We start from the raw sequence: 57,671 nt of genomic DNA on the forward strand, positions 1-57,671 counted from the left end.
ATGAGATTAATTTATGATAACTACGGATTTAAATCACAAATTTTAGCAGCCTCTGTACGTAATACAATGCATGTTATTAACTGTGCAAAATTAGGTTCTGATGTAATGACTGGACCATTATCTTCTATTACAGGATTGTTAAAACATCCTTTAACAGATAGCGGATTGGCACAATTTTTAGAAGATTATAAAAAAGGAAATTAGTATAAAATATTATTGAAACAAAAGGGTAAATTCAGATTTGAATTTACCCTTTTTTAATTTTATAAAACGTTCAGCACATTTTCCAGCATTTCGAAAAAAACGCTTCTCTAAAAATAATCTTGGACACAATTCATAATTCTCGCTTTCCATTTTGTTACACCATTTTACTATGCTTGAATGGTGCACTTCATTCCTGAGCGAAAATTATAAATGCGTCCGCTACATAGGAATATTCTTTTATCCTTTGGTGCCACTTCCTGTGTTTTTGTACTTCACACAGATATTTCGATTAAAACCCAGATCTCCCTGTTTCTTCCTTTTTTGACAGCAAAATACCAAGATTTTGAAGTTGAACAGATTCTAAACGTAGATATCTTTTGTAGTGTGGGTTGTAATGAAAAGTACAATCACCAATAGCATAAATATTCTCGTCATTTGTTTGTGAGAATTCATTGACTTTAATTCCTTGTTCAATTTCTAAACCAGCAGTATCAGCAAGTTCAGTATTTACTCTAATACCAACACCGACAATGACAATGTCTGCTTCAAAAGAAGTTTCATTATCACAAAAAATAGTATTCAGACCGTTCTCAGTTTTTATAAAAGAGACATTGTTATTTGTAAGAATTTGAACATCATTTTGTTGAAGTAATTCCATAAAATAATCTGACATAACTGGAGCGGTAACTCTAGCTAAAATACGTTCTTCTCTCTCTAAAACTTTTACTGATGCACCTGTCTTTTTTAATGACGCTGCAGTTTCAAGACCAATATAACCTCCACCAATAATGATTACTCGCTTTTTTTCTGATGAATCAATTGCTTTTTTTATTTCTATTGCATCATTAGCTGTACTCATAGGAAATAAATTGGCGGCAGAATCTATTCCAGAAATTGGTGGAATAAATGGTCTTGCACCTGTTGCTATTACTAATTTATCATATTTTTGAGTTCCTTTATTTTCAATAGAAATTGTTCTGTTATTTCTATTAATTGAAGAAACTTTTACCCCTAATTTTAAAGTGATCTTGTCTTTTTTATAGCTTTCAAGCGGTTTTAAAAGGTTGCTATTTAAATCTCCATCGATGATGTAAGATTTTGATAATGGAGGTCTGTGATATGGAATATTTGGATCTGAATCAAATAATATAACTTCTCCTTGCCAACCTTCTTTTCTTAAATTGAAAGCAAAATTAACACCTGCATGACTTGCTCCAATAACTACACAAACTTGATTCGCTGTACCTAACATCAAAATTTATTTTGCAACTTTAAAAACAACTCCATCTAAATCTTCACTTACTTGAAGCTGACAAGAAAGACGACTGTATTCGTTTGTTAAATCATCAAATTCTAACATATCATTTTCTAGTTCTTCTGCTTGCCCTGTTTTTACAACAAATTCTGGTTCAACATGTACATGACATGTAGCGCAGGAGCAAACACCACCACAATCTCCATCTATTCCTTTTATGTTATTATTTACTGCTAATTCCATTACTGAACCAGAAGTACCTTCAACAGTTATTGATTCGTTGTCTGCTGTTATAAATGTTATTTTTGCCATTTTATACTATTTTTTAAATTGTACGTTCAATGAATCGAAACCTACTTTTCTATTAAATTCTCCTAAATTTTCTATATTTTCTTTTGAATCTAGAATTGCTATTGAAGTTACTTTTTGTGATAATTTCGCCAATAGTATTCTTAAAATTTGACGAGCATGCGTTGCTCCTAAACAGTTATGAGTTCCAAAACCAAAACTAACATGTGGGTTTACTTTTCGGTCTAAAACGACTTCATTTGGGGTTTCAAAAACGTTTTCATCTCTGTTGGCAGATGCCCAATTTAAAGAAATTCTTGTATCTGCCTTAATAGCATGTTCACAGACGTGAGTATCTTTAGTTGCTACTCTTCCCATTTGAGTTAATGGAGAGAAATAACGAACCAATTCTTCAACGGCATTGTTAATCATTTCTGGTTTTTCTTTTAAAACCGCCAAAGCTTTTGGATTCCCTGCAAAGTAAGCTATAGAGTTTGTAACTGCATTAATCACAGTATCTCTACCACCTGCAAAAGTTAAAATCAATACGCCTTTTACTTCTTCTTTTGTCATTTTTTCACCATCAACTTCAGAATTTAAAAGCACAGAATACAAACTCTCACTTGGTGTTTCTATAGCCAAATCTATTTGTTTATCAATATAATCATATAAAATATTTGCTTTGTCTGCATCTAAATCAGAATCATCACTTCTAAATACGTGTGTTCCCCATGAAATCCATAAATTGGCTTCAGAATACGGTATGTTTAATAGTAATGTTAAAGCTCTAGATTGTAGTTTTAAAGCAAAATCGGCAACAACTTCAACTTCATTACTTTTTAAAGATTCATCAATAATCTCTTCAATAATGGTTGTTGTTTTTGATGAATATTCTTCGTTTAAAGGTCTTTTAAACCAAGGATCTAAAATGTCTCTAAACGATTTATGTTGCGGTGGATCTACTTCAAAAGGAATTTGCCTAGTGTCTCTAATTTTTACTTCAGACGGAATTACAATTCGTCCAACTTCATCTCCACCAGATTGAAAAGCTTGCCATTGATGCGCACATTTACGTACTTCTTTATGACGCAAAACCATCGTTACAGGGTCATCTTGGTCATTCATTTTACCAACACCTTCTTTTTGTCTTGCATCTTTAAACGCATCTGGAAATTCGCTTGCTTTCATATTATTTAAATTGACATTTTAGAGTTGTCAAAGATTATCTATTTATGAAATGAAAGATTCCCTTATTTATGCAATAAAGTACCTTATTATGTTGTGTGTTTTTGTTTATTGCATATATTTGAGATGTAATAGAGACTTATGCAGCCGAAATTTGAAAAAGTAGCTTTAAATAATCAGAAATCTATTATTGCGTTTAGGTATTCTGGAGATCGGTTTTATGCACCTTGGCATTTTCATCCTCAGCATGAGCTTACGTTTATAGAAAAGAGTAGTGGAACCAAATTTATTGGCGATTATGTTGGTCCGTTTGAGGAAGGTGAGTTGGTTTTAGTAAGAACAAATGTGCCGCATTGTTGGAAAAATAATTCGATAATCAATACTGGTTGCTCTTCAATTGTTATTCAATGGAATAGGGGTATTTATGCTAAAGTACCGGAAATGGAAAGTGTTTTTAAAATGCTAAAAGCGGCATCGAAAGGTATTTTGTTTACAAAAGAAAATGCTTCTGAAGTGTTTACTTTACTAAAAGAATTATTGACTTTAGAAGGAACGGAATTGTATTTAAAATTTCAAAATATATTGGTATTACTATCTAGGTTTGAATATAGAGAACTCTCAGAAAAAAGTTTTATAGATGATTTGCCTTCAGAATATAGTTCTCGCATTCGAAAAGTACACGATTATGTAGAAAGCCATTATCATAAAAAAATACAATTAAAAGAATTAGCAGATTTAGTAAATATGTCTGAACAGTCTTTTTCTCGTTTTTTTAATAAAATAATGGGAAGGCCTTTTTTTACTTTTTTAAATCAATATAAGATAAATATGGCAAAAAGAATGTTAATGGACACCGATTGGTCTGTAAGAGAAATTTGTTTTGCTTGTGGCTATGAGTCTGTTCCTTTTTTTCATAGACAATTTAAGAAGTTTACAAATAATACACCTTCTTTTTATAAAAGAAAACAGAGTAAATGATAAAGCCTCTAAGAATAATCTTAAAGGCTTTATTTGTAGTTAAATAACTATACTTAATTATAAAATTAAGGTCTTATGGTAACCTCTGCAATCGTTAAATTATCGATGTAAAACTTAACGTTATTTGGGTTTTTATTATTCCACCCTCTAATTATTGTTTCATAATCACCATCTGCACCGAAATTAATAAATGCTTTTTGATACACCCATGTACCAGTAGGCATATCATCAGATAAAATAGCTACGGCAGGAGCATTCCAATCGTAATCTCCAGTACTTTTCCAATAGATTCTAACATCTGGAGCAAAACCAGTAGAATTACCATTGTCTAATAAATAAACCCAAGCCCCAATTTCGTAAGTTTTACCAGCTTTAAAACTAACTTTTTTTTGTGCTCCATTGCTTACATGTTGTACCCAAGTAAAGCCATCTGCACTTGCAGGTAGTTCTACATAAGCACTAGAGTTACCGTCTTGTGCTTGTGTTGTATTAATATTCCAAATACCAGCAGAGCCCCATGCTAATGGCCAATTTACATCTGTAGAGTTTTCAAAACTATAATCAAAATTAGAACCTTTTAAAATATTAGTTAAATTAAATTCAAGAGGTTTATCTTTAAAAACAGTTGCATTTACTTGATCTGTGGTTCTTAAAGTTCCTGGTGTATAAGAAACCTTTACAGTATCATTATTATAGATAACTTCATTTAAAGTAATAGTAATAATATTGTTTTCTCCTGCTTTAATTTCTGTTGATACTATAGAAGTAGGTATTGTAGTACCTCCATTTTCTAAAGAAATTACAAATGTAGAAACATCAAAAGAATCTGGATCCATATCTCTACTAAATTCTAAGTCAATTTTTCCTTCATTTGCTTTAACAGCATCTAACGATACCGGTTCTGTAGAAGGTATTACTTTAATTAAATCTTTTAGAAATATAGTATCACCACCAAAAGGTCTTAATCTAGAGGCAATAAATTTTAAATCATAGTTCCCTAAAGATTTATATTGTATATCTACTTCAGTATTTGTACCACCATATGTTGTTGGATCAACTCCACTAGTACCAAAAGTCCAATTAAAAACTTCTGGAGCACCAATTGTAGTATAAGAAAATCTTACTTTTTTACTTGCAGTAACTTCATTTAATGCAGCATCAGATATTGAAATTGGCGCACCTAAAGATCCATCATCATTTAAGTAATTACCAGTAATTTGTGCTTTAACAGCTGCTAAAACAGTTACTACAATTGTAGTGTCTAATTCTTTTAAACCACTAGGCATTGAGCTGTCTTCGTTACGATAAACATCTCCTTTAAAAACTTGGTTTAAAGTTACATTATGCACTCCAACTTCATTAAAGAAACCTTTTACAGTATTTTCTCCAGAAGTATTTTTGTCTGAACCAAAGATGCTTGATACGTTTTCTGGAAAGGTCCAGGTACGTGAAGCAACTCCACTAGAAATATCACCAAAATCTATATGACCACCAATATTTATGTTGTTTTCAACATTTGCTTCTGAAGTAACAATAACCCTATGATTTGCTTCTGGTAAATTTAACATTTGTTCATCATCGCATGCATAAAAGGCAAGAAGCGAAATGCATAATATCTTATATATATTTAAATTTCTCATAATTAGTTATTTATATTCGGATTAGTCTGTAATTCTTGTATAGGAATAGGGAAATAGTTATGATTTTCCGCATTGTAGTTAGTAGCACTTAACGCAAAATCGGGTCTAATTCTACCAGGTATGTATAATGGAGCAGTATCAAATGAAAGGTCAGTGTTTTCCAGTCTCCAAACTTCGTCTGCTCTTAACTCTGTAAATACTTCTTTTACAATACCCCATCTTACTAAATCTTTCCATCTATGTCCTTCAAAACACAATTCTACTGCGCGTTCTACGCGTTGTAGGTGAGTTAATACTGTTTGTGCATTGGCTTGTACCATTGGGTGTGCTCCATGTACTTGCTTACTAACATGTAATTGTGGGAATTTCCCCCCATTATCGTCCATGTATTTTTGAAGTGTTATTACTCCAGCTCTAGCTCTAACCATATCTATATACTCTATGGCTGTTGCATAATCATCACTTGCACCAAGTACAGCTTCTGCATACATTAATAAAACGTCTGCATATCTAATATGTCTAAAATTAATACCAGATCTGCTGTTAGCTGGTTCTGATGGTAAATGATACCAATTAGAGTGTTTTTTTACATAAGCACTTTGCCCAAATCCAAAACCTTTTACATCAGCAAAATCCAAACCATAATATTGTCCTTCCATAAATCTAACTGCAATCGTAGCATTCATTCTTGTAGATTCTATGTTCCCATTATTGATAGAATTATTTGGGTCCACTTCATCATAAACCAACATTTCTTGTAAGTTATAAGAAGCTAATAAAGTGTTAAAACCTCCATATTGTATTGATCCAACTTCTTTTGCAATTGTAGAAGATTCACCACTAGTTTGCCAAGGAGTATCATCAACAGCAGCTCCATTTACACCAGGAGCTAAATCGAAAGAATAATTTACTTCAAAAATAGATTCTGAATTAAATTCATTTTCATGCTGAAAGTTGTCTGAAATATCTTTGGTTAAACTATATACTTTAGAATCGATAACTTGTTTAAATAAACCAGCAGCTGTTGGCCACTCTTTATTGTATAAATGTACCTTTCCTAACAGTGATGTTGCAGCACCCCAAGTTGCTCTTCCCATATCATTACTTTCCCATGATTGTGGTAAATTATTCATTGCAAATTCTAAATCTGGAAGTATTATTGCGGCATTAATTTCTGCAATAGTAGAAAAAGGTTTAGAAAGTTCTTCTTTAGTTTCTGCTACTTTATCGTGAATTACACCTCCACCATAAGTATGTGCTAATTGAAAGTAAAAGAAGGCTCTTAAAAATTTTGCTTGCGCTTCAATTTCTGCTTTTGAGTTACCTGTAAAAAGACTAGCATCTGCATCTTGTATATTTTGAATAACTTGATTTGCTCTAAAGATACCTACATAAAGTTCGTTCCATTTATCCGTTACATGATAAATACCATCGTTATAGGTTAAGTTTCTAAAAAGATTTGGTCTGTACCAAGATTCTGTACCACCAATATCTCCCATAACCATTTCATATATTAGTTCTCCTCCACTAATGCTTTGAAACTGTAATGCACCATAAACAGTGGTTAATGCACTGTTGTATTGTCTTTCAGATTTCCAGAAAGTATCTGTAGTAATCGCATTTGGATTAACTTCTGTTAAAAAACTATCTTCATCACATGCTACGAAGAATAACGAGCATACAAAAACAAATAGTAATGTATTATTTTTTATTAATTTCATGATTTTTATTTTTTAAAAGCTTAATTGAACACCTAACATGAATTGACGAGTAACTGGGTAGTTCCCTCTATCTACACCTCTTGTAAAGATTCCATCTCCACCAATTTCTGGGTCATACCCTGAGTAATTTGTAAACGTAAATGGATTCGTTGAAGTTAAATACACTCTAGCTTTATCAATACCAGTATCTTCTATACCAGGAATAGTGTATCCAAGTGTTAAAGTTCTAATTCTTAAATACGTTCCGTCTTCTAAGAAATAATTAGAAGCAGCTCTTACATTATTATGAAATGCACTTCGTCTAAAAGTTGGAACATCTGATGTTGGATTTTGTGGAGACCACATGTTATATAAATCTGTATGTCTTCCTTGAGTATAGGCGTACAATTTAGACCCATTATATACTTCTGCGCCATGAGAATAAAAAGCTTGTACAAAGAAATCGAAACCTTTATAATCTAAGTTTAATCCTAAACCGGCTTCAAACTCAGCTTGTCCAGAACCAGAGTAAACACGGTCATTATCGTTAACAGCACCATCGTTATTAGTATCTTTATACATCATATCTCCTAATTGAGGCGTACCTGTAGCTGATACGTCAAGCAAATTATAGGCATCTAATTGTTCTTGTGTTTTTATAACACCATCGTTTTGCAATAAAAAGAATGATCCTGCTTCATAGCCTTTCGCTAAAAAAGTAGTGTAATCTATATTTTCTCCTAAAGATGTTGTAGGTCTACCATTGGCATAACCTCTATCTATACCGTTTAAATCCGTTACTTCATTTATATTTTTAGTAAAAGTACCTGAAATACTATATTTTAAGTCATCTCCAATTCGATCTTTGTAACTTAAAGAAAGTTCTAGTCCTTTATTAACCATGTCACCAGCGTTAATTTGCTTAACATCATAAACTCCTGATGCTCGTGTATGGTAAGTACCAGAAGATGCAGGAAGGCGCTCTTGTAAAAGCATATCTTTTTTGTCATTTTGATATACATCTGCAGTGATGTTTAGTTTATTCCTAAACATAGATAAATCTACACCAATATTTTTAGAAATAGTAGTTTCCCATTTAATATTAGGATCTACATAACGACGCTGAATAGAACCATAATTTAATTCTTCGTTTGGACCAAACGGATAATTTATACCAGATTCAATAATTGCTGTAAACTGATAAGGTGCAATACCTTGGTTACCAACTTCTGCCCAACTTCCTCTTAATTTAAGATTGCTAATTGCATCTACGTTAAACCAATTTTCTTCACTAACATTCCAACCAGCAGAAAATCCGAAGAAATTACCATATCTATTATTTTCCGAAAATTTTGAAGACGCATCTCGTCTATAACTAGCAGATAATAAATATTTTTCATCATAATTGTATTGAGCTCTTACTAATTTCCCAGCCAAAGTACTTGTTTGATTGTTACTAGTAGGCTTTATTCCTTCTGCACCAGAACCTAAAGTTTGAAGGCTGTTACTAGCATCTTTACTATATATGACACCAACTCCCAAATTTCTCTGTTTAAATCTTTCGTAAGAAATTACACCTAATAAATTAAGATTGTGTTTTCCGAAGTTTGTAGAATAATTAAGAATGTTTTCAATAGATTCTCTTTTAGAAAATATATAATCCTCATTTAGCAAGGCTTGTTCAGTTGAAGCAGTTGCATTAAGTGCTCCATCTCTAGCGTATGCTAAATATTGAGGACGGAAGAATTTTCTATAATAGTTATATTCATTTGAACCTAAATTTAGTTTGTACTTTAAACCTTTTGCAATTTCATACTCTAAATTAAGTGCAATATTGCTAGACTTTGTTTCTCTTTCGTCTATATTTTCTAATTGACGAGATAGGTAACCGTAAAATATTTCATTCTCCACATCTAGTGTAACACTATTTTCTCCAATGGATGGAATATCACTTAAAGGTCTGCTCCAAGGAGATTGACCAATACTATATTCGTAAAGAGCATAAGGTTCTTGTGTTCTATTTTCAATAGTATAACCAAGAGTTGCAAAGGCTTTAAATTTACCCTTGGTAAATTGCCCAGTTAATCTATTAGCTAACCTGTTAAAACCAGAATTAATTAGAACACCATCTTGTTTAAAGTAATTGGTATTAAAGTTTAAGGTTAAGTTCTCTACACCACCAGAAATATTTAAACTAACATTTTGAATAACAGCATTATCATTTTGAACGTCTTCTACAAAATTCGTATCAAAATCTAAAGCATTTGCGTTAATAAAAAAAGTTTGTGGTTGAGATCCTAACTGTTCTGTAGCTATCTCTAAACTATACAGTTGTTGAGCTGTATTCATTAAAGGGGTTCCAGAAGTAATGCTTTGGATACCTGTATAGGTTGAGAGGTCAATTTTCATTTTACCTGCTTTTCCTTTTTTTGTAGTAATTAAAATAACTCCGTTAGAAGCTCTTGTACCATAAATTGAAGCAGCAGCTCCATCTTTTAAAATATCTAAAGATTCAATTTGATCTGGAGAAATGTTTGGGTTCCCTTCATAAGGAATACCATCTACAACATATAATGGTCCAGCTGCACCAGAGGAAACAGATCCTAAACCTCTAATTTGTACGTTTGCAGCTTCTCCTGGTCTACCACTTGATGCTTGTATGTTTACACCTGCTACCTTACCTTGTATTGCTGCACCTAAATCGGCTACTGGAGATCTACTAATTTCTTCAGCCCCAACGTTAACAACAGCTCCTGTAACTTCTTTCTTCTTTTGAGTACCATAACCCACAACAACAATCTCATCTAACAAAGAAGCGTCAGAAAGTAATGTTACATTAATAGTGGTTTTACCAGTTTTAATTATTACTTCTTTTGTTTTGTATCCTAAATAACTAAAAACAAGTGTCTCTCCAACATTAGCTTTTAATTGATAAGATCCATCCATTTCAGTACTTTGTCCATTACTGGACCCTTTAACAACTACACTAGCTCCTGGTAAGGAATCTCCATCTGCACTAACTGTTCCTTTTACGGTTACACTTTGTGCTTGAACAAAACCAAAACTAACTAGAAGTAATGCTGTAAAAAGCATTTTTCGGTAATTGCATTTTTGCAAATTAATTTTCATTTTTTTATCGAATTTTGAATTATCATACCCAAATATTGTTTTTTTCTTACAATGTACCTATTTATAGTACTTGACAAAAACTGAACAGTATTAAAAATAGATATTTCAAAGTAATTAACAAGAAATTATGAGTTTTTTTTCCGTTTTATAAAAAGAAAAAAACTTCTGTAAAAGGATGTTTTTTAAAGTTTGATTTCAATCGTTTTCGTGTTGGTTTATTTAGTTTTACTTAATGTAATTTACTGTTAGTAAGGTTTTTGAGTTGTATTTTTTTTTTGAGTTGTTGATGATAAAAAGCTCAGAAATTGACTTGTGCAGTTTATGTCAAGTTTGCATTTTAGTGTATAAATACCTTAAAAGTTAACTTTACGATCTAGTTATTATTTATCTAAAAAATATCACCTAAAAGTTAATTATGGATACAAAGAAGTTAATATTGTTGTTAAAACTAGTTGTTGTTTTGCTTTTTTTTAGTAAAAATTTTGATGCAAATTCCCAAAGTTTAATTTGGAATAATGAACCTTCACCATTAGAGTTTCAGTTAGGAGAAACCTTATCTCTTAATACAACTTATAATACAGATGGAAATAGTTTTAATTATATCTGGTTAAAACTTGAACGTAAAAATTCTTCAGGTGTAGTTCAAGAACAATTTAATAGTGTTTATTTTAATGGTACAGATCCTGTGTCCGATATAGATACAATTAACTTAACCTATGTGGTTCCAGAAAACATTCCTTTAAGTACTGAATTAACAAATGGGGATTATTACTATTTTTTATTCACAATGTGGACTTCTAGTGGTTGGACAACTATTGATTTACGCCCAGAAATAATAAAAAACAGTAATAATATAGGAGGGACTACAACTGTTGTTGCCAATGTGAATGTAAATCATGTTGTTGGAAGTGTTGATGATTTTGATCGTTCAAAATTTATAGGAATTCATGCAAGTCCGAATGAGAATGAATGGGATGGTGATAATGAAGTAAATGATTTAAGGGATGATTTTTTAAATGGTTTGGATGTTTATATGGGGAGAAATACTGGTGGAATCACTTGGAATTTAAGTCAAATGAAAGAAGATATCAATAACCCTGGGTTTGTAGATGCTACAGATTTAGAGTCTAAAGCTAGTTATTGGAGAGGTATTTATGCAAATAAAACAGAAATTCATCAATATGAAGCTAGAAATAATTTAATTATTGCAGCGCAATTACATCCTTTTTGGACAGGAGAAGGGCAACAAGAAACAGCAAAAGGATGGAAGTTTGCAAATGCAACTGCTACTGGAGATTATATGGGAAGATATATCAAAGAATTTCATTCCTTAAATGGACAACCAAAACCTGCTTTTATTGAAGTAATTAATGAACCCGCATATGTAAGTCATGGAGGGGCATCAGATTTTACAAATAATTTACAAGAAATTGCAGAATTTCATAATGATGTTGCTGATGGCATAAAGGCACATCTTCCAGATGCTAAGGTAGGAGGGTATACAGCTGCTTTTCCAAATTTTGAAAAAGGAGATTTCCAAAGATGGAATAATCGTTGGAAACTATTTATGGGTGTTGCTGGCGAAAAAATGGATTTCTGGTCTATTCATTTATATGATTGGCCATCCATTGATGGTGGTAGAAAAGAATTTAGATCTGGTAGTAATGTAGAAGCCATGTTTGATATGATGGAACAATATAGTACCATGAAATTTGGATTTGCTAAACCTTTTATTATATCAGAATATGGAGCGCAAACAAATGATTATAGTAGAGATCAATGGACTTCTTATAGAGATTGGTTGCATGTTAGGTCTTCAAATTCATTATTAATGTCTTTTATGGACAGACCAAATTTAATAGCAAGTGCACTTAATTTTATCATCACAAAAGCAGAATGGGGTTATTCAGATGGAATTCCATATAACCATAGATTAATGAGAAAAGTAGATGAACCTAACAGTTATACGGGTAAGTGGGTTTACACAGATATGGTAAGGTTTTATGAACTTTGGTCTAAAGTAAAAGGAAAAAGAATAGATACCTATTCAGATAACCTAGACATTCAAGTTGATGGTTTTTTAAATGGGGATAAAGCTTATTTAGTCGTTAATAATTTGACTTTTGCAGATGAAACCCTTAATTTGAATATGCTTGGTATTTCTGGAACTACAATTACAAACATTCACAAAAAACAGGTTTTTACTGATGGCACCTCTACAGTTTATGAAGATGAAGATATTGATGTTGATACCAAGTCTTTAGTTTTAAAATCTGAAGCTACCATAATTTTAGAATATACGTTTGCAGATAGTATTAGTCTTAATGAAACAAGCTTAGAAACTAAATATTATGCAAATGAATATTTAAAACCAATAACTGCCAATAAAATTGAAACTTTCACAATTACTAATGTAAATAAATCAAGTTATGGTGAAGCCGTTTTAAGAATTGGTTTAGGTAGGCCTCATAACCTATCCTTAAAACCGATTGTAAAAATTAATAATACAATTATAGATTTACCAAATAATTGGAGAGGAGATACTCAATTAGGAAGAGAAAGGTTCTTTGGTGTTTTAGAAATTCCAATACCTTATAATTTACTAAAAGAAAACAACACAATTTCTATAGAATTTATGGATAATGAAGGACATATTAGTACCGTTACAATGCAGGTTTATAATTTTAGTAACAATATTAGAAGTGTAATATTAAGTACTGAAGATTATTCTTACACAAAAAAAGTGTTGCTTCATCCAAATCCTACTGATGGAATCATTACTATAGAAAATCTTCCAAATTATAAAAAGGTATACATTTTTGATATTAATGGTTCTAAATTAAAGACTTTTACAAAGAATGAAACGATAGATATAGAAGAGTTTTCAAAAGGAATTTATATTTTAAAAACGGACAATGGGTTTGTTAGAAAAATTATAAGAAAGTAGTTTTTAGTCATAATATCAATTATTTAAGGGGTTGTTCAGTTTATGTCAAGTTAATAAAACAGAAAGAAAAGCAGCAATACTCTAGTTTTAGTGATTATTAACTAAAACATATTTAAAATGAAAAAAATTACTTTATTATTACTTTTTATGAGCTCTTTAGTATTTGCTCAGAGAGTAGAACCTACTTTTACAATCTCTAATAAGTCGGATTATCAAATTAACGGAGAACAAGCATTAACCTTTTCACCAGGACAAGTTGTGAGTTACACAATAAACTTTACCCTTGGTTCTACAGATACAGTTGACGATGTAAATAATTTTGTCCTTTTTGGAGTTCAAGATGAAGCAATGACTGACGTAGATCCTGCTACAGGCACATGGGCTAATGAAACTATTGATGGAGGTAATGATTTTGTATACGCTGCTTCAGGAGATTATACAATTCCCGCTAGTACAGAGTTAAGTTCTGAAAACGCAAATTTAACATATAGAATATTAGCGTATTTAGCTTATACACCTAATGGTGGTACAACTATTTATGGAGGTGAGAATGCAAGTGATTCACCTTTGGTTTATATTAGAAGTACCGCAGAAATAACTGCTTTGTCTACAACAGATTTCACAAAAGAAATAGCTTTAACAATGTACCCTAATCCTGTAGAAAATACTATTAATTTAAAAGGACAAAATTTGCCTGAAACATATAAAATTACAAATACTCTTGGAAAAATTGTTAAACAAGGAAATTTTGAAGGAAGTATTGATGCTTCAGCTTTAAGTACAGGTATGTACTTTTTAGTTTATGATAATAAAACTTTTACAAAATTCTTAAAAAAATAATTTACGTTAGAACTTTAATTATTTATATACTGCCAGTTGAATTTAATACTAATGGTATTAATTTCAACTGGTTTTTATTTACACATTAATTTATGAAAAATTCAATTTTTATTATTTGTAGTAGTTTGTTTTTAATATTCTCTTGTTCTAGAAATGTTGAAAAGAAAGATTTTATTGAAGATTTAATTTCAAAAATGACGCTTCAAGAAAAAGCAGGTCAATTAAATTTAATTCCAACAATAGGTTTTAATAAAACTGATTCAGTTCACCTTTGGATTAAGAAAGGCTTGGTTGGTCATGTACAAAAATCGATAGGAGTTAAAAATAATTATGAACTGCAAAAAATTGCAGTAGAAAAATCAAGATTGGGTATTCCTTTACTGTTTCAAGAAGATATAATTCATGGTTATAAAACCATAGCACCAGTTCCTTTAGCAGAAGCATCTAGTTGGGATTTGGCAGCAATTAGAAAATCGGCAGCGATTGCAGCAAGAGAAGCATCATCCGCAGGAATCCATTTAACATTTGCGCCAATGGTAGATATTGCAAGAGATCCTAGATGGGGAAGGATTTTAGAAGGAGCAGGAGAAGATGTTTATTTAGGAAGTTTAATTGCTGCCGCTAGAGTAAAAGGGTTTCAAGAATCTAATAAAGAAAATAGCAATATTCTAGCAACCGTAAAACATTTTGTTGGTTATGGAGCTTCTTTAGCAGGTAGAGATTATAATATTTTAGATTTTTCAGAAAGAGAGTTAAGAGAGACCCATTTACCTCCTTTTAAAGCAGCAATTGAAGCAGGAGTTTCAAGTGTTATGACCGCATATTCTGCTTATGATGGAGTGCCTTTAGTAGCAAATAATTTTTTATTGAAAGATGTTTTAAGAGATGAACTAAAATTTAAAGGTTTAGTAATGACAGATTGGGAAACGGTTGGTAATTTAGTGAAAACAGGAATTGCGAAAAATGATACCATTGCTACAAAAATGTCTTTATTAGCAGGGAATGATATCGATATGTCTACTAAAAAATATGTGAATTTACTTCCAGAAATGGTGAGAAAAGGAATTATTTCTGAAGCTGTTTTAGATAATTCGGTAAGAAACGTATTGTTGTTAAAACAAAAAGCGGGTCTTTTTAAAGATCCTTATGCGTATTTTAATGAAGAACGAGAAGCTAAAGAGCTTTTATCCGAAGAAAACATACAAGCAACAAAAGAGATGGCTGTAAAAAGTATGGTGCTTTTAAAAAATAAGAATAACGTTTTACCACTTTTAAAGAAGAAACAAAGAATTGCAATTATTGGTCCTTTTGCAAAAGCACAAAAAGATTTATTAGGTTGGTGGTCTAGTCAAGGTAACCCAAATGATGTTGTTTCTATTTTTGCTGGAATTAAAAAGAGAGTTCCACAAACCTCAACTATTTCTTATGCTCAAGGTTGTATTGTAGAAGATTTTGAAATAAAAGGAGTAGAAATGATTGCTGACGCAGTAAGAGCTGCTAATAATGCAGATGTTATAGTATTAGCCTTAGGAGAAAAAGAATGGATGAGTGGAGAAGGAGGAGGTACAGCATCTTTGCTTTTACCAGGAGCGCAACAACAATTATTAGATGCAGTTGCTAAAACAGGAAAACCAATTATTACCTTAATTGTTTCTGGAAGACCTTATGTTTTAACAGATGTTGTAAAAAAATCTACCGCTGTTTTACAAGTTTGGATGCCAGGAACTACAGGTGGTACAGCAGTTGCTGAAATTTTGTTTGGAGATTATAATCCTTCGGGGAAATTGACAGTTACGTTTCCTTATCATCAAGGGCAAGTGCCTATTTATTATAACTATAAGAAAACGAGTCATTCTTTTAATGCTGGAGAAACAAATAACAGATACACAACAACCTATAGAGATATTACTTCTAAACCCTTATTTCCTTTTGGATATGGATTAAGTTATAATAGTTATTCTTACAAAAATTTAAAGCTTGATAAAACTATAATGAATAAAAATGATAGCATAAAAGTATCTATTGATGTCACTAATAACGGAAAATATAATGGAAGAGAAATTGTACAATTATATATTCATGATAAAGTTTGTTCGGTAACAAGACCCGTAAAAGAATTAAAAGACTTCTTAAGTTTAGAACTTAAACCAAATGAAACGAAAACGGCTACTTTTTATATTACCTCAGATAAATTAAGGTTTATAGGTCTTGATTATAAAACAACAATTGAAGAAGGAGCGTTTGAAGTTTTTGTTGGTAAGAATTCTTCTGATACTTCTAAACTAGACTTTTGGTTAGAATAAAGGTTTAAATTATGTAAAGGTAAAAAGTCTCAACTTATAGAATAAGTTGAGACTTTTAAATTTAGCATCCTTAATACATTAAAACCCAGTTCCTGGAGCCTCAGGACTTGCAGCTTGTGCTTTTTGTGGACTTAAGATTAGATAGGTTCCTAATGCAGTTAAAGCTGCATATTTACCGTAATTTCCTATTTTTTTAATAGCGTCCTTACGAGTAATTTCTTCTTTATTATTTTCTATTTGTTTTTTCATAATGTCTAGTTTATAAAATTCTCGTAATTATTCTAAGATTATTTTTTTGTTCAATTTACCAGATTCAGTTTCTAACTGAACAATATATACTCCTGCAGATAATTTTGGTAAAGAAATATTTTTTATTCCATTAGAATCAAAAGATTTGTTCATCATTTGTTTACCAAGAATATTAAATAATTTAATAGTTGAGTTTCCTTGTTGTAAACCTGCAATTCTTAAAGTAGAATTATTTGTTTTATAAATACTTATGTTTTCTAAACTAACATCATTCGTACTTAATACACTAGATCTAGTATGTAAATAGAATCTTCCAATTCCGTTTAAAGTCTCATCTAAAGTTATTTTGTAATTAGAATTTAACTCATCTAATCTTGTAAAAGTATTTGTCAATCTATCTTCTAAAAATACTTTCATATCTGAAGGTAAGTTTAAAGCTTCAGCAGAAAAAGTAATTTCTTTTCCAGATGCTGCATTTACTCCAACAGGAACAATCATAGATTCTAAATCTGAATTTGGTAAAGATTGAATACCTAACTTTTCACCTTTTCCGTTAGCTATAGCTTCTGTAAAAACAGAAAAGGAGTATGAAACTCCACCAAAAATGGAGCTATCATAACCGTTGTCAAAACCGGTAGTTGTTCCATCAATATAGAAAATATTAGCATCTTCAGTACTTGTTCCATCTGATACAATTAATTGTATTTCAGGTCTTGTACTTTCAGTTTTTAGAAATGTACCTGTTCCTTGATGACTCTGCATATTTTCATTAATAGCAAAAGTAGTAGCTGCACCATTTGCACTTACAAAAAAAGCTTGACCGGGAGCGATATGAAAACCAGAGGTATTGTTGTATTCATTATAACCTCCAGTACCATTTTTAGATTGATCCCAAATCCAAATAGTTTGTTGTGTTAATAATGCACTGTTAACAGTTAAAATATTATTTGTTGGATTTGCGGTGTTATCTGAAGCAATATATGAAGGATATGGATTTCCCATTAAATTATATGCAGTTCCACTTCCACCACTATTGTCTGTAAGTGCTAATGTTGTAAAATTATCTACAGGTATTGTTCCTGTAAATGAAACATCTCCAGAAGCTTGCAATTTTACAGTATAACCATTACCAGCAGTAAATGTATCAGTAGTATCATCACCATCTGCACCATCAACTTGTCCTTCAGTATAATAATTCCATCTATCGGTAGTTAAAGCCTCAGAATTATCATAAGGAGCAATAGCTACGTTTTGTGCATTACCTGTTCCTGAGCCTAAAGCAGGTGATTCTGAAGTATAGAAATCAACAATTCCTTGTCCAGTAACTGGTGAAGAAAGCATATACCAATTGGTGGTTCCTAAATTTCTATTATAAGTTACATTTCCTGTTGAAGTTCCTGAAACTATTAAAGAAGCTCCGCTCTCAATAGTAATGTTATTATTAGTAATTAAATCGGAATTTATTGTTAATGAATTACCAGTTGTTATTGTTAATGACCCAGTGCCTATTTCTAATGTGTCATCAGTTGTAATATCAGCATCTACAGTTATTGCATGATTAATTGTTGTTTTTGCTCCAACTACTGGCGCAGTTCCACCCCAGGCAGTGTTTGTTCCACCCCAAGTTCCTGCAGCTTCAGTTGTACGAACTAAATCGTCTATTTCAGCTTGACTTCTAATTATTACATTAGGTTGTTCTGCAGCACCAAAACTACCGTAATTTACACCAGAACCATCTCCTTTGTTGTATGCTAAATAAGTATTAATTCTATAACCCACTGCAGGGGCAGCAGATGTTAACGGTAGTGTACTTCCTCCATCTCCTTGAATGGTATATGCTATAGATGTGGTCCAAACACCACCACTTTCTGTACCAGCAGAAAGATATGAAGCAGCTGCACCAGGATCTGCACCAGCTCCTTTGTTAAGTGGAGCAGAAACTGCATCCTCAATTCTAAAGAGTAAAAAATTAAAAGTATTTGCGATTCCGCCAGTAGTCCCTAACTCATAAGAGATGTTAGCTGTAATAACATCTCCAGGTTTAAAAGTTAACTCGGTTTCTCCATCTATTTGAAAATCTGACTTATTTGTTATTTCAAATGTTATTCCTATTGGGTCCTGTGCAAAAACGGATGCAGATAGGATCGTTAGCAAAATTAATAGTAATTTGTTTTTCATTTTTTTCATTTTTAGTTAATAATTGATTTTAGTTAATTATAAAACAGATTTCTAGAAATCTGATTATTTTTTTATAAATTTTCCTGTTTTGTTATTGTTTTTTAAGTAGTATATTCCTGGAGCAAGATTATTAATATCAATTCTACCAGAATTGTCTGATTTTAATTTTAAAACTTTTCTTCCTTGAATATCAATTATTTTAAAAAAAGTATTACTTAAATCAGGATTCACAAATAAATGGGTGTTTGCAGGGTTTGGATATAAAAGCAAGCCATTTTTGTTAATATCAATAACATTTAAAGAGCCTTCTACAATATTTATATTAAGTGCTTGCAGGGTTATATGTTTGTCTCCATCACTTGAATAAAAAGTTATCCATAACCAATAGAAATCTCCACTTGGTAAATCTGCAGTTGGTATTGCGTTTTCTAAAGAAATAGTTGCTGTAGAGGTTCCTGATTCAGTATCTAATGCAGAAGCATCTACTACTAAATAATCATTTTGAGGAACCCAACCAGCATTTAGGTGTCTTAACCAATATTTAATTCCACCATATTCTTTAGCAATAACTTTATGGCCAGAGCCTGCATGGTAATTTGTGGTTATCACTAAATCACCTCCAGTACTAAATGCAGTTGTTGTGTATTTAGATGCATCATAAAAAGTTAAAGAAGCAGTTACGCTTTCTGTAACTGTAATTTCCGAGGTATCGGTTTTGTTGCCATCTGTTGTAGTTGCTGTTATTGTAACGGTACCACTTATAACACCGGTAACCTGTCCGTTTGAATTTACAGTTGCAACTGCGTCATCAGAACTAGACCAAGTTATTGTTAAATCGTCTGCATTTGCTGGAGTAATTTCTGATGTAAGTGTTATTTTTTGTCCACCAACTATATCCGCAGTTTCTGGAGTTATTGTTATAGATGCAATATTAATTCCATACCAAGCAACTACATTTATAGTAGCAGAACCAGAAATGGTATTTGCAGGAATAGAAGTTGCCGTAATTGTAACTGTACCTTCCAGTACTCCTGTTACATTACCTTCATTATCTACAGTTGCAATTGTTTCATCACTAGAAGACCAAGTAACATCTTGACTTGCATTTACTGGTAAGAAAGCTAATGATAAACCTTCATCCTCACCAACTCTTACTTCTAATGGGTTAGGTGTTATTGTAATATCTGTTGGATCTACAGTATTAGTATCTATTGTTTTATTAACGCCTTCATCAAGAATGGTTAACATTTCACCATCTCTCCATCTTACTTCTACTTTAACAATATGATTTTCTTGTCCTAAGCCAAAATGCGCAATGTTTAATAAACTTTGTGAATGTGCTTCACCAGAAGAACCAACTCTTCTTTTAAAAACTTTGTTATCTGTTGTTACCGTAATTTCTGCACCTAATGGATCTACATTAGAATTTGGAGCATAACCAACATTTACAGTTACATAATTGTTGCTATTAGACATATTATTTTTATACATGTGCCAAATACCATATTCATCATCACCATTTAGAATGTCTAACTTTCCATCTTGATTATAATCAAAAGCTTGCCCCATATCTCCATGACTAGAAGCACCTCTGTTATTTGCAGTATGAGAAGTTGTAATTTCAAATTTACCTTGTCCTGTATTTAGTAACATGTAATCTGAAACTCTATTTGTTAAATACCCAAAACGATACACATATAAGTCTTCAAAACTATCATTATTAAAATCTCCTTTAGTTACACCCCAATGATTTCCTCCCTTAGGGATATTCCAAGCATCAGAAACATTGGTATAAGTCTGATTGTTATTCATTAATAGTACATCTTGGTAGTTTCTGTTGTTTGGTATCCAACCAGTTGGTGTAAATTCTGTTACATCATCAATTCTAGCATGAATAGACCAAAATATATCTGCATTACGAACAAATTCCATTTTCCAAACACCATTTCCTGTATGACCAATGTAGAAACCGTTTTCCGTTCTTGCAGTTGGCCAACCATCTGCAGCAGCTTGTGTTATTTCTAAAGTAGTTGTTTTATCCGCTATGGTGTTTTCTTGCTTTGCGCTTCCTAGAAACACAGGATAACCTTCCGCATAAGCATTTCTCGTTACAAATTCGAAACCAGAAAGTGTAATTGAGTTGTCTGCTTTTACTTCAAAAGGTAAAGTTCCTTGGCTACCAGATACTCTCATATCTAACCTTTTTATTTGTGGTAAAAAGTCGGTAGCATTATTATCTGCAATTCCAAAATAGCCTTGCCCTTTCGCTAAATATAAATCTAAATCTCCATCATTATCTATGTCAATATCTGTCATAGATATAATAGAATAACTACCAACTAAATCGGCTGGTAACCATGCTGTAGAAACATCCGTAAATGTGAAATCTCCATTTCCTTTCCAAATTGATAGTGGAGAGAAAATTACAATATCGTCTATATGATCATTATCTAAATCTGTTAGTAAAATTCTTTCTCCATTTGCATCTTCAACACCAGCAACATTTATAGTTTCAAAAGTTCCATCACCTTTATTTCTATAGAAAATATGTTGTTCTCCATTATCCCCATTTATTCCTTCAGCATTTATAAGTACTAAATCTAAGTCTCCATCAGAATCTAAATCTGCCCATCTAGGAGAACGACCTCTTGCTCCTTTTGTAATTCCTACAGCTGCATCACTTCTTTCTAAAGTACCATTATTGTTTTTGTAGAACACAGGAGGGGTAGGAGCGGATCCATTTCCACCACCTAAGGTGATCAGTAAATCTAAGTCTCCATCATTATCGTAGTCTGCAGCTGCAGAACCATGTAAATCCATTAATGTCCAAAGAGATAAATCTGTAGCGTTTTTTGTAAATGTTCCATCACCATCATTCCAATACAATTTACTTGGTGAATCATTATGGTTATTTAAGATTAAATCATAATCACCATCATTATCCATATCTGCAATTGTTGGACCTGCGTATTTTAAACTTGGTTCATCTATAATTCCTGCAGCAGCAGTTTCATCTGAATATTCAGGAATTACAACATTAGAAACATCTGTTAAACTAAAACTATCTATTATTAAATCACTTCCTGTAGCTGCTAACTTTAATTCTGTTGCACCTGTTACAGAAAATTTTACAATACTATTTAAAGAAAAAGTGCCAGATCCTGAAACATCTATATTATCAGCAATAATTTTACCATCTGCATATAAAGAGAAATTTGCATAACTAGTAGCTGAGGTTAATTGAACGTCTAATCTTTTATATAAGCTACCAGAAACTATATAATTTGTTGTGATAGGAGTTAATGTTTGCAAAGTTGCAGGAACTGTTAAAATATCTGCAACAACAGGAGTTACTGTTGATGTTGGAGTCATTGCGATTTCATCTACAAAATAAACATCGTCAGCACCAACTGTACCTTCGTTAAAATGAATTCTTATATTAGATATCCATCCTCCAGCATTATTTATTACTGCGTCTGTATCATTACCAGAGAAATCAAACTCTACTTCTGTCCAAGTATTTAATGTTGTTGAAAAACTTTTAGTAATTTCAAAATGATTTACATTTCCATTTCCTAAATGTAAAGTGATATCAAAATCTGTTTTATTTTGAGAATATACCATGAATTTAAAAAACTTATTTGCAGATAAAGCAAACCCTGTTTTTGTGGTATTTCCATTAAAAGCAAGCTGTAATGAGTTGTTTTTATTTGAACTAGCAGTTTCTGTATACTTAACAGAGTTCATTGTTGTATTAATGCCAGTGTTTTTAGGATTAACGACTAAAGAAATTAAAGGTACGTTTGGGTCTGTAAGCCATTCTGCTGTAGCGTCACAATCTGGTTTAGGATTATTAATATCATCAGTTTCAAAATCTGAAATTGATGTTTGTGCGATTAGACTTGATGTAAATGCAACAATAATTATAAGTAGTAATTTTTTCATAAAAAGTATTTTGATGCGGTAAAATACTTTTTTATTGAAATATCTTTACGGTTGTGAACTTGACAATAACTTAGTGTACTTTAAATCAGATTAATAATAAACTTGACAAAAACTTGACAAGCATACTGAACATTATGTGTTGTACTTAGTTTTATTTCATTTTTCAACAAAAATTAAAAAGTCAGTAATAACTTATTGTTTTTTTAAAACAATAAGTTACCTTTAGCTTGATAAAAGTAATTTTTGACTAAACCTTTTTTACATTTTATATTGATTTTATGAATTTTAAGCCACTTTTTTTTCTTTTAATAAGTATTGTTTTTCTAATTCAATCTATTGATTTTTATGCGCAAGAAAAATCAAATAAAGCTGAAGAAATATATCAAAGAGCATTTAGTTTAAAGAATTCTAATCCAGATAGTTCTGTTGTTTTGTTCGAGAAAAGTTACTCGCTTTATTTACAATCTAAAGATACCTTAAATGCTATACAAGCATTATTTCAAGAAGGTTTTGTTTTTGAAACGAGTGCTAAATATGCCAAGTCATATGATGTACTTTGGAAAGCATTATTGTTAATGGATAATATTGAAAATAATGGAGTAAAATCTGTTATTTATCATCGGTTAGGAAGGGTTTATAGTTATTATAAAAGAGAAGATAAAGCAATTGAGTTTTTAACAAAGGCATTAGGGTTACAGAAAAAAATGTTAGATTCTCGTGGTCTTAAAAACAAAGCAAGGTTAGTTTCATATTATTATTCTATTGCAGCTACCTACAGAGAGTTGAATAAGCCGGATTTAGCAAAAAAATATTTAGACTCAAGTTATCTCTATTATAGAGCAAAAGAATCTTTGACACCAAAATCTTATTTAGATTTTGAAAAAGCAATTCTGCTTACTAAAGAGCACAAAGAAAAAGAAGCTCTTAAGATAATGGAAGACATCTACCCTTGGTTTAATACGAATACACCATCTTATATGGTGCTTGTTTACAAGTATTGGGGAGATGCTTATAAGAGTTTAGGTGACGTTGATAAGAGCGAAAAATACTATTTAAAAGCATTAAAGGTTTCAGAAGAATATAAAAGTCATATAGATTTTACACCTTTAGTATATGAGAAATTATCCGACGTATTTTTATTAAAAAATAATTATCAAAAAGCTTTTAAAAACTTAAAAAAAGCTAAAGAGCTAGATCGTATTTTTTTTGATAGTAGAAGTAAGGAAAATCAGTCTTTATTAGAAATAAAAGATGATTACAGGTTAGAGAAAGAAAGACAAGAAAAAATAATTAAAGAACAGTATCTTAAGCATTTAGAGCAAGAGGATCAAATCATTAAGCTGCAAAGAATTATTCTTATCGGTTCTTTAATATTCTTACTTGTATTAGGTTTCTTCTTTTTTAAACATTTAAGAGCAAAACATCATGCAGAAAAAGAATTAATAAGAAAAACAAAAGAATTAGAAATAGAAAAAACCAAAGAACTATTGTCTCTAAAAAACAAAGAACTAGCTACTTCTGCATTACAATTGATAGAGAAAGATGAGTTCTTAAAAGAATTGAAAACAAGAGTTAGAGAAGGTGGCGATAAAGTAAAAATTCATGAAATAAATAAAGTTTTAAGGTCTGTCTCTGTCAATAATAATAAAAACTGGGATGATTTTAAGATGCGTTTTATAGATGTAAATAAAGAATTCTATGATGTTATTTTTGCTAAATTCCCTAAATTAAGTCAAGGAGATCAAAAAATTTGCGCTTTAATTAAATTAAACTTTTCTAGTAAAGATATGGCAAGATTACTTGGTATTTCTGTAGAATCAGTGCATACAGTAAGACATAGAATACGTAAAAAAATGAGCCTAGAAAGAAATGTTAATTTAGAAGAATACATTAATTCTCTATAGAATATAGGCTTTTACCAAACTGAACAACTTGACAATTACATTTAGTAAAGTTTTTGTCAAGTCTCTTTTCATTTATTTCCAAACTGTTTCATATACTTTTAACCTAAGAATAATTTTCTTGGGTTGAATTCGTATTTGTAAAAACCAAATTCATTTTAAAGAAGATTATTCTCTTAACAAAAGATAATAATTTAAAATTCAATAAGATGAAAGCAACACAATATGAAGGTAATAAAACCTTTAGTGTTATAGACAAGGAAATCGCAGCTCCAGAACAAGGTGAAGTAAGAATTAAAGTAGCTTATGTAGGAGTTTGTGGTACAGATGTACATGTCTATCATGGAATGATGGATAAACGAGTAAATACACCAGAAACTATTGGCCATGAAATGTCTGGAGTTATAGATGCAGTGGGAGAAGGTGTTACTGGTTTTTCAGTTGGTGAAAAAGTAGTTGTTCGTCCGTTAGATGACAGAAAAGTAAAAGCATCAGACAAAGGTTTTAATCACATCTGTGAGGAATTAAAATTTATTGGAATTGATAGCCCAGGAGCAATGCAACAATATTGGAATGTTCCTGCATTTACGCTTCACAAGTTAAAAGATACTACCGATTTAAAATTAGCAGCATTAATAGAACCTTTATCTGTAGCAACTCATGATGTTCGCTTAAGCGGATTAGTAAAAGGAGAAACTGCAGTTGTTTTAGGTGGTGGTCCAATAGGATTATTAGTTGCTATGGTTGCTAAAGAAGTTGGTGCAGATGTAATTATTTCTGAAGTAAACCCAAAACGTATTGCCAAAGCAAAAGAATTAGGTTTTGATGCAGTAAGTCCAATAGATATTGATTTAGTGGAATATGTAAGAGAAAAAACTGACGGACGTTTAGCAGATGTTGTTTTTGAAGTTGCAGGAGTTCAACCCGCATTAGATGTAATGACTGAAGTTGCAGGTATTAGAGGTAGAATTTTGATGGTAGCAATTCATGGTGAGAAAAAACCAGTTGATTTATTCAAATTTTTCTGGAAAGAATTAAAATTAATTGGAGCTAGAGTTTATGAAAAAGAAGATTATGAAAAATCGATCCAATTAATTACTGCAAATGAGTTGCCTTTCATCGATATGATTACTGATGTGCAGCCTTTAAGTAACATTCAACAAGTTTTTGAAAACATAGACAATAATCCTGACGGAATGAAAGTACTAATGGATTGTAGTTTATAACCTTAAGAAATAATAAAAACAAAAGAAAACATATAATGAAAGAATTATTTAATTTATCAGGTAAAGTCGCTCTTGTAACGGGAGGAACTCACGGAATTGGAATGGCTTGTGGGAAAGCTTTGGCTAGAGCAGGTGCTAAACTGTGTGTTAACGATATTGATGATGAAAAACTAGAATCTTGTAAAGCAGAATACGCTAAAGAAGGTATTGATGTTTTTACAATTAACTTCAATGTTTGTAGTGAAGAAGGTGTAGATAAAGGAATTAGTCAAATTGAAGCAGAAGTAGGTCCTATAGATATTCTTGTTAATAATGCAGGGATTATCAAGCGTATTCCAATTTTAGATATGCCAATTTCTGATTTTGAGCAAGTACTTAATGTAGATTTAGTTGCGCCTTTAATTATGGCGAAGCGTGTTGCTCCAGGAATGATTGAGCGTAGAGAAGGTAAAATTATAAACATGTGTTCTATGATGAGCGTTTATGGTCGTCAAAATGTATCAGCATATGCAGCAGCAAAAGGTGGTTTAAAATTATTGACTGCTAATATGTGTTGTGAATGGGCAAAATATGGCGTTCAAATAAACGGAATTGGGCCTGGTTATATAGCAACTGCTCAAACTGAACCGATTCGTATTGACGGTCACCCATTTAACGATTTGGTAATGACACGTACACCTGCAAACAGATGGGGAGAACCAGAAGATGTAGGTAATGCTTCATTATTCTTAGCTTCTAAAGCAGCAGATTTTGTTAATGGACAAGTTTTATATGTTGATGGAGGAATCCTTGCAAACTTTGGTTATGTAAAAGGAGAGAATGAAATTTAATATTTAATAAAACGGGTTTTTATAAATGCTGTAAAAACCCGTTTATTTTTTATTCCATAAAACAATGTAATGAGTACAAAAATAGCAAAGATAGAAACCAAATTATTTAAAGTTCCTTTAGCAGAAGTACTTTCTGATGCTAAACATGGAGACCATTTTCATTTTGAATTAGTAACCGTTACAGTTACTTTAGAAGATGGTAGTGAAGGAACTGGTTATACATATACTGGAGGTAAAGGTGGTCGTGCTATAAAAGCAATGGTAGAATACGATTTTACAGAAGCGCTAATTGGTAAAGATGGTGATGATATTGAAAGTATTTACGATTTTTTAGAATGGCACATTCATTATGTAGGTCGTGGCGGAATTGCTTCTTTCGCAATTTCTGCAATAGATATTGCTTTGTGGGATATCCGTTGTAAAAAACTTAATCAACCTTTATGGAAAGTTGCAGGTGGAACAAATAATACTTGTAAAGCATATTGTGGTGGAATTGATTTAATGTTTCCATTAGAGAAATTACTAGGAAACATGAAAACTTATTTAGCAAATGGTTTTAATGCAGTAAAAATTAAAATTGGTAGAGAAAATTTACAAGAAGATTTAGATCGTATAAAAGCAGTAAGAGAATTTATTGGTCCAGATGTTACTTTTATGGTAGATGCTAATTATTCTATGAGTGTAGAAAAAGCAATTAAAGCAATTGAAGGTTTTAAAGAATATAATATTACTTGGTTTGAGGAGCCTACAATTCCTGATAACTACAAAGGATATGCAGAGATCGTTAATGCAACAGGTTTTCCTTTAGCAATGGGAGAAAACTTACATACTATTCATGAATTTGAATATGCTATGGAGCAATCTAAACTAGCATTTGTACAACCAGATGCATCCAATTGTGGAGGTGTTACAGGTTGGTTAGCTGCAGCAAAATTAGCAGACAAAAATAACATACCAGCTTGTTCTCATGGAATGCAAGAATTGCACGTAAGTTTAGTTTCTTCTCAGCCCAATGCAGGTTGGTTAGAAGTACATAGTTTTCCTATTGATGAATATACAATGAGACCTTTAGTGGTAGAAAATCATAGAGCTGTAGCACCTAATACACCAGGAGTTGGAGTAGAATTTAATTGGGACAAACTTGCTTCTTATAAGCAAAATTAATAGCATTAAATAAAATATATTAATGAGTACTACAGTATCAATATTTGGAACTTTTAAAGAGCAAGAGGTAAATCTATTTTGTTTAAAAAACAGTAATGGTTTTGAAGTAAAAATAACCAATTACGGAGCTACAATTACTTCTCTAATTATGCCGGATAAGTATGGGGTATTAGAAGATGTTGTTTGTGGTTTTAACAAATTTGAGAATTATTTTTCAGAAGAATATAAAACAAACGCTCCATATTTTGGAAGTACTGTTGGAAGATATTGTGCACAAATTAAAGATTCTAAATTTGATTTAAATGGAGCAACTTATCAATTAGCCACTAATTGTGGTAACAATAATTTACATGGAGGTGTTGAAGGTTTTGATAAAAAAATATGGGATGCTAAAATTGTAGACAACAATAATGAAGCAAGTATTGAGATGTCTTTAGTTAGTGCAAATCTTGAAGAAGGATTTCCAGGTAATGTAATTATTAAAGTGGTTTTTACTTTAACAAATGCAAATGAACTTCGTATAGAATATAATGCAGTTCCTGATGAAGATACTCCCTTAGCAATAACGAATCATACCTATTTTAATTTATCAGGTTTTAATAAATCAATAGAAAATCATGAGGTTACAATTTTGGCAAACAAAAAGTTGGCAATGGATGAAACCGGTTCAGCTCTAGATAAAATTGTACATCTAGATAATGAAGTCGATGATTTAAGAAGTCCTAAAAAAATTAAGGAAATACAAGAAAAAATGAATGATGGGTTTGCTCATTATTACATTTTTAATAAGAGTGATTTTGAATTAAAAAAAGTAGCTAAATTTTTATGTAAAGAAAGTGGTAGATCGTTAGAAGTATCAACAACAGAACCTGGTGTACTATTTTATACAGGAACGTATACTTCAGACAAATTAGAAAGAGAAAATGGTCAGAAATTTGGAAAATATAGCGGTTTTTGTTTTGAAACACAGCGGTATCCAAATGGTCCGAATATTAAAAATTCACCAAAATCGATAACAAAAAAAGGAGAAGAATATAAAAGTGCAACTGTTTTTAAGTTTAAATATTAAGAATAAAATTTAAATATGAGTATCGAAATAACAGACGAGCAGCAAGATTTCTTAGGAATTACGAATAAAGGTAAGTTAAGCGCAGCAAGTAAAAGAGCTTTAAAATGGCCAACAAATTTGGGTAAAGATTGGTTTTTTGATTATCAGATTGAAGACTTGAAAGGTGATTTAGCTTATGAAGAAGGAGTGGTAAGAAGAGATCCTAGTGCTATTATAAAGTTTGAAGGAAAATATTTTGTTTGGTACAGCAGAAGTATTGGGCCAACTCAAGGATTTGGAGGGAACATTGCTGAAGACAAAGTTTTTCCTTGGGATAGATGTGATATTTGGTACGCAACTTCTTATGATGGTATTACCTGGAAAGAAGAAGGTTTAGCTGTAGAAAGAGGTGAATCTGGAACTTATGATAATCGTTCTGTTTTTACACCAGAAGTTATGGAGCATGAAGGCATGTTTTATTTATCATATCAAACTATAAAAGGAGATTATACAGTTCGTATAAAAAATGAAGTTGGTTTGGCTTGGTCAAATACACCTTATGGTTCTTGGGAAAAAAGTGAGGAACCAATCTTAAAACCTGCTGATAATGGTGTTTGGAAAGGTGAAACTCAAAATAGATTTGCAGTAGAGAAAAAAGGAGATTTTGATAGTCATAAAGTACATGACCCTTGTATTATACCTTTTAAAGGTAAATTCTATTTGTATTACAAAGGAGAACAAATGGGTGAAGCGATCACATTTGGAGGAAGACAAATAAGGCATGGAGTTGCTATTGCTGATAACCCAAAAGGACCTTATGTGAAATCGGAATACAATCCTATTTCAAATAGCGGACATGAAATTTGTGTTTGGAAATATAATGACGGAATTGCATCTTTAATTACTACAGATGGACCAGAAAAAAACACAGTTCAATGGTCTTCAGATGGCATTAATTTTGAAATTAAAAGTGTTATAAAAGGAGCTCCTCATGCAATCGGTTTAAACAGATCTGTAGATGCAGAAGTTCATCCTACTCATATTTTACGTTGGGGTTTAACACATAAATATATGAATGATGATTATCAATATATCCAAAGGTTTACAACTTGGGAAATGACACATCATACAGCAAAAGGAGAATAAACAACATAATAAAAACGTATTAACTAAAACTAAAAATATGTCGAGTAAAAAATTCTTTGTAATAAAAATTGCAGCTATTGTTGCTTTGGGTGGCTTTTTATTAGGTTTTGATGCTTCAGTAATTTCTGGAGTCGTAAAATTTATTGAACCAGAATTCAATTTAACAAAACTTCAATTAGGTTGGGCAGTAAGTTCAATTACTTTAACAGCAGCAGTTGGAATGCTAATTGCTGGCCCAATGAGTGATAAACATGGACGAAGAAGAATTTTAAAATTTGCAGCCATATTATTTACAATTTCTGCTGTGGGTTCTGCCTTAGCAGGGAATTTCTTTTGGTTAATTATTTTTAGAATGATTGGTGGTTTTGCTGTTGGTGCAGCATTAATTATAGCACCAATGTATATTGCTGAAGTTGCGCCTCCAGAAAAAAGAGGTCAATTAGTTTCTTTCAATCAACTAAACATTGTATTGGGTATTTCTATCGCATTTTTTACAAACTATTTAATTCTTAAATGGGGAAACTCTGATGCAGAATGGACTAAAACGTTAGGTTTTGATAAATGGAATTGGAGATGGATGTTAGGTTTAGAAGCTGTTCCTGCAATTTTTTATTACTTAGGGTTAAATTTGGTACCCAAAAGTCCAAGGTGGTTAATGACTCAAAATGAGAAAGAAGAGGCTTTAACAATCATGAAAAAGGTGGTTTCTGAAGAAGAAGCAGTTTTACAAATGAATGCAGTGGAACAAAATATTCATGAAGATAAGAATAAAGCAAAATCTAAGGTTAGTGATTTGTTTAAAAAATCAATGCGTAAAGTAATTATCATAGGAATAATTGTTGGTGTTTTTCAACAAATAGTTGGTATTAATGCTGTTTTGTTTTATGCCCCAATGATTTTTGAACAAACAGGTATTGGTACAGATGCATCCTTTATACAGGCTGCTTTAGTAGGTGTAACAAACCTAGGTTTTACAATAGTAGCTATGCTAGTTATTGATAAATTTGGAAGAAAACCTTTGTTAATTATTGGAATGGCAGGGATCTCTATTTGTTTATTTTTATTAAGTTATGGATTTAATGATGCTACTTATACGCTTTCACAAGAAGCAATAGCAAATCTTCCAAAAGAAATTAATCATGACCAAATTGTGCAACTTCAAGATAAAGTATTTGAAAACGATCTTGACTTTAAAGCTGCAATAGTTTCAACTTTAGGTGAAGAAAGTGCAAGAATACATGAGTCTACCCTTGTTACAGCTTCTGCCAAAATGAATACGCTTTTAATTCTTATCGGAATTATAGGATTCGTTGGGGCATTTGCAATGTCTATAGGTCCAGTAATGTGGGTGCTATTTTCAGAGTTATTTCCAACTAAGATTAGAGGTATTGCTATTGCATTTGTTGGGTTTATAAATCTTGGTGTTGGCTTTTTAGTTCAATTGTTATTTCCTTGGGAATTAGCATCGCTGGGTAATGCAGGTACATTTTTACTTTTCGGAATATTTGCAGTGATAGGTTTCGTCTTTATTTGGTTAAAAGTACCTGAAACTAAAGGAAAATCTTTGGAAGAATTAGAAGAAATGTTAGTTAAATAATTATGTATTTAGCTAAAGATTAATAAAATGAAAAATATATCAACTTTACTTATTTGTGTTATAATATTGCTTTCTTGTAAACAAGAAAAGCAACTATTTGTAGGCGTTAATCCAAATGCTTTAAAAGTAGATATAATTGTACCAGAACATGGTATGGCAGATCCTCATGCTTGGGTTAAAAATGATACCGTTTTTATAATTGCTGGTCATGATAAATCCTGGGATGCAAAAAGTGCTTTTCCAATGGATAGATGGGAAATTTGGTCATCCGCAGATTTAATAAATTGGAATTTCCATAAAAGTATTCTACCTACTCAAACTTATATTGGTGATCAACCAAATTGTTGGGCAGGTGATATTTGTGAACGAGATGGAAAATATTATTGGTTTTTTTCAAATCGAAATATAGATACTGGTGTTATGGTATCAGATAAAATAGATGGAGAATACAAAGATTTATTAGGAAAACCTTTATTACCAAAAGGAATTGTACCTGTCAATCCATATGACCCAGAAATATATATAGAAAACGATGTCTACACTATTTGTTTTGGAGTGAACACCTATTACATGGCCACATTATCTAAAAATATGAAGTCTTTAGAAAGTAAACCAACTTCTATTTCTGTTATTGATGCAACAGGAAAAGAAATTTCTACAGATGATAAACCAACGTTATTTAAAAGAGGAGATTGGTATTATTTAGTTTATGGGAACAAATATGCAATGTCTAAAAAATTATATGGTCCATACAATTTTAAAGGAGCTTTCTTAGCAGGGGGTCATACAAGTTTTTTTCAATGGAAAGACCAGCAATGGTATGTGTTACAAGAAAATCATGACATCAGTGCTTTTTATCGCGGAGCAAGTCTAAAACCTGTGTTCTTTAATGAAGATGGAACTGTAATTATCCCTAAGGATGATAGAATGTATCCCGGTCCTGGAAGAAACTGGAAGTTTGAAAACAGTACAATGGGTTGGAAATCATTACAAGGTACAACAGTAAATTTAAAAGAAAAAGGAATACTTACTGGTAATTTATCAGGCAAAAAAGCAATTATAGAAAGTGCGCCTTGGTTATATACAGATACGAGAGTTTGTAATAAAATTTCTTATACAATCAAAAATAATAGTGCTGCAACCGAAATGAAAGTAGCTATCTATTCTAGAAATGAAGATGCCAGTTTTTGGACTTCAGGTACAAAATCAATTGATTGGGAAAAACAAGAATGGATTACAATCCCAATAAAGTCAAATAGTACAGAATATGTAACATACATTATTAACCTTTTAGATTTTAAAGAAGTTAATGCTAGGTTAATGCAAATGGCAGTGCAACCTGCTTGTAATGCAGATAGTGGCACATGGGAAATTAAAAATATTTCTGTATTTTAAAAAATAAAAGAACTGCTCTAATAAAAACGATAAAAAATGAAGAAATTAACTAAAATAAAAACTTCAATGGATATTCTTCAAAAGAATAAATGGCAACTGATTATAGTAATTGGGTTGATTATAAACTTTAACTTCATGAGTTGTAATTCTTCTAAAAGTAATATTTCACAAAATGATTCTACAAATGAAGATGGTATGGTTTTATTTGACTTTGAGAATGAAACTCAAACTCAATTAGTAAAACCTCAAGATGCAACTTTCGAAATTATTTCATCAGAAAAAAATAATTATTTACAAGTTAACAACGGAAATACATTAAGAGAAACGGGCGTAAAATTAATGAGCCCTAACGGAAAACCTTGGAATTTGTCCTCTTACTATCAAGTAAAAGCAGATGTTTCTAATGTGGGTGATGAAAAAATGCAAGTAGAACTTTTTGTTGGTAATGATCCTGATGGATTGTTAAGATGGTATTGTTCAGATTATATCGATTTAAAACCAGGAGAAAGTAAAACAATCACTGTTAATTTAGCTTGGACTCCTTGGATTTTTAAACCACAAATAAAGATTAATGGTTTACGTGGAGTTCCTGGACAGATTAAAGCAGATTTAACGAAAGTTACTGAGCTAACTTTCTGTTCTAGATACAATACAGAACCTAATAATTTTACAATTGATAATGTTAGAGCTGTTGGTAAATATGAAGAAAAAAGCCCTGATGGATTTTTACCTTTCATAGATAAATATGGACAATATAAACATCAAGATTGGAAAAATAAAATTCATTCTGATAAAGAAATTAAAGAATTTGCTAAGGCAGAATTAGCTTATTTAGAAAACGGTAAAGGGCCAAAAGATAGAGCCACTTTTGGAGGTTGGTTAAAAGGACCAAAATTAAAAGCAACAGGTTTTTTTAGAACAGAAAAAGTAGCAGATAAATGGTGGATGGTGGACCCAGAAGGATATTTATTTTGGACAGCAGGTTTAAACTGTGTCGCTTCAAACTCAGTTTTTACAGGTGTTTCTCAACGAGAAAATTATTTTGAATATTTACCAAAAAAAGACGATTCTTCTGCTCAGTTTTATCAAGAAGTAGATTATGCAACCCATGGTTTTTATAAAGATAAGAGACCATATAAAACGTTTAACTTTTATCAGAATAATTTATATAAAAAATATGGTGATGATTGGTTAAAAACATTTCAAGATGTTGCTCATAAAAGAATAAAAGATTGGGGGATGAATACCGTTGGTTTTATGTCTGATATAGGAGTAACAAAACAAAAAAGAACAGCATATGTTGGTTCTATTTGGATAAAAGATACACCTAAAATAAAAGGTTCAGAAGGTTTTTGGGGAAAGTTTCATGATGTGTTTGATCCTAATTTTAGAATAGCTGTTAGAAATTCTGTAGAATCTCAAAAAGGAGGAGCTAATGATCCTTGGTGTTTAGGTTTTTTTGTTGATAACGAATTGTCTTGGGGGCAGTTAGGTTCTTTGGCTGTTGGTACTTTAAAAAGTCCAGAAAATCAACCTGCAAAGATAGAATTCATCAATGATTTAAAAAAGAAATACAAAATGGTTAATGCTTTAAACATCTCTTGGAAATCGTCTTATAAATCTTGGGAACATTTATTAACATCTACAGAAATACCTAATAGAGAATTCGCAAAAACAGATTTAGTTAATTTTTATAAGAGAATTGCAGAAACATATTTTAGAACTATTAATGAAGAGTTAAAATCGGTTGCTCCAAATCAAAACTATTTAGGTTGCCGATTTGCTTGGGCAAATAATGATGTTGTTTTAACAGCTGCGAGTCATTATTTAGATATTATGAGCTTTAATAAATACGAATATAGCATTGCAGATTTTTCGTTACCAAAAGGAGTTGATAAACCAGTTATGATTGGTGAGTTTCAGTTTGGTGCTTTAGATAGAGGAAGTCTACATGTAGGAATTAAAGCTGCAAAAGACCAAACAGAAAGAGGAGAAATGTTTAAAAGTTATATACAAGGAGCATTAAGAAACCCAAATATCGTTGGTGCTCATTGGTTTCAATATATAGATGAACCAAATACTGGACGTTTTGATGGAGAAAACTATAATGTAGGTTTTGTTGATATTACAGACAATCCTCATGAAGATTTTATAGAAAAAGTAAAAGAAACTACCTATTCTATGTATGAATATAGAAAGAATAACAATTTAGAAAACAAGAATTCTAATCAATCATTATCAAAAAAATAAAAACCATGAGATTAAAAAAACGATATATAAAAACAAATTTAATTATTTTATTGATAACTACGATAGTTATAGTTGCTTGCGGAAGTAGCTCAACAGAGCCCGAAGAACCACAAGAAATAAACGATACACCATCAGCAGTTGATGACACTTTAAGTGTTGATGAAAATAGTAGCTCTGGGACTTCAAATCAAGTAAATGTAGCTTCAAATGATCATTTAGGAAATGATGGTGGAGGTACTGATAATTATAGTATAAAAACTGATCCAACTAATGGTACTATAACTGAAGTAAGTGATGGTGTTTTTGAATATATCCCTAATGCTGATTATTTTGGAGATGACAGTTTTGCATATAATATAACAGATGTTGATGGTGATGTAGATTCTGCATCGGTTGCAATAACTGTAACAAAATTTGCACCAAGTGCTAGTGCTTTTAGTAATATTGATCCAAGTCTTCCTTCATTTGTTTCTATTGAAGATACAACTCCAACAGATAAAAAATGGGTAAAGTTTGAATCGATGTCTGATGAATTTGATTCTTGGGATAGCAGTAAATGGTTTAAATCTACTTGGAATTATCCTGCTCCCGTTTACATGTCTCAGTCTATACAAAACTCAGGAGTTACAGACGGTAAATTGTGGTTAAAAGCAACTTTAAATGAAAGTAACCCTGATGGGAGATGGTTTCAAACAGCAAGAATTCATTCTATAGCTGAAACACAATATCCTATGTACACAGAAGCTAGAATAAAATCTTCTCACATTTCTGCCTACAATACATATTGGTTAAATAATGGTGATATTAATAACAGAGATGAAATTGATATTATCGAGAACAACTCAAAACCTTCTTGCAATGGTTGTCAACCTGAATTTCCAACAAGAATGAATTCGCAATATTTTCATGCTGATGCAAGTAAATCTCCAGTGGAAATTAGAGATGAAGACAATTTTATAAACACCAATTTATCAAATAATAATCCTTTAAAAGGAGTAAAATGGAATGAAGCATATCAAACTTTCGGAGTTTGGTGGAAAGATGCTAAACACATTCAATTTTACTTAAATGGAGAACCTGCTGGAAGTGTTGTAGTAGGTGAAGATAGAGGGGGACAAACATATGCAGGTCGTGAATTTACGCGTGATTTAGAAATAATATTTGATTTATGGACGAATGAAGGAAACTATCTAGGTGGTCTTCCTCCTAAATCAGATTTAGGTGATGATACAATTAATACCATGAGAATTGATTGGGTAAGAACATGGAAATTAGAAGATAAATAAGAATATAAAAATAGAGATAAATGAAGAATATTAGTCAAGAAGAAAGAGACTACTTAGCTGAACAAGGCAAAGAGTCTAACGAAAAAGTTGTTTTTGATTTAAGTGGAAACAAATGGCAATTTGAAGGTATAAGGCCAGACGAAGGTGTTAAAGTTGGTTTTCATGAGTTAAACTTTGATATTACAGGAGATTCATTTAATTGGTCTTTTGCGAAAGTTCCTGGAGATGTGTATACAGATTTATGGAGAGCAGGTAGAATAGAGGATCCGCATTTTGGAAGAAATAGTGTAAAAGCAAAATGGGTTCCAGAAAATGAATGGTGGTATAAACGTCAGTTCGATGTACCTAAAAACATGTTTGAGAAACACATTCAATTGGTTTTTGATGGTGTAGATTTTGGATGTGATGTTTGGTTGAATGGAAAATTTTTAGGTTCTCATGAAGGAATGTTTTCAAAATTCAAGTTTGATGTATCAGAAGATATTCGTTTCGAAAACTTGCGTTTCGGAACCAATGTTTTAATGGTTCGTTTACATCCAGCACCAAGAAGATATAGTCAAGTTGCAGGACGTAAACCTGCGTGGCATGGAGATTATTGGGTAAGTTTACCTCCAACAGGAATTTGGAAACCAGTTTATTTAGAAGCAACAGGTAAGGTTACTATTGAAGATACGTATGTAAAACCGGTTATATTAACTGAAGATTCTGCTCGTTTAGATGTAGAAATTGAGTTAAAAAATCATGAAGATGCTGAAAGAGAAATAGCTATTAACATTGAAGTTGAAGGTGAAAATTTCGAATCTAAAACGTATCAAGTTCAGCAAAAAGTTAAAGTTTCTAAAGGAACTAATAACTATGAAATCAGTTTAGATATTGATGGTGCAAAACTTTGGTGGCCTTGGGATTTAGGAGATCAAAACTTATATAATGCTAAAGTTACTGTTATTGAAGGTGAAGATACTTTATTAGACACAACAGATACTTCTTTTGGAATTCGTGAAGTAAAAATGGTACACAATCCTGGGTTTACTTTAGAACAGGTAGAAAATCCTTGGACAGTTATGATTAATGACAGACGTCATTTTATGCGTTCAGGAACTTGGGGAGGACCACCAGATATTTTTATGGGTCGTGCACATCCAAGTAAATATGTAGAGTTAATTCGTTTAGCAAAAGAATGTAACTTTAATAACTTAAGAATATTTGGTTGGCATCCAGAAGAAATTCCTTTATTCTACAAATTATGTAACGAAGCAGGTATTACAGTTTGGCAAGATGTTTTACCATTAGCAAGTTTGTCTTTACCAAAAGATGAAGAATTTAAACAAGCTGTTTTTGCAGAAGCTATTTCATCTGTAAAAGCGCAACGTAATCATCCTTGTTTAGTGTTATTAGAAGGTTCAGAAGAATTGTTTATGACAGCTTCAGACCCAGAACACAATTTAGAATTTGTAAATGCACTTGGTGAGGCTATTAAACCTTATACACCTTTACATTTTATACCTTCTTCACCTTTAAGTGATGAGGTTGGTTTAAATTTAGGTTTTAAACCAAACGAAAGTTTCCATGCGAATGATTTATTCTATGGTGAAGGAGAGTTTGTAATGGAAGAATATTTCCCTAGTTTAGATTTTGCAGTAATTCCTGAATTAGCAATTTCTTCTTGTCCGAATGTAGAAAGTATTAAGAAGTTTATTCCTGCGGATGAAGTATGGCCTCCAGGACCAAGTTGGGGACACCATTGGACAGATTTTGATGCACTAAGAACTTTAAATTTTGAAGTTTTAGGAGATCAAAGTAGAGATGGTTTAGAAAAATTTGTTGAAGCTACTCAAATTTCACAAGGGGTTATTTTTCAATATGCATTAGAGCATTTTAGAACGAGAAAACCTAAAACAAGTGCTGTTTGTATTTGTCACTATATCACTTTTGCTCCAGATATGAAATGGGGAATTGTAGATTATTATCAAGAGAAAAAATTATCTTTTGACTATGTGAGAAAAGCATATCAACCTGTTTTAGTTACGATGAAACACAATAATAGACGTTGGTTACCAGGAGAAGAATTTAAAGGAGAATTATGGGTTGTAAATGATTATTATAAATCATTTAAAGACTGTAAAGTTACTATCAAATACTTGGATAATAATAAATCTGTATTCAAAGTAGAAACGTTTGATATTTCTGAAATTGGAGGAGATAGTTCAGGGAAATTTGTTGATGTTTCTTGTAAAGTTCCAGGAGTAATAGGAGATAAATTCTATACAGAAATTTCTCTTGTTGATGCAGATGGAAATTCTATTTCTGAAAATGACTATATGTTATTAGTAGCAGATAAAGAAAAAGATAGAAAAGAATTAAGAGCTATTGGTTTAGAAGCTTTTGAAACGAAGGAAAAATTTGGTTGGGCTAGTTACTTTAGATATTACCCTAGTTTAGGTGGTGAAGATGGAGTTCCAGAAGCGGATCAAAAAATGCCAATTGCAAGAGGTTTTGAGTAAAAAGTAAAGCTTATTTTATAATTTTAAAAGGGATAATTCAATTTTATATTGAGTTATCTCTTTTTTTTTCTCGAATTTTCCTAGATTCAAAAATAGTTGTAAAGGTCTTAGGTGTTGATTTATAGTGAATTTTATGCAGGTTTTGTTGAAGTATTTAGCTTGTCAAGTTTTAGTTCAGTTAAAAAAGCAACTTTTAATTACAAGATTAATTAGTTTAGCTGAAAATATAAAGAGTATGATGAAAAATACATTAATAATACTAATAAGTTTGTTTAGTATTTCAAATTTAGCAAGTCAAGATTGGAACGGAATTGCAGTTCCTGTAACATTAGATGGAGGAGATACTTGGGTGTTACAATCTAATGTTTCTGACGATTTTAATTATACAGCTCCTGCTGCAAACAAAGGAACTACTTTTAAAAGTAAGTGGGATGATTTCTATCATAATGCTTGGACAGGTCCTGGTTCTACAGTATGGACTAGACAACATTCATCAGTTGATGGAGGTGAACTAAAACTAACAGCTACTAGATATTTAAGTAGTAGTGTTAATGCAGGTGCGATCCATTCTAATAATACAATTCAATATCCTGTTTATATTGAAGCAAAAATTAAAATAATGAACTCTGTTTTAGCAAATGGAGCTTGGTTATTAAGCCCAGATGATACTCAAGAAATAGATTTTATGGAAGGTTATGGTGCTACTTATTCTGATAGTGCACAAGAAGATGTTTCTTGGTATGCAGAAAGAATGCATGTTAGTCATCATGTTTTTATTAGATCACCTTTTCAAGATTGGCAACCAAGTGAGACATCAACAGGAAATGGAAATCCAGCACCAAATCCAACTTGGATTACTAGAAATGACGGAGCAGGAAACATTAATTGGAAAGATGATTACCATACGTATGGTGTTTATTGGAAAGACCCTTGGCATGTTTACCATTTTATAGATGGTGTTCAGGTTACTAAAAGAGAAGGTAAAGATCAAATTGATCCTTTATATTATACAAATTCAGTAAATCAAGGGGACTCAAGCAATGATACTAGAACAGGGCTATCTAAAGCAATGGATATTATGATAACTGTTGAAGAACAAGGGTGGAGAACTACAAATGGCAAGTCTGTTATACCAACAAACACAGAATTAGCAAATACAGAAGACCATACATTTAAAATAGATTGGATTAGAACATATAAACCTAGTAGTAGTTTGTCTGTTAATGATATTAAAAACAATTTAAAGGTTGATGTTTTTCCAAATCCTTCTTTTGAGCTGGTAAAAATTAATTCTAGTAAGTTAATTAATAAGATAGATTGTTTTGATATTAAAGGTCAATTGATAGCTTCTAAAAAGTATGATGATGCTTCTGTTACTTTTAATGTAGAAAAGTTTGCTTCTGGAGTTTATTTCTTAAAAATTTCTGCAGAAGACGGATCAAATTCAAGACATAAGATTGTGAAAAACTAAAGAAGTTGTTTGTTTTTAAAAAAGGATAAATTGGTTTATGACTGAATTATCCTTTTTTTTATGCTCTAAAAAACATAATATTTAGTTTTTGAATAATCAAATGAATACTTTTTAATATTAGGTAAAAAATAAAATAATTTGACATAATATATAAAAGTAACTTACTGACTTTGTGGAGGTAGTTAAAATAGTAATAGAGTATTAAAAATTATAAGAATGTAACTATATTTATGCCCAAAAAGAACATTAAAATGAGTGTATTAAATAAATTTAGTTTAGAAGGTAAAACAGCTCTGGTTACAGGTTGTAAAAGGGGAATTGGAAAAGGAATGGCAATCGCCTTGGCAGAAGCAGGTGCAAATATTATTGGCGTTTCTGCATCTTTAGAAAAAGAAGGTAGTGCTGTTTCAAAAGAAATTGAAGCAAGAGGGAAAAAATTCACAGCTTATCAATGTGATTTTTCAGATAGAAAAGCAGTTTACAAATTTATTACAGAAGCAAAAGAAAATCATCCACAGATTGATGTTTTAGTGAACAATGCTGGTACTATTTTACGTGCCCCAGCTATTGAGCATTCAGACGAAATGTGGGACAAAGTTATTGAAGTAAACCAAACGACACAATTTATACTTACAAGAGAATTTGGAAAAGAGATGGTTAAAAGAGGTTCTGGGAAAGTAATTTTTACAGCGTCTTTATTAACTTTTCAAGGAGGCATTACTGTACCTGGTTATGCAGCAAGTAAAGGTGCTATTGGACAAATGACTATGGCTTTTTCAAATGAATGGGCGGGAAAAGGTGTAAATGTAAATGCGATTGCACCAGGTTATATTGCAACAGATAATACAGAAGCTTTACAAAATAATCCAGAAAGAAATAAATCTATATTGGAACGAATTCCAGCTGGACGCTGGGGAAAACCAGAAGATTTTGCAGGACCAATCGTTTTCTTAGCTTCAGACGCTGCATCTTATATGAACGGCTCTGTTGTTCTTGTAGATGGAGGTTGGATGGGTAGATAATTTAAAGAATTAAAAAAGGGTTAATTAATTTGATTAACCCTTTTTTATTTATACTAGTTCGTTTTTAAAATTTACAGCTTCCAAACGATTTAAAACAACATCTTTAATTCTCGGGATTACCTCTTTCATTAAAAATGGTGGATAAGCTCCATTTATATCTTTTCCAATTTCGTTATACAATTCTCTCATATATGTTGTATGAACAATGGTACCTACATTTAATTTTGCAACTCCCATTGTAATTGCTTTTTGGATATCTAAATCAGGGATTCCTGTTCCACCATGTAAAACTAATGGGTTGGGAATAGCTTCTGATATTTCTAATAATCTATCAAAATGAATTTTTGGAGAAGTAGGTGTAAATCCGTGAGCAGTACCAATACCAACTGCCATAATATGAGGGTTTGCTTCTTCAACAATTGCCTTTACGTCTGCAACACTTGCTAAAAAATCATCATCGCATTTTACAACAACATTCCTACCCATTATTTTTCCTATTTCAGCTTCTACTAAAACACCTGCAGATTCAGCATATCTAGTAACTTCTTTAGTCATTGCAATGTTTTCTTTTAAACTTTTTTGAGAACCATCAATCATCACAGAATCATACCCATCATCAATTGCTTGTTTACACATATCTACAGAAACACTATGATCTAAATGAAGATAAATAGGTTGTTTTGTGTAAGGCTGAATTCCTTCTACCATTTTTTTGCAAAGATAACTAGAGTTTAAATCCACAACAGGTGGATATGTCATTACCATTACTGGGCAATTTGCTTCTTCTGCAGCCAATGCAACAGCCTTCATATCGTAAATATCATTTACATTAAAACCGATTAAACATTTTTGAGCGGCTCTATAGTCTTTTTGTAATTGTATTAAATTTTGTTTTTTCATGGTATGGTTTTTAATAGTTTAGGTTTTTTTGAATACTTCTTCCTGTAGTTCCAGGTGCAACAAACTGTAGATTCTCTATGTTTGCCCAATGATTAAATTCTTTTAAGTCTTCTTGTATATGTCCTCTTCCAATAATCCAATGATGATCTAATCCGCTACTTAATATCGTTCCAACTACAGAAGAAGCAGCAACGTTTTTTGGATTTACTTCTCCATAAGCCCCTCTAAATCTCATGGGAGAATCTATAATTTCTCCTTCAAAAGAAAGCATACTAGAAGCATGTGGATATTGATATTTGGCAATTGTAATGTCTCCTTTTTCTAATAAGAATTCTAATAACATTCCGTAAGATTGTTCCTCATCATAATTATCTAAAATACTATGATTTCTAACTTCAAACCCTGTACCTTTTTTTAATAATTTTGTTGGAGAACCTCCACAATGCCACATTCCTAATTTATTTTCTTTGTCGTTAAGAATAGACATGTCTGTTAGAGTTGGCAATGCATTTCCGTTACTAATTTCATTCATAGTAACCATAGTAATTAAGGCGCCCATATCAGATTCATCTGCAACAGGAATTCCTAAATCTTGTACTAAAGCTCCCGCGCCATCACCTGCAATTTGATAATTGTCAAACAACTCAGGCCAATTTTTTAGAGCAACTCCAATATATTCACCTTTACGTGTATAATCAGCGATAGCTAAACTAAAACGAACTGATAAAAACAATTCTCTTTCCGTTACTCCTTGAAATTTACACGATTTAGAGTTGATTAATTTTTGAACAATTGCATCTACATCTTCTTTCTTAAATTTTTCTCCATGTTTCCATACGGTTTCAATATCTACTCGATCTACACTTAAACCAAAATGTTTTGCTATTGACATTTCGTTTAATTCACAGTCATAAAACCCAGGAACTCTCATTCCTCCAACCATTAAAATAGTTGCATGTTGCATTCTTTTTTTAGCACTTACAACTCTAATAAATTTGTCTAAAACAATGTCTAGTTGTTTCGATTTTGGTCTGTCAAAAACCCAAGAATATTTTACTTCAACCGAATTTAGTATGTTCAATAAAAAATTTTGCCCACACAATCTATTTGCTGTTAATCTTCCTCCGGTAATTTCATCATGAGACCAACTTAATAAAGGAATTTTGTTTTCTCTTAACCAATTTCCTAAAGCCAAAGCCAAATCACCAGCAATGTAAGAAGCTTGGTAAATGATTAAACCACTCATACCTTCAATATTAAAATCGTTTAATACTTTTAGTAATTCCTTTTTGGTTTGTACAGGTTCTTTTAAAGCTAATAATTGATTGTTTTCACCAAAAACACTTTTAGTTTGTTCTATGGCTTCAGTGTAAGATCGCTTTGCTTTTTCCCAATCGAAATGCAATTCAAAACCGATTCCAATTAATCCGATTTTTACATCTTTCTTTTCAGGTGCTTTTTCAATTAGTTTTTCCATCTCATCAGATACAATTCCTTTTCTGAATAAAATATCTACGTTTGGGTTTAACGAATCAAAAGTTTGTTCTTCTAGTGTGTTTACGATCATGATTCTATTTGTTTTTTATTATTTCGTTTACTTCTTTTTCTGATGGAAAATAACTTCTCCCACCAAAATGAGTAGCAATTATAGATGCATATGCAGAAGCATATTCCATACGTTCAGCTAAGTTTTTTCCTTTTAATAAAGCGGATGCATAAGCGCCATGAAAAGCATCTCCACAGCCAGTAGTATCTACAACTTTAGTAGAAAAAGCAGCTTGATGTACTATTTTTTTATTTTCTAAAGCCCAACTTCCATTTGCGCCATCAGTAATCACTAATTGTCCATTAGTTATTAAGTTTAATGCGTTTATGCATTCTTCAGATGTGTTTAATTCAGTAATTAGTTGAGCTCCTTCTAAAGGCAAAATGATATGATTTCCTAATGAAATCATTTCTTTTAATACAGAAATATCTCCAGCTTCAATATCTAAAACTGAAGGAATGTTGTATTTATTGGCTATTTTTAAAAGTTCTAAATTTCCAACAACATCATATCCATCAACCAATAATAATTTACAGTTTTTAATCCAATCTTCATTGATGTCTTTTGTTTGAAGAGGTTTGTAATTGTTTGTTGAATAAAAAACGGTACGATCTCCATTTTCTGGGTTTACTTCAACAACAGCAATAGCTGGTTGAAAATTATCACTTTCTAATAGTAGAGAAGTATCAACTTCACATTTTTTTAATTCTTCATTAGCAATTAAGCTTAATGTATTATTTGCTTTATAACCTAAAAAAGCGGTTTTCAAATTGCTTTTGGCAATGACACAGGCCGCATTTCCTGCGGGTGCACCACCTTGTATTATTATATTTGATACTTCGTGTTTTGCTCCTAATTTTACTTTAGAAGGCACTTCAGTCAAAATATCGACAACCATCATTCCTGAAACTATAACATCAAATTGCATGTTTAAACTCTTTTAAATTATAGTGTAAATGTACTACGCCTTTAAAGTGTTTATTAAATACAGAATTATTCATAAAGTGTACTATTTTTCCATATATTAGATATATTGAATTCTTAATGTGAAAATACATACATAATGAAAGCTGTTTTTGAACCAATTTCTAATACTTTAAATCAATCTTTTCATTATGGAGTTTTCGAAAAGTTAGAGTTTCAAACTCCTTGGCATTATCATCCAGAATGGGAACTAACATTTATTACTGAAAGTACTGGTATCAGAAGTGTGGGTAATTCTATACAAGCATATCAACCAGGAGAATTGGTGTTATTAGGTCCGAATTTACCTCATTGTTGGAAAACAAATAGAAGTACAAAAGAACTTGCTAAATCTACTGTGATTCAATTTAGAAAAGATGTATTAGGAGATGGTTGGATGGATAAAGATGAGTTTTCTTTGATAAAAAAAATGTTGATTAATAGTAACTTCGGATTAATGTTTAATGATATTACTGCAAAAGATGTAGGTGGTAAAATGGTTTCAATGAAAAAAATGTCACCAACACTTAGGCTAATAGAATTTATAAAATTACTTCATGAATTATCTTTAGAAAAATATGAAGTACTAAGTTTAGGAGCACGTTTTAATGTGAATTCTTTGGTTTCAGATAGAATTAAAAATATTATCGATTTTGTGGATAAAAACTATCAAAACAAAATTGATGCTGCGCAATTAGGTGATTTAGTTTTTATGACTCCAGTTTCTTTTTCTAAGTTTTTTAAAAAGACATTTAATAAAACGTTTACTGCCTATTTAAATGAATATAGAGTTAGTAAAGCTTGTGAATTATTAAAAGAATCTGAAACCTCGGTAGAACAAATAGCTTTTGAAACAGGTTATCCAAATATTTCTTTTTTCCATAGAAAATTCAAGCTATTTTCAAATAAAACGCCTGCTCAGTATAGAGCAACATTCTTCAAATAATAAGATTATATTCTTTATAGTGTTCTAAAAATAGCCACTTTTTTTATTTAGTATATATCATCTAATATATTTTTTATTTCGTTAGGATTCCTATTCTGAGATTAATTGAAAATTCTTTAAGCATTTTATAAAGTAGATGAATAATGCAAAATCATTTAAAATTAGACTTGTCAAGTTTTTATCAAGAAGTAATACTGATGACCTATAATGATAATACATCGTTTTTAATTAAATTTAAACATGAGGATAAAAAAATAATGTGTACCTTTTTTGAGAGGGCAAAATAATACAACTAATTAAAAAAGATGGATATTTTACAAAGTGGTAAAAATACTGTGAGGGTTTTATTATTTATTTTATTGATGATATTAGTTATGAATTGTAAAGAAAATATTAAAGAAAGAAATTTTGGAGAAGCGTTAGAAAAATTACAAACTATTGAAGGTTTGGAAGTTTTACAATCTGGAGAATCTATGATTGCTGTTTCTGGTAAATACCAAGGAAGAATATTTACAAGTTCTTCTAATGGTTTAGAAGGTAAAAGTTATGGTTGGATTAATTGGGATTTGATTACTGATAAAAAAGACCAAATAACAATGGCAAGATTGGGTGGTGAAAGTAGAGTTTGGTTTGGCCCTGAATATGGTAAATTTGCTACTTTCTTTGAGCAGAATAAAAGGCAAGAAGGAGAGGATATAAAAGTGCAAGAAGATTTAAATTCTAAGCAATTTAAAAAAGTAAGTAGTTCTAAAAAATCGATAACATATCAAGCTGATTTACAGATTGTAAATGCTAACAATTATCTATTTAAAATAAATACAAAACGAAAAATTTCTATTCTAGATAGAAAAACAATTAATACTGATTTAAAAATATCTTCGGATATTGATATTTCTGTAGTAGGTTTTAGTGCAGAAACTTGGTTGAAAAATATCGATTCCATTCAATGGACTAAAGACAAAGGGCTTTTATCTATTTGGGAAATAGGAAGTATATTAACATCTGTAGATACCAAAGTTATTATTCCTTTAGAAAAACCTTTAGATAGTTTAAAAACATATTTCGGTACCAAAGAAAAAACTAGATATCAAATAAAAAATAATACACTTTTTTACAAGAGTGATGCTCAATTATTAGGGAAAATAGGAATTCCACCAGAAAATACTAAGAATATTATGGGAAGTTATTCTCGTAAAAACAATTTGCTAACCATTGTTACTTTCAATTTTAAAAATGATGGTGATTACTTAAATTGTTTTCCAAAAAACACTGCTCCTTACGATGGAGATGTAATTAATATTTTTAATGGCGAAGTAAATAAATCTTTGGGCTACAATTGGCCATTTTATGAGTTTGAATCTTTATCATCATCCAAAGAATTAAAACCACAAGAAGAAATATATCATAAACAAACTACTTATCATATAGAAGCAGATTTTGTTGAGTTAAATTTAATTTCAAAAAAACTATTAGGTATTGACCTAAATGAAATTCCTGTTTTTTAATAATGAAATAATCTTTTAATTACTAACGTTTTATGTTTTGTTCAAGTTTTTGTCAAGTTGTAAATCAATCATTTTTTTTAATAAATTGATACATTTATTACTTAAAAGAAACATTATGAAAAATTTAATATTACTAGTTTTATTTGTATTTACGTTTAGTGTTATTACTTCTTGTAAAAACAATAACATTCTTTCAAATTCAATAGAAGTCTCTACTGATAATCCAGAAATTCTAAATTATAAAGTTGAAGGAAACTTAACAAAAAAAATCATTCTTACTATTAATAATCCATCAGCATATGCAAGTTTAAGTGTTTTTGTAAATGATGAGCTTTTAATGGATGACTTTAATATACCAAAGAAAGGAATTCAGAATTTAACGAGTGTAATTCGTTTTCCTAAAATTGGTGATGTAAAAATTCGTTTTCAAGCTTTAGATGAAAATTTAACGATAAGCAGTCTGTATTTTGAAGAGGTGTCAGCATTAGAAATTCCTGTTTTTAAAGATATTTCTGTACAAGCAGGATTAGATAAAGTGAGTTCATTAAAATATGGAGGACCATCAATAGCAGATATAGATAATGATGGAGATTATGATTTTATTGCAAACAACCATAATGCAGAAACGAGTAAGATATATTGGAATAATGGAGATGGTACAGTAACAAAACATAACAAAGACCTTGCAAGATGGTTTAAACATGATTTGCATGGTACTTCTCTTGGGGATTATGACAATGATGGCGATTTAGATCTTGTTTTAGAAGAAGGAGGTGGTAATGGAGCTATTCCTACTAGGCTTAATTTCTACCTTAATGAAAATAATAAATTTATTATGTACACTGGTGATGTAGGTGTAGAAAAAGGAGGTAGAGGGCGCAGTACTAGATGGATAGACGCAGATTTAGATGGGGATCTTGATTTATTAATCATTAACGAGTCGAGTTTGAAATTTGATAAACCACAACATTTTTTTTATGAAAATAACGGAGATAGAACTTTTAAATATAGATCTGTAAAAGGACTCGAAGATGTTGACGAATCACGAGTTTTGGTAACCGATTTTAATAACGATAATATTGACGATATTATTTTTTACGGCCCTTTAACGTTGTGGAAAGGAAATGGAGATTTTACATTTACAGATGTATCAGCGTTAATTCCAGACGAAGTTCGTTCTTCAAAACAAATCATGGCTGTTACGGACATTGATATTGATAATGACGGAGATTTAGATTTGTATTTGGCTCAAGGAATGATCTTTGAACATGGAAAAGGAGAAACTCCTTCCGTAGATTTTAATCCTATTACAAAAGAATTAGCCATAAAAACTAGAGGTTATAAAGGTGATGATGTTTTTAGTTTTACAGCTGAAAACAAAATTAAATTACATAAATATTATTACTTGGCGCAAGGAGCTATTTTAGGTAAAGATTATCCTATTTTTTTAGGGGAAAATAAGGTCTCAAAAATTGTAAATTCTGGTGATGAGTTAGAAATTAGCCCAGAAGAAGCAAAAGGATGGGCAGATGATATTTCTAAAAATGGATTCTATATCGGTTATTTAGGAAACAATGAATGGAAGGCAACTTTGGTTCGTGATGGTAATTTCTTTTGGCAATACAGATTTAGTCTTTCTGGTGTAACAAGTGTTACTCCAGATTTTATTCCGCAAAACAGAAATAATGCCGATGTTTTATTAAGAAACGATGGAGATAAATTTACAGATGTTTCTAAAGCTTGGAATATTCCTAAAGGAGGAAACGCTTTAGGTGTTACAACTGGAGATTTTAATAATGACAGTCATCAAGATTTATTTGTGTATCGTTGGGGTAGAGTAGGAGCAAGAATTTCTGATTATATGTTATTAAATACAGGTAATAATTCTTTTGAAACAACAACAATGCATGGAGCAAATGATGTTGGTGGACCAGGGAATGGAGATATGGGGCAAGCTTTTGATTTTGATTTAGATGGGCAATTAGATTTATTAAATGGTAGTGAAAACGGAGAATGGTATTTGTACAATAATCAAACAAAGTCAGACAACAAGCATGTAACTATTAAAGTAGGTTATTCTCCAAAATCTAATGTGGATCCTATTTCTGCAGAAGTTATTGTAAAAACAGCTGATAATGAATATAGAAAAAGAGTTGGTTCTGCAGGAGAAATATTTTCCCAAAGTTTAATGAACATTGTACATTTTGGATTGGGAAATGAATCTGAAATAAAAAGTATTAAAGTTAGATGGAGAAATGGAGAAACTGTAGCGTTTAAAAACAAAGAAGCGAACAATATTTACAATACTGATTATGTAAATATTGATTCTAATAAAAACTCACCAGTTACTTCAATCTCTTTTAAAACAGAAAAAATAGAATTATATAAAGGGAAAAATAAAACTCTAGACGTAAGCATTTTACCAAAAAATAAGACCAATTCTGAAATTATTTGGACATCTAGTAATACAAATATTCTTACTGTTGATAAAAATGGTAATGCAAACCCAATTAAACCAGGAAAAGCAATTGTAAAAGCATCTTCAAAAGACAATTCTATTTCATCAGAAATTAAAGTTACGGTTGCTCCTTATACTGCACCTTATGTTAAAATACTAAACAAGGAAAAGTATGGGAATCACCAGATAAAAGTGAGTGATAATTTAAAAGTGACTGTTAAATATCATGCAGGATCTGGAAACAAAGTGATTTCGGCAGATGAAGGCGGAATTCGTTTTTGGTTACGTCATTTTAAAAGTAAATGGATACCTGTAAAAGATGTGGTTCTTGTAAATAAAGAAGCGTTAAAAACAACAAGTGGAACAGCAAATATGACTTTTTCATTGAAAGATTATATTCCGTCTAACCAATTACAAGAAAACCATTTTTATCAACTTAGAGTCACTTTTACTTCTAGCGATGGAGATATGTATGAAGATGAAATTCTTCCTTTAGAAATAGTTTCTAAGTAATAAAAAAAAGTAAACCTCTCTTATTTATAGAGAGGTTTACTTTTTCGAATAAATAAAATAATGTCTGTAATTTTAGGCTAAAAATTCTTGAGATATTTTATCTGTATGTTCACCTAAACTTGGAGATCCTAGGGTTGATGTAAAATACTCACCATCAATCTTTATTGGACACCTTGTTGTCTTATACTCATATCCATCACCCATTCTTACATTCTGAATCATGTCTAAAGATTTAAATCCATCTTGATTAAAAAGTGTTTCCCAATCCATAACATTAGCACACCAAATGTCTGCTGGCTCTAAAATTGAAAGCCAATGTTCTGTAGTATTGGTGTTTAATTTGTTGGCTAAAATCGTTTTTATTTCATCACGTTTTGTAAACCAACTTGCTGGTTCTGGATACTCGGCTAATTCATTGCAACCAATTAATTCTCCAATAAAAGGAATAGAGCCCATTGCTAAAGCGAAATAGCCGTTTTGTGTTTTATAAACACCATAAGGAGCGCCTAAATAAGCATGTGCACTATTACTCTTTGGACGAACAGTTGGTTCTCCTCCATCATGATAAAACGTGGTAATAGATTCAAATTGAAAATCTATAATAGATTCTAACATGCTTACAGAAATTTTTGTACCGATACCTGTTTTGCCTTTTTTAATTAAAGCAGCCAAAATACCTTGTACTAAATGAGAGCCAGATAAAATATCTGCAATAGCAATTCCTACAGGTGTAGGGCCACTTCCATCATTCCCATTTAACCAGGTTAAACCAGATAATGATTGCACAAGTAAATCTTGTCCGGGTTTAGATTTCCAAGGACCTTCATCTCCATAACCTGAAATATTTCCATAAACAATTTTTGGATTTATTTTTTTAATAGTTTCATAATCAAAACCCAAACGTTCTACAACACCAGGTCTAAAATTATGAACTAAAACATCTGCTTTTGCAATCAATTTTAAAACACGTTGTTTATCTACTTCGTTTTTTAAATCTGCTTCAAAACTTTCTTTATTTCTATTAACAGCTATAAATAAAGGAGATTCATTATTCATCTTTAGATTAGAAACATGTAATTGACGACTAATGTCTCCAGTTTTAGGGCGCTCTACTTTAATAACTCTTGCTCCCAAATCTGCTAAACGTAAAGTAGCAGAAGGTGCAGATAAAAACTGACTTAAATCTATAACTAATATATCTTCTAATGGTTTCATCCTATTTATAGATTAAATTCTTTAATAATTGCTTCTGTATTTTGTCCAACTCTTGGTGCTGCTTTTTTATTAAAAAGCCTTTCATCATTTAATCTTATTGGGCAGCGTGTTGTGTGTATTTCTTCGCCAGAAATTAATGGTAATTTTTGATCCATTTTTAAAAGATCATATGCTTCATGGTTCAATAATTTTTTATAATCAAAAACATCAGAACACCAAATTCCTTTAGGTTCTAAAATATCTAACCAATCTTGTGTGTTTTTTTCGATTAAAAAAGCACGAAGAACATCCATTATTTCATCTCGTTTTTCATACCAAGAATTGGGGTCAGAATAAGATGCTAATTGTGAAATGTTAAGAATGTTAGCTAAATTTGTTAAAGAGCCCATTGCTAAAGATAAATAACCATCTTTTGTTTGATAAACGCCATAAGGAGCGCCTAAATATGCATGTGCATTTCCTTGTTTAGCTCTATTTGGTTTTTGATTATTATCACTTAAATAGCCGGTAATAACCTCAAATTGAAGGTCTAGTGTAGATTCTAATAAACTCACTTCAACCAAAGCCCCTTTATTCGTTTTGATACGTTTTAAAAGACTTGATAAAATTCCATGAGCCAAATGTGTTCCCGTAATTAAATCGGAAACAGCAGCACCAACAGGAGTTGGATTATCATCTTTATCTCCTGTTAACTTTGCAAAACCAGACATCGCCTGAATTAATAAATCTTGACCTGGTTTTTTAACCCATTCACCTTCTGTACCATAACCAGTAACAGATGCATACACTAATTTTGAGTTTATATTCTGAACCGTTTTATAATCTAAGCCAATTTTCTCCATAACTCCTGGACGGAAATTATGTGTCATAACATCAGCTTGTTCTATTAATTTTTTAACACGATCTAAATCATCTGCATCTTTTAAATTGGCAGTATAAGATTCTTTATTTCTATTTACGGTATGAAATACCAAACTACTGCCATCTAAAAATAAGTTTTTTAAAGCAATACCTCTTCCTGCTTCACCAGAACCAGGTCTTTCAATTTTGATAACTCTTGCACCTAAATCAGCTAATCTTAATCCTGCAGATGGTCCAGCCATAAATTGAGAGAATTCTAATACCAAAATGCCTTCTAAAGGTAATTTCATAGTTATTCTTTTAATGATTTTAAATACAAGTCATTTAAATCTTTTAATAGCTGTTGTTCATCTCCTCCATTCATCATATACTCTCTAATTGGCGCACCAGCTCTATCTTGAAAATACATATGACCATGATATCTTGGGCGTAAAAAAGCTCTATCTAACGCTGGTAAAGTATCTTTAAAGAAATTATCTGTTAAATCATTTGCACGCTTATCTAACCAAGCTTGTCTATGTCCTGGTTGACCTCCGTTATCAAAAAACACACCTTTTTGAGTTGCTTCTGAACCTACATATTCTACAAATTTACCAGCAATTTCTTGATGCTCAGTATTTGCAGAAATAGCTAATCCAGTACCTCCTAAAGTTGTTATTAATTTTTGATTATCAATTGCAACCATATCATGAAACTTTAAATGCTTTCTAGCATAGCCTTCACGAGAATAATTGGTGTAACCATAAGCGAAAGGACTATAAATATAATCGTCCGTTAAAGTCATTGCTTCATATACTTTAATAGGATTCCAATCATAATTTTCCTTTTTGATATTTTTACCAAGAGCTCTTAATATTTGAAGTGCTTTTATTCCTGTTTTTTCTGAAATAACTTCTTTATCAGAAGTACAAACATCTTCACCTAAAGTAGAGCAAATCATATAGAAACTCATTAAAGTATCTTGTGGGATTCCTGGAATTGCAACCATTCCTGTTTTTGACAATTCTATTAAATCATCAAAAGTTTCTGGGAATTTTAAATTTAATTTCTCGAACAAATCTGGTCTGCTCGCTGCAACAGGTGTAGCAGCATCAATAGCTAAAGCCCATTGTTTTCCTTTTATAGAATAACTTTCATGAGATTTACCAACAGTGTTTACTGCTAGGTCTTTTAAGTATTCATCTGATAAAAATTTATTTAATGGTAAAATTACTTCTGTTCTAGCAGCAAAGCCAGTCCAAGGATGGTCAATAATTAAAAAATCGTAGCGTTTTGCTAATTCATTAATTGGTTCATCTGCAAATGCTTGCAATGATCTTTTCTCCCAAACGATTTCAACATCTGGGTTTAATTCTGTAAAACGTTGGGCAGCGGCTACAATTGATGTAAATCCTCTACTGTGATTCCAAGTTATTCCTTTTAATTGTTTCATGTACTAATATTATTTGTTTTTATGGGTTACATGTGGCTTCCATTGAGTCATTTCCTATTGATTGACGTTAGTTATGGAAGGTTTATAATTTATTCGTAACTCATGTAAATTGTTCGTTTCTGTAAATACTGTTCGATACCGTAAACTCCATCTTCACCACCAATACCAGCTTTTTTATGACCAGAATGATGCCCTTGAATGTAGCCTACAATTTGTTTGTTAATAAAAATGGTTCCTATTTCAAACTCTTGAATAGATCGCATTATTAATTTATGATTTTCTGTATATAAATAAGCAGATAAACTATCATCTCGTTTATTTAATAATTCTTTAGCGTGTTCAAAACCTTTAATTTTAACAATTGGTAAAACCGGTCCAAACATTTCTTCTTGCACGGTTGCATCACCTGGTTTTACATTTGTTAAAATGGTTGGTTCATACCAATTTCCTTTTTCAAATTCTTTACCTTCTGGTCTTTTACCACCTAAAACTAATTCTGCTCCTTGTGCTATGTTTTTTTGAACAACTTCATCGATTCTTTTTAAGGCAGCAGCGCTTAAACTTGGTCCCATGTTTACATCTGTCATTGGGTTACCTACTGTAATTTTTTGAACTCTTTTTATTAATTTTTCTGTAAACTCGTCTGCAATTTTTTCATCAACAAAAACCATTTCATTACAAATACATACTTGTCCGCAATTTGCATAACGAGATATAGCAGCAGCTTCAACAGCTTTGTCAATATCAGCATCTTCTAAAACTATAAAAGGCGCTTTTCCACCTAATTCTAATACTAATCCTGCTACGTTTTGCGAAGCACCTTTGTAAATAGCTTGTCCTGCTCTTGTACTTCCAGTCATAGAAATTAACCTCGTAATTGGATTTTCTACTAATGCAGCACCAACAGTATGTCCATAACCAACAACCATACTAATAACTCCTTTTGGTAAGCCAACTTCATCAATTATTTTACAAAATTCAGATGCAGTTATTGGTGTTAATTCAGATGGTTTTATAACCATTGTATTTCCTGTAATTAAAGCAGGACCAATTTTACGTCCAATTAAAGCCAAAGGATAATTAAAAGCCATTAAACCTACCGTAACTCCATAAGGAACTTTGTGTATAGTAAGTTGTTCGTTAGGTTGGTCTGAAGGAAAAATAGCACCTTGTATACGTCTTCCTGCTTCAGCAGAATACGTCATATATCTTATAGTATCATCAACTTCGTAACGAGCTTCTACAAGAGTTTTTCCTTGTTCCATTACCAGTAACTTGGCAAAATGCTCTTTTCTTTCTTCTAACTTCTCTGCAATTTTATACAAATAATTTGCACGCTCTTGAGCTGGTAACATTTGCCAAGCAAATTGCGCTTTATCAGCAGCTTCTAATGCTTGTTGTACTTCGTCTAAACTACTCGAGTAAATTTCAGCAAATACTTCTCCATTTGCTGGGTTTTCTACATCAATCTTTTCTCCTGAACTTTTTTCAATCCACTCTCCGTTAATGTAACATCTGTATACTGTTGTTTCCATAAATACTATTTTTAGTTAAAGATTGCTTTTCTTTTTTCTACGAAGGCTTTTAATCCTTCTTGTGCATCTGGAGTATCATACAATCCATCTGCTAATTGTGTCTCTAATTTTAATCCTTCTTCAAGAGAGAGCTCTATTCCTTTATGAACAGATTCTTTAATGGCTATCATTGCCAATAATGGTCCTTTTGCTAATTTTTCTAAATAAGATTTAGATTGCTCTTTAAAATTTTCTTTAGCATATAATTGATTTACCAATCCAATATCAAAAGCTTGTTTTGCTATGATTGGTTCTCCTGAAATTAAAATTTCTAAAGCTTTACTTTGGTTTACAATTCTGATTAATCTTTGAGTTCCACCATTTCCTGGCATCAATCCTAAATTGATTTCTGGTAACCCTATTAAATATTGACCATCACTTGCCAAACGAATATCGCAAGCTAATGCCAGTTCTAAACCACCACCTAAAGTATGACCATCTAATAAAGCAACTACTATTTTAGGGCTTTTAGAAATTTTGTAGGCTACCAAGTTGGCTTGTATAACCATCTTTTTGTTTTCAGCAACAGAATTTTGTTGAAAAACCTTTACATCTGCTCCTGCACAAAAGAACTTTTCTAATTCGCTTTTTATGGCTATTATTTTTACATTGTTATTACGATTTGCTTCATCAATAATTTCTGATAAAGAGGTCATAAAATCAAGGTCGTAACTGTTGGCTTTTGGTTTGTTAATAACGATATAGCCAACTTTGTTTTCTATTTCTAGTCTAATTTGTTTCATCTTATTTAAAATTGATAGATTTTGTTTGCTTTTAAATTGGTAAGAGTTGATTTTTCTCCACTTCTCCAAACCACTTCTACTTTCTCAATTACTTTCTCTTTTCCTAGACCAAAATGAACAGTATTTAAAAAGCTTTGAGCATGAGAAGCACTACTAGAACCAATAAGTTTGAATTGTTTTCCAATTTTTGTTGTGATGTAAACTTTAGCGCCATAAGCATCTACATTAGATTTAGAATTACCAACTCTAAATAGGGCATAATTGTTTACAGAAACTGTTTCGTTCTCGTATAAATGCCATTGTCCATTATCATCATCTCCACTTAAAATATCTATTTTACCATCTAAATTATAATCGAAAGTTGCCCCCATATCTCCATGAGATTTAGATGGAATATTGTTTGCTCCATGTGTTAAAATAGATTCAAACTCTAAGTTTCCTTTATTTTTAAAAATCACGTCTTCACTTCTTTGGATTAAACCACCAAAACGATATAAGAAGAAATCATTAAAGCCATCGTTGTCAAAATCTCCTGTAGTTATTCCCCAATTGTTTTCCAAGCTTTCTTTAGGCAAATGTTTAGACCCATCTATAAAATGAGTTCCTTCATTAATCAACAAAACATCTGGAACACCCAAGTCTTGAGGAGTCCAATCTGGTACTACTTTTGTAACACCAACAACAGATGCTCTCACATCCCATGCTAAATTGGTTTTTAATAACCATTCTAAACGCCATTTTCCTTCACCCAAATAGCCTAAGTACCATCCGCTTTTGTCTAAATTTTCGGGAAATCCATTCGCTTCATTTTGCGTTACTTTTTGAATGTCAAAAGGCATTTTATGTTCGGTTTTAGAACTTCCAATAAACAACGGAATACTTGGTTTTTCAGGGCCTCTAGGAAAACGATAAAAATCGGAAAGTTGTATAGCTGCATCCGCATAAAAAGTTATACCATCATGACTTTTGTTTCCTTCATCTCTTAAATCTAATCGTTTCAGTTTTTCATCAAAAGAAATAGAATTATTTGCAATTTGATAATAACTTTTACCTCTTGCTAAATAATAATCTAAATCACCATCATTATCTATGTCTGCCTGTGCAGCAGTACTCATCTGGTCTATATTCTGTAACTCTTTAGGTAACCATTCTTTAGATAAGTTGGTAAATGAAAAATCGTTATTTCCTTTCCAAAATTCTGCGGCAGCATAAGGAGAAAATGTTAGTAAATCTAGTATTCCATCATTGTTAAAATCTGTAATTAGTAAACGTTCTGCATTAATTTGTTCAAAAGCTTCACTCTTTTTATAAGTAAATGTTCCGTTTCCATTATTTTC

General features: G+C 31.4%; 39 protein-coding genes (1 of these 39 running past the window's edge). 21 read left to right on the forward strand and 18 right to left on the reverse strand.

Features of this window, described 5'->3' with window-relative positions; translation table 11 throughout:
* A partial coding sequence (locus MPF19_RS16065; RefSeq protein WP_284041559.1) for a transaldolase family protein occupies positions 1–204 on the forward strand: 204 nt, incomplete at its 5' end.
* Positions 205–493: 289 nt separating this feature from the next.
* On the opposite strand, the gene MPF19_RS16070 is transcribed toward MPF19_RS16065, so the two are convergent.
* From MPF19_RS16070 to MPF19_RS16080, 3 genes are read right to left on the reverse strand one after another with little or no spacing between them, the layout of a single operon-like run.
* Positions 494–1,456, reverse strand: a complete 963-nt coding sequence (locus MPF19_RS16070) for an NAD(P)/FAD-dependent oxidoreductase (protein WP_249989249.1) — start codon at positions 1,454–1,456, stop codon at positions 494–496.
* A 6-nt stretch (positions 1,457–1,462) separates the two neighbouring features.
* A complete protein-coding gene (locus MPF19_RS16075; RefSeq protein WP_249989250.1) occupies positions 1,463–1,771 on the reverse strand; it encodes a 2Fe-2S iron-sulfur cluster-binding protein in 309 nt (102 codons plus the stop codon).
* 6 nt (positions 1,772–1,777) lie between these two features.
* Entirely contained in the window at positions 1,778–2,935 is a 1,158-nt protein-coding gene (locus tag MPF19_RS16080; protein WP_249989251.1) for a cytochrome P450, read from the reverse strand.
* A gap of 138 nt (positions 2,936–3,073) precedes the next feature.
* On the opposite strand from MPF19_RS16080, the gene MPF19_RS16085 reads away from it, so the two are divergent.
* Complete coding sequence (locus MPF19_RS16085; RefSeq protein WP_249989252.1) at positions 3,074–3,910, forward strand: AraC family transcriptional regulator; 837 nt, start codon at positions 3,074–3,076, stop codon at positions 3,908–3,910.
* A 65-nt stretch (positions 3,911–3,975) separates the two neighbouring features.
* On the opposite strand, the gene MPF19_RS16090 is transcribed toward MPF19_RS16085, so the two are convergent.
* The 3 genes from MPF19_RS16090 to MPF19_RS16100 are packed head-to-tail and all read right to left on the reverse strand — an operon-like array spanning position 3,976 to position 10,379.
* Positions 3,976–5,550 carry a hypothetical protein gene (locus MPF19_RS16090; RefSeq protein WP_249989253.1) on the reverse strand — a complete coding sequence of 525 codons (1,575 nt, stop codon included), beginning with the start codon at positions 5,548–5,550 and terminating at the stop codon, positions 3,976–3,978.
* A gap of 2 nt (positions 5,551–5,552) precedes the next feature.
* Positions 5,553–7,271 (reverse strand): RagB/SusD family nutrient uptake outer membrane protein, encoded by a 1,719-nt coding sequence (locus MPF19_RS16095; protein ID WP_249989254.1) that lies wholly within the window; start codon positions 7,269–7,271, stop codon positions 5,553–5,555.
* Between the two features lie 12 nt (positions 7,272–7,283).
* On the reverse strand, positions 7,284–10,379 hold the full coding sequence (locus tag MPF19_RS16100; protein WP_249989255.1) for a SusC/RagA family TonB-linked outer membrane protein: 3,096 nt from the start codon (positions 10,377–10,379) through the stop codon (positions 7,284–7,286).
* Positions 10,380–10,794: 415 nt separating this feature from the next.
* Between MPF19_RS16100 and MPF19_RS16105 the strand changes: the two genes are divergently transcribed.
* From MPF19_RS16105 to bglX, 3 genes are all read left to right on the forward strand, one after another.
* Complete coding sequence (locus MPF19_RS16105) at positions 10,795–13,326, forward strand: T9SS type A sorting domain-containing protein (protein WP_249989256.1); 2,532 nt, start codon at positions 10,795–10,797, stop codon at positions 13,324–13,326.
* 117 nt (positions 13,327–13,443) lie between these two features.
* The gene (locus MPF19_RS16110) at positions 13,444–14,166 is read left to right on the forward strand and encodes a T9SS type A sorting domain-containing protein (RefSeq protein ID WP_249989257.1); all 723 of its coding nucleotides are present in this window, start codon (positions 13,444–13,446) and stop codon (positions 14,164–14,166) included.
* Positions 14,167–14,258: 92 nt separating this feature from the next.
* The gene (bglX, locus tag MPF19_RS16115) at positions 14,259–16,469 is read left to right on the forward strand and encodes a beta-glucosidase BglX (protein ID WP_249989258.1); all 2,211 of its coding nucleotides are present in this window, start codon (positions 14,259–14,261) and stop codon (positions 16,467–16,469) included.
* A gap of 78 nt (positions 16,470–16,547) precedes the next feature.
* On the opposite strand, the gene MPF19_RS16120 is transcribed toward bglX, so the two are convergent.
* The 3 genes from MPF19_RS16120 to MPF19_RS16130 form a co-directional block, all read right to left on the reverse strand.
* Positions 16,548–16,718 carry a hypothetical protein gene (locus MPF19_RS16120; protein WP_203394986.1) on the reverse strand — a complete coding sequence of 57 codons (171 nt, stop codon included), beginning with the start codon at positions 16,716–16,718 and terminating at the stop codon, positions 16,548–16,550.
* A gap of 27 nt (positions 16,719–16,745) precedes the next feature.
* The gene (locus tag MPF19_RS16125; RefSeq protein ID WP_249989259.1) at positions 16,746–18,896 is read right to left on the reverse strand and encodes a T9SS type A sorting domain-containing protein; all 2,151 of its coding nucleotides are present in this window, start codon (positions 18,894–18,896) and stop codon (positions 16,746–16,748) included.
* Positions 18,897–18,959: 63 nt separating this feature from the next.
* Positions 18,960–22,841, reverse strand: a complete 3,882-nt coding sequence (locus MPF19_RS16130; protein ID WP_249989260.1) for an Ig-like domain-containing protein — start codon at positions 22,839–22,841, stop codon at positions 18,960–18,962.
* Between the two features lie 278 nt (positions 22,842–23,119).
* Here MPF19_RS16130 and MPF19_RS16135 point away from each other — a divergent pair, with 278 nt between their 5' ends.
* The 13 genes from MPF19_RS16135 (at position 23,120) to MPF19_RS16195 (ending at position 41,678) form a co-directional block, all read left to right on the forward strand.
* The gene (locus MPF19_RS16135) at positions 23,120–24,745 is read left to right on the forward strand and encodes a tetratricopeptide repeat protein (protein WP_249989261.1); all 1,626 of its coding nucleotides are present in this window, start codon (positions 23,120–23,122) and stop codon (positions 24,743–24,745) included.
* Positions 24,746–24,951: 206 nt separating this feature from the next.
* Positions 24,952–25,968: a zinc-dependent alcohol dehydrogenase gene (locus MPF19_RS16140; protein ID WP_249989262.1), complete on the forward strand. Its 1,017-nt coding sequence runs from the start codon at positions 24,952–24,954 to the stop codon at positions 25,966–25,968.
* A 35-nt stretch (positions 25,969–26,003) separates the two neighbouring features.
* Complete coding sequence (locus MPF19_RS16145; protein ID WP_249989263.1) at positions 26,004–26,798, forward strand: gluconate 5-dehydrogenase; 795 nt, start codon at positions 26,004–26,006, stop codon at positions 26,796–26,798.
* Positions 26,799–26,867: 69 nt separating this feature from the next.
* Positions 26,868–27,962 carry a mandelate racemase/muconate lactonizing enzyme family protein gene (locus MPF19_RS16150; RefSeq protein ID WP_249989264.1) on the forward strand — a complete coding sequence of 365 codons (1,095 nt, stop codon included), beginning with the start codon at positions 26,868–26,870 and terminating at the stop codon, positions 27,960–27,962.
* A gap of 22 nt (positions 27,963–27,984) precedes the next feature.
* Positions 27,985–29,031 carry an aldose epimerase family protein gene (locus tag MPF19_RS16155; protein WP_249989265.1) on the forward strand — a complete coding sequence of 349 codons (1,047 nt, stop codon included), beginning with the start codon at positions 27,985–27,987 and terminating at the stop codon, positions 29,029–29,031.
* 15 nt (positions 29,032–29,046) lie between these two features.
* A complete protein-coding gene (locus tag MPF19_RS16160) occupies positions 29,047–30,156 on the forward strand; it encodes a glycoside hydrolase family 117 protein (protein WP_249989266.1) in 1,110 nt (369 codons plus the stop codon).
* 37 nt (positions 30,157–30,193) lie between these two features.
* On the forward strand, positions 30,194–31,753 hold the full coding sequence (locus MPF19_RS16165) for a sugar porter family MFS transporter (protein ID WP_249989267.1): 1,560 nt from the start codon (positions 30,194–30,196) through the stop codon (positions 31,751–31,753).
* Between the two features lie 27 nt (positions 31,754–31,780).
* Complete coding sequence (locus MPF19_RS16170) at positions 31,781–33,148, forward strand: family 43 glycosylhydrolase (RefSeq protein ID WP_166382888.1); 1,368 nt, start codon at positions 31,781–31,783, stop codon at positions 33,146–33,148.
* 36 nt (positions 33,149–33,184) lie between these two features.
* Entirely contained in the window at positions 33,185–35,398 is a 2,214-nt protein-coding gene (locus MPF19_RS16175) for a beta-agarase (RefSeq protein ID WP_240914554.1), read from the forward strand.
* A gap of 5 nt (positions 35,399–35,403) precedes the next feature.
* Complete coding sequence (locus MPF19_RS16180) at positions 35,404–36,684, forward strand: cadherin-like domain-containing protein (protein WP_166382890.1); 1,281 nt, start codon at positions 35,404–35,406, stop codon at positions 36,682–36,684.
* A gap of 20 nt (positions 36,685–36,704) precedes the next feature.
* A complete protein-coding gene (locus MPF19_RS16185) occupies positions 36,705–39,185 on the forward strand; it encodes a glycoside hydrolase family 2 protein (RefSeq protein WP_166382892.1) in 2,481 nt (826 codons plus the stop codon).
* Positions 39,186–39,420: 235 nt separating this feature from the next.
* Complete coding sequence (locus MPF19_RS16190; RefSeq protein WP_249989268.1) at positions 39,421–40,656, forward strand: T9SS type A sorting domain-containing protein; 1,236 nt, start codon at positions 39,421–39,423, stop codon at positions 40,654–40,656.
* A 251-nt stretch (positions 40,657–40,907) separates the two neighbouring features.
* On the forward strand, positions 40,908–41,678 hold the full coding sequence (locus MPF19_RS16195; protein ID WP_249989269.1) for an SDR family oxidoreductase: 771 nt from the start codon (positions 40,908–40,910) through the stop codon (positions 41,676–41,678).
* 48 nt (positions 41,679–41,726) lie between these two features.
* Here MPF19_RS16195 and MPF19_RS16200 read toward each other — a convergent pair whose 3' ends face one another.
* From MPF19_RS16200 to MPF19_RS16210, 3 genes are read right to left on the reverse strand one after another with little or no spacing between them, the layout of a single operon-like run.
* On the reverse strand, positions 41,727–42,578 hold the full coding sequence (locus tag MPF19_RS16200; RefSeq protein WP_249989270.1) for a class II fructose-bisphosphate aldolase: 852 nt from the start codon (positions 42,576–42,578) through the stop codon (positions 41,727–41,729).
* Positions 42,579–42,588: 10 nt separating this feature from the next.
* Complete coding sequence (locus MPF19_RS16205; protein ID WP_249989271.1) at positions 42,589–44,145, reverse strand: L-fucose/L-arabinose isomerase family protein; 1,557 nt, start codon at positions 44,143–44,145, stop codon at positions 42,589–42,591.
* A 4-nt stretch (positions 44,146–44,149) separates the two neighbouring features.
* Positions 44,150–45,052, reverse strand: coding sequence for a carbohydrate kinase family protein (locus MPF19_RS16210; protein ID WP_249989272.1), 903 nt, complete (start codon positions 45,050–45,052; stop codon positions 44,150–44,152).
* A 135-nt stretch (positions 45,053–45,187) separates the two neighbouring features.
* Here MPF19_RS16210 and MPF19_RS16215 point away from each other — a divergent pair, with 135 nt between their 5' ends.
* From MPF19_RS16215 to MPF19_RS16225, 3 genes are all read left to right on the forward strand, one after another.
* A complete protein-coding gene (locus MPF19_RS16215; protein WP_249989273.1) occupies positions 45,188–46,033 on the forward strand; it encodes an AraC family transcriptional regulator in 846 nt (281 codons plus the stop codon).
* A gap of 305 nt (positions 46,034–46,338) precedes the next feature.
* Positions 46,339–47,538, forward strand: coding sequence for a DUF6786 family protein (locus tag MPF19_RS16220; RefSeq protein ID WP_208889864.1), 1,200 nt, complete (start codon positions 46,339–46,341; stop codon positions 47,536–47,538).
* A gap of 115 nt (positions 47,539–47,653) precedes the next feature.
* The gene (locus MPF19_RS16225; protein ID WP_249989274.1) at positions 47,654–50,509 is read left to right on the forward strand and encodes an FG-GAP-like repeat-containing protein; all 2,856 of its coding nucleotides are present in this window, start codon (positions 47,654–47,656) and stop codon (positions 50,507–50,509) included.
* Positions 50,510–50,581: 72 nt separating this feature from the next.
* Here MPF19_RS16225 and MPF19_RS16230 read toward each other — a convergent pair whose 3' ends face one another.
* The 6 genes from MPF19_RS16230 to MPF19_RS16255 form a co-directional block, all read right to left on the reverse strand.
* On the reverse strand, positions 50,582–51,724 hold the full coding sequence (locus MPF19_RS16230) for a CaiB/BaiF CoA transferase family protein (RefSeq protein ID WP_166382912.1): 1,143 nt from the start codon (positions 51,722–51,724) through the stop codon (positions 50,582–50,584).
* 5 nt (positions 51,725–51,729) lie between these two features.
* Complete coding sequence (locus MPF19_RS16235; RefSeq protein WP_249560621.1) at positions 51,730–52,875, reverse strand: CaiB/BaiF CoA transferase family protein; 1,146 nt, start codon at positions 52,873–52,875, stop codon at positions 51,730–51,732.
* A gap of 2 nt (positions 52,876–52,877) precedes the next feature.
* Positions 52,878–54,017 carry an ABC transporter substrate-binding protein gene (locus MPF19_RS16240; protein WP_249989275.1) on the reverse strand — a complete coding sequence of 380 codons (1,140 nt, stop codon included), beginning with the start codon at positions 54,015–54,017 and terminating at the stop codon, positions 52,878–52,880.
* Positions 54,018–54,106: 89 nt separating this feature from the next.
* Positions 54,107–55,552 (reverse strand): aldehyde dehydrogenase, encoded by a 1,446-nt coding sequence (aldA, locus tag MPF19_RS16245; protein ID WP_249989276.1) that lies wholly within the window; start codon positions 55,550–55,552, stop codon positions 54,107–54,109.
* Positions 55,553–55,563: 11 nt separating this feature from the next.
* A complete protein-coding gene (locus MPF19_RS16250; protein ID WP_166382920.1) occupies positions 55,564–56,334 on the reverse strand; it encodes an enoyl-CoA hydratase/isomerase family protein in 771 nt (256 codons plus the stop codon).
* 5 nt (positions 56,335–56,339) lie between these two features.
* Positions 56,340–57,671: the 3' portion of a CRTAC1 family protein gene (locus MPF19_RS16255; RefSeq protein WP_218598554.1), read on the reverse strand. 585 nt of this gene lie beyond the right edge of the window; 1,332 of the gene's 1,917 nt are visible here — the last part of the coding sequence; the start codon falls outside the window, past its right edge; its stop codon occupies positions 56,340–56,342.

The organism is Polaribacter sp. Z014 (genome assembly GCF_023555435.1).
Lineage (GTDB): Bacteria > Bacteroidota > Bacteroidia > Flavobacteriales > Flavobacteriaceae > Polaribacter.

Coding starts and splice junctions, on each gene's coding strand:
- MPF19_RS16070 (WP_249989249.1), bottom strand. CDS start 1,456: ATGTTAGGTACAGCGAATCAAGTTTGTGTAGTTATTGGAGCAAGTCAT.
- MPF19_RS16075 (WP_249989250.1), bottom strand. CDS start 1,771: ATGGCAAAAATAACATTTATAACAGCAGACAACGAATCAATAACTGTT.
- MPF19_RS16080 (WP_249989251.1), bottom strand. CDS start 2,935: ATGAAAGCAAGCGAATTTCCAGATGCGTTTAAAGATGCAAGACAAAAA.
- MPF19_RS16085 (WP_249989252.1), top strand. CDS start 3,074: ATGCAGCCGAAATTTGAAAAAGTAGCTTTAAATAATCAGAAATCTATT.
- MPF19_RS16090 (WP_249989253.1), bottom strand. CDS start 5,550: ATGAGAAATTTAAATATATATAAGATATTATGCATTTCGCTTCTTGCC.
- MPF19_RS16095 (WP_249989254.1), bottom strand. CDS start 7,271: ATGAAATTAATAAAAAATAATACATTACTATTTGTTTTTGTATGCTCG.
- MPF19_RS16100 (WP_249989255.1), bottom strand. CDS start 10,379: ATGAAAATTAATTTGCAAAAATGCAATTACCGAAAAATGCTTTTTACA.
- MPF19_RS16105 (WP_249989256.1), top strand. CDS start 10,795: ATGGATACAAAGAAGTTAATATTGTTGTTAAAACTAGTTGTTGTTTTG.
- MPF19_RS16110 (WP_249989257.1), top strand. CDS start 13,444: ATGAAAAAAATTACTTTATTATTACTTTTTATGAGCTCTTTAGTATTT.
- bglX (WP_249989258.1), top strand. CDS start 14,259: ATGAAAAATTCAATTTTTATTATTTGTAGTAGTTTGTTTTTAATATTC.
- MPF19_RS16120 (WP_203394986.1), bottom strand. CDS start 16,718: ATGAAAAAACAAATAGAAAATAATAAAGAAGAAATTACTCGTAAGGAC.
- MPF19_RS16125 (WP_249989259.1), bottom strand. CDS start 18,896: ATGAAAAACAAATTACTATTAATTTTGCTAACGATCCTATCTGCATCC.
- MPF19_RS16130 (WP_249989260.1), bottom strand. CDS start 22,841: ATGAAAAAATTACTACTTATAATTATTGTTGCATTTACATCAAGTCTA.
- MPF19_RS16135 (WP_249989261.1), top strand. CDS start 23,120: ATGAATTTTAAGCCACTTTTTTTTCTTTTAATAAGTATTGTTTTTCTA.
- MPF19_RS16140 (WP_249989262.1), top strand. CDS start 24,952: ATGAAAGCAACACAATATGAAGGTAATAAAACCTTTAGTGTTATAGAC.
- MPF19_RS16145 (WP_249989263.1), top strand. CDS start 26,004: ATGAAAGAATTATTTAATTTATCAGGTAAAGTCGCTCTTGTAACGGGA.
- MPF19_RS16150 (WP_249989264.1), top strand. CDS start 26,868: ATGAGTACAAAAATAGCAAAGATAGAAACCAAATTATTTAAAGTTCCT.
- MPF19_RS16155 (WP_249989265.1), top strand. CDS start 27,985: ATGAGTACTACAGTATCAATATTTGGAACTTTTAAAGAGCAAGAGGTA.
- MPF19_RS16160 (WP_249989266.1), top strand. CDS start 29,047: ATGAGTATCGAAATAACAGACGAGCAGCAAGATTTCTTAGGAATTACG.
- MPF19_RS16165 (WP_249989267.1), top strand. CDS start 30,194: ATGTCGAGTAAAAAATTCTTTGTAATAAAAATTGCAGCTATTGTTGCT.
- MPF19_RS16170 (WP_166382888.1), top strand. CDS start 31,781: ATGAAAAATATATCAACTTTACTTATTTGTGTTATAATATTGCTTTCT.
- MPF19_RS16175 (WP_240914554.1), top strand. CDS start 33,185: ATGAAGAAATTAACTAAAATAAAAACTTCAATGGATATTCTTCAAAAG.
- MPF19_RS16180 (WP_166382890.1), top strand. CDS start 35,404: ATGAGATTAAAAAAACGATATATAAAAACAAATTTAATTATTTTATTG.
- MPF19_RS16185 (WP_166382892.1), top strand. CDS start 36,705: ATGAAGAATATTAGTCAAGAAGAAAGAGACTACTTAGCTGAACAAGGC.
- MPF19_RS16190 (WP_249989268.1), top strand. CDS start 39,421: ATGATGAAAAATACATTAATAATACTAATAAGTTTGTTTAGTATTTCA.
- MPF19_RS16195 (WP_249989269.1), top strand. CDS start 40,908: ATGAGTGTATTAAATAAATTTAGTTTAGAAGGTAAAACAGCTCTGGTT.
- MPF19_RS16200 (WP_249989270.1), bottom strand. CDS start 42,578: ATGAAAAAACAAAATTTAATACAATTACAAAAAGACTATAGAGCCGCT.
- MPF19_RS16205 (WP_249989271.1), bottom strand. CDS start 44,145: ATGATCGTAAACACACTAGAAGAACAAACTTTTGATTCGTTAAACCCA.
- MPF19_RS16210 (WP_249989272.1), bottom strand. CDS start 45,052: ATGCAATTTGATGTTATAGTTTCAGGAATGATGGTTGTCGATATTTTG.
- MPF19_RS16215 (WP_249989273.1), top strand. CDS start 45,188: ATGAAAGCTGTTTTTGAACCAATTTCTAATACTTTAAATCAATCTTTT.
- MPF19_RS16220 (WP_208889864.1), top strand. CDS start 46,339: ATGGATATTTTACAAAGTGGTAAAAATACTGTGAGGGTTTTATTATTT.
- MPF19_RS16225 (WP_249989274.1), top strand. CDS start 47,654: ATGAAAAATTTAATATTACTAGTTTTATTTGTATTTACGTTTAGTGTT.
- MPF19_RS16230 (WP_166382912.1), bottom strand. CDS start 51,724: ATGAAACCATTAGAAGATATATTAGTTATAGATTTAAGTCAGTTTTTA.
- MPF19_RS16235 (WP_249560621.1), bottom strand. CDS start 52,875: ATGAAATTACCTTTAGAAGGCATTTTGGTATTAGAATTCTCTCAATTT.
- MPF19_RS16240 (WP_249989275.1), bottom strand. CDS start 54,017: ATGAAACAATTAAAAGGAATAACTTGGAATCACAGTAGAGGATTTACA.
- aldA (WP_249989276.1), bottom strand. CDS start 55,552: ATGGAAACAACAGTATACAGATGTTACATTAACGGAGAGTGGATTGAA.
- MPF19_RS16250 (WP_166382920.1), bottom strand. CDS start 56,334: ATGAAACAAATTAGACTAGAAATAGAAAACAAAGTTGGCTATATCGTT.